This is a genomic window from Labedella endophytica (assembly GCF_003990045.1).
GTDB classification, from domain to species: domain Bacteria; phylum Actinomycetota; class Actinomycetes; order Actinomycetales; family Microbacteriaceae; genus Labedella; species Labedella endophytica.
Genome location: NZ_RZGZ01000002.1, coordinates 510,079 through 565,708 on the forward strand (window position 1 = coordinate 510,079; position 55,630 = coordinate 565,708).

Sequence of the window (55,630 nt, forward strand, 5' to 3'; positions counted from 1 at the left end):
GTCGACCATTGCTCGAGCCGATCCGGCCGGCGGCCTCCGCGTCGATTGCTGCGAGCCGCTCGAAGAGGGCTCCGGGGCCGAATCGTTCGAGGTCTCCCTCGAGACGCTCGCGTACCTCCGGATCGGTTCCGGGGAACGAGAAATCGAAGAGCACGCTAGAGAGATAGAGCCCCGAGCCGCCGACGAGGATGGGGACGACGCCTCGATCGGAGAGCTCGCGGATCAACCGTCGCGCCTCGAGCTGATAGCGGGCGACCGATGCCTCCTCCGTGACCTCGAGCACGTCGAAGAGATGGTGAGGCACGCCCCGACGCTCGGCGGGCGGGAGCTTCGCGGTGCCGATGTCCATGCCGCGGTAGAGCTGCATCGCGTCGGCGTTGACGATCTCTGCGGGGACGCCCTCCGCCGCGAAGCGCTCGGCGAGGTCGAGGGAGAGGTCGCTCTTACCCGTCCCCGTCGGGCCCCCGATGGCGACGACGCGCGTGGGACGCTGCTCGGTCACCGCCGGTCGTCGTCGAGATGGTAGATGGGGGACGTCCCGATCGAGCGCGACGTCGCGGGCTCGCCCCGGCCGACACGCAGGGAGGGCAGGCCGAGCGATACCGCGCGACGTCCGTCTCCGCCCACGGGCGTCGGGACGGCGCAGGACTCGGCCTCCGAGCGGTCCCAGGCGTCGCCCGAGCGCGTGCGACGGACGGCACCGTCGCCCGTCGCCTCGGCGAGCAGGTGCCAGGGGGCGGCGTAGGTCACCGTCGCCGTGACGATGTCACCGGGGCGGGGGCGCGCAGCCCCGTCAGGAAGAGCGACGTGGACGAGCCGGGAGTCCTCCGCCCGACCGGAGACGCGGTCCGTCTCGGCGTCGCGCTTGCCTTCCCCGGCCGACACGAGCACCGCGACCTCACGACCGACCTGCTTCTGGTTCTCCTCGAGGCTGATCCGGTCCTGCAGTGCCGTGAGTCGCTCGTACCGCTCCTGCACGACCGCCTTCGGGATCTGCTCCCCCATGGTCGCCGCGGGCGTCCCGGGACGGATGGAGTACTGGAAGGTGAAGGCGGACGCGAAACGGGACGCTTCGACGACGCGGAGCGTGTCGGCGAAGTCCTCCTCGGTCTCGCCGGGGAAGCCGACGATGATGTCGGTGGAGATCGCAGCATGGGGAATGCGGTCCCGCACGCGGTCGAGGATGCCGAGGAAGCGGTCGCTCCGGTAGGAGCGCCGCATCGCCTTCAGCACGCGATCGGAACCCGACTGCAGCGGCATGTGGAGCTGCGGCATGACGGTCGACGTCTCGGCCATGGCGTCGATGACGTCGTCGGTGAAGGCGGCCGGATGGGGGCTCGTGAACCGGATGCGCTCGAGGCCGTCGATGGTGCCGGCGGCACGGAGGAGCTTGCCGAAGGCGGCCCGGTCACCGAACTCGACACCGTAGGAATTGACGTTCTGACCGAGGAGCGTGACCTCGATGGCGCCGTCGTCCACGAGGGCCTGGATCTCGGCGAGGACGTCGCCCGGGCGACGATCCTTCTCCTTGCCGCGCAGTGCCGGCACGATGCAGAACGTGCACGTGTTGTTGCAGCCGACGGAGATGGAGACCCACCCGCTCGACGTCGATTCCCGTCGTGTCGGGAGGGTGGACGGGAAGGTCTCGAGCGATTCGAGGATCTCAAGCTGCGCTTCACCGTTGTGACGTGCTCGTTCCAAGAGGCTCGGGAGCGACCCCATGTTGTGCGTCCCGAAGACGACGTCGACCCACGGCGCCTTCTCGAGGATGACGTTCTTGTCCTTCTGGGCGAGGCATCCGCCGACGGCGATCTGCATCCCCTCGTGGGAACGCTTGATGCTCGCGAGCTGCCCGAGGTTGCCGTAGAGCTTGTTGTCCGCGTTCTCGCGGACCGCGCAGGTGTTGATGACGACGACGTCGGCATCGACACCGTCGGCACGAACGTACCCGGCGGCCTCGAGGGAGCCGCTCAGCCGTTCGGAGTCGTGCACGTTCATCTGGCACCCGAAGGTGCGCACCTCATACGTGCGAACCGGGGTCGCGCCGGTTCCATCGAGAGACGCGGCGGCCGGGAATGCGGGGGTCGTGATCGTGCTCATGGTGCCGTCAGTCTACGGCGAGGCCCCGGCGACGATCGTGTCGACACCGAGACCCGGCCCTCAGCGGAAGCGCGGACCGCTCGAACCGGCGGGACGACGCCGGACGATCTCCGAGACGATGTCACGGACGAGCCCGCCCGGATACCCACGACGCGCGAGGAACCCTGACAGGCGACGCTCCATGGTCTGGGCATCGAGGGAGCCCATCTGCCCGGCTCGCTTCTCGGCGACCTGGAAAGCGACGCGACGCTCTTCCCCGTCGTCGATCTCGGAGAGCGCCTCCGACACCACGTCGGACGCGAGACCGCGTGCCGTGAGGGCACGACCGACCGCGCTCTTGCTCTGCCCCTTCTTCTCGGAGAGGCGCCGTGTGAGCTCCTCGGCGAGCGTGTCGTCGTCGACGTAACGGAGATCGATGAGGCGGGCGACGAGGTCTTCCGTCTCGGAACCATCGAGACCGTTCTCTGCGATGAGGGACCGGACCTCCTTCTCGCTCAGCGCCTTCCGTGAAAGAGCACGGAGCACCCGCTGTTCGACGATGGCCCGGTCGACGACCTCGGGTTCATTGTCCGGCTCGTCCGTGTCCAGGTTGGTTCCCGAGCTCAGTCGGGATTCCGAGGACATCCCGGTACGCTTTCGCGCGCCCGACTCGGGACCGAGCCCCGAGATCGACGTCACGACAGCGTTGCTCTCCCGTTCCGCGACCGTCGCAGCCGACGCGTTCGTCGCCGAATCATCCGCACCCTCGGACTCGACGACCCGTCCGTCCTCCCGATCGGGCGCGGTGGCATCGGCCGTCCCCGACGTCGTGCGACGGACCGCTCTATCGGACGAGGCCGATCTCATTTCCGACAGATAACTGACGGGGGCCAGATGATGATCGACGGCGAGATCGGCCTCGTTCGAGTCGGTCGACCACTCACGCACCGCGGCGAGCCGCCAGCTCGTCGTCGGCCGCAGCGTCTTCCTTCGCGACGCCGATGCCGAGCTTGACCTTGATCTTGCTCTCGATGTCGGCGGCGATGTCGGGGTTCTTGAGGAGGAAGTTGCGGGCGTTCTCCTTGCCCTGGCCGAGCTGCTCGCCGTCGTACGTGTACCAGGCACCGGACTTCTTGACGATCGTGTGCTCGACACCGAAGTCGATGAGGCTTCCCTCTCGCGAGATGCCCACTCCATAGAGGATGTCGAACTCGGCCTGCTTGAACGGCGGAGCCATCTTGTTCTTGACGACCTTGACGCGCGTGCGGTTACCCACGGCGTCCGTTCCGTCCTTAAGGGTCTCGATGCGGCGGATGTCGAGGCGAACGGAGGCGTAGAACTTGAGCGCCTTACCGCCGGCCGTGGTCTCGGGGCTTCCGAAGAATACGCCGATCTTCTCACGCAGCTGGTTGATGAAGATCATCGTGGTGTTGGTCTGACTGAGACCACCCGTGAGCTTGCGGAGGGCCTGCGACATGAGGCGCGCCTGGAGACCAACGTGGGAGTCGCCCATCTCGCCCTCGATCTCGGCCCGCGGCACGAGGGCCGCGACGGAGTCGATGACGATCATGTCGATCGAGCCCGAGCGGACCAGCATGTCCGCGATCTCGAGCGCCTGCTCTCCCGTATCCGGCTGGGATACGAGCAGCGCGTCGATGTCGACACCGAGCTTCTTCGCGTACTCCGGGTCGAGGGCGTGCTCGGCGTCGATGAAGGCGGCGATGCCGCCGGCACGCTGTGCGTTCGCGATGGCGTGAAGCGTGAGCGTGGTCTTACCGGACGACTCCGGTCCGTAGATCTCGACGATCCGGCCACGGGGAAGTCCTCCGATACCCAGCGCGACATCGAGCGCGATCGAACCGGTCGGGACAACCGCGACGGGGGCGCGCTCGTCACTTCCGAGGCGCATGACCGACCCCTTGCCGAACTGGCGGTCGATCTGGGCGAGGGCTGTCTCGAGGGACTTCTCGCGGTCTGCGGGTGAGGGCATGGGATCCTTCTCTCTCATGAAGTGCGATGCGCCTATAGGCTGCCGGAACGGCAAGGCTGGAGCGTGAGGCGTTGGTGTCTCCGACGTTAGAAGGCACCACCGACATTGGCCGATGGAGCCGTCGGATCGGTGGAGAACCGACGCCTTCCGCTCCTGGGGACGACGCTAGCAGGATCCGAACACACGTTCGAACAGCGCTCCTCGGCGTGTCGAAGATCGATTCGGTCTCAGCTGCGCGGCTCGGGTCGCCCGACGCCCGCTCGGCGGCTCACCGGCACGTCCGTCTCGTCGCACAGGGCGAGCCAGACGGTGCGCACGTCGACCCCGGCGTCGATGGCTTCCTTCGCGGTCCGTCCCCCGAGGCGCGGAAGCGAGAGGTCGTTGACCAGGACGCGTCCGTAGCCCTCGCCGAACTCGTCGACGATCGCGATCTCGAACTCGCTGCGCTTCATGTGACTCCAATCGAACGTTCCTGCCGGGGCCGGACACCGACGCCTACCGTAGGCCCTACGGCCCCGCCCACGGAGAGACCCCACCGAGCGGATGGCTCGATGGGGTCTCGTCTCACCACGTGGGGTGGTGGATGCACATGTGGCTCAGCCGGCGACCAGGTCGGCGTCGAGCTCGGCGACGAAGTCGTCCGGAACGGTGTCCGGGATGGGGTCGATACCCTCGAGCACCGCGAGGCGGTCCCCCACCTCGCGCATGATCACGGAGATCGGCGTCTCGAGAGCCTCAGCGACAGAGGCGAGGATCTCGCTCGATGCTTCCTTCTGGCCCCGCTCGACCTCGCTCAGGTAACCGAGTGCGACGCTGGCCTTGCTGGCGACCTGGCGGAGCGTGCGCCCCTTCTGCAAGCGGAAGTCCCGCAGGACATCGCCGATCTCTTGACGTACCAGAACCATGGGAGCCTCCCCTTCTGCGTGTCAGCCTTGCGGCCCCCGCCGGTGCGGATGAGTAACGCTACTACATCCATCGATTGCGAAAACTGTACTGCCCATCACTGGGGTTTTCGTGTGTGTACGCGTGATGTAACGGCGAGTTAACGCACGGTATTCCCGAGCATCTCGAGCGCAAGATCGACCGTCGCCGCACGGACGGACGAGCGGTCCCCGTCGAAGGCCGCCTCACGCACGTCCACCTCGTCCCCGTGCGCGACGGCGACGAAGACGGTCCCGGCCGGGTGGCCGCCCTGGCTCGCCGGTCCGGCGACCCCGGTCGTCGCCACTCCGATGCTCGCGGGACCTTGCGATGTCGCGAGCGCCACGCGGACGCCGATGGCCATCTGGCGCGCCACCTCCGGATGAACGGGCCCCTGCTCGTCGAGCAGGTCGCGGTCGACACCCAGCAACGAGGCCTTGAGCTCTGTGTCGTACGCCACGACTCCTCCGCGGACGACCGCGGACGCGCCGGCCGGGGAGATGAGCGCGGACGCGAGGGCCCCGCCCGTGAGCGACTCGGCGACGGCGACCGTGTGCCCGGAACCCTCGAGCGCCGCCATCAGGTCGGCGACGACGGACGTCACGAACGGTTCCGTCGGGCGACGCGGGCACCCCGCGCCTCGGCGGCGATGTAGTCCACGCCGCTCGCGACGGTGAGGACGAGCGCCGCGGCCATGAGCACGCCGTTCACGACGAGCATCCAGTCACCGAGGAGCGCCGGGAGGGGCGCGAGCGCGAAGGAGATCGCGACGGCCTGCACGACCGTCTTGAGCTTGCCCATCCATGCGGCCGCGACCACGTGATCGGACAGGACGACCATGCGATGCACGGTGATGCCGACCTCGCGGACGAGGATGACGATCGTCACCCACCACGGCAGCTCGTCGAGGATCGACAGGGCCACGAGCGCTGACCCTGTGAGCACCTTGTCGGCGATCGGATCGAGGAGCTTACCGAGATCGGTGACCTGATTGCGGCTCCGGGCGATGTGCCCGTCGATGCCGTCCGTGGCGATCGCTATCACGAAGAGGGCGGTGGCCGCCCAGCGCAACGAACCGTCGGCACCGGCATCCGCGAAGAGCAGCCAGAGAAAGACGGGAGCGAGCAGTATCCGCACGATCGTGATCGTGTTGGGGAGGTTGAGGTTCGACGTCCTCGGAGCCACCCCCGACGCCGGCGGCACGGATGACGGCGGCCCTGATGCGGACGGCACGGATGCGGACCGCCCTGATGCGGGCGGCCCTGATGCGGGCGGCCCTGATGCGGACGGCACCGAGGACGAGGGCTCGGATCCATCGGTCACGTCGGTCACTCCCTGCCGGTCAATCCCCAGGCGTCCTCGTCGGACTCTGCGTCCACCACAGGATAGCCCGCGAACTGGTCGTCGACCGGGTCACCGGTGGGACTCAGGGCCGCGAGGTGGTCGGCGGGCGTGGAGGCGCCCGCTGCGGCCGTGGCGGCACCTGCTCCGGCAGCGGCGGGGATCGGTCCGGCTGCGGGCTCCTCGCCTTTCATGCGCGCCATGACCATGGGGAGCTGCTCGGCCGTCACGAGCACGTCGCGGGCCTTCGAGCCTTCGGACGGCCCGACGACCTCGCGGGACTCGAGGAGGTCCATCAGGCGTCCTGCCTTCGCGAATCCCACACGGAGCTTGCGCTGCAGCATGGAGGTGGATCCGAACTGGGTCGAGACGACGAGTTCGGTCGCAGCGAGCAGGAGCTCGAGGTCGTCGCCGATGTCGGCGTCGACCTCCTTCTTCTCGGCGACCTGGGCCACGTCGGGGCGGTAGTCGGGTCGAGCCTGCGCCGTGACGTGCTTGACGACCTTCTCGATCTCGGACTCGGCGACCCACGCACCCTGCACACGGACGGCCTTGGATGCCCCCATGGGGAGGAAGAGGGCGTCACCCTGACCGATGAGCTTGTCCGCGCCCGGCTGGTCCAGGATGACGCGCGAGTCGGTGACGCTCGCCACGGCGAAGGCGAGGCGCGAGGGCACGTTCGCCTTGATGAGGCCCGTCACGACGTCGACCGACGGTCGCTGCGTCGCGAGCACCAGGTGGATGCCCGACGCCCGCGCCAGCTGCGTGATGCGGACGATGGAGTCCTCGACGTCGCGCGGGGCGACCATCATGAGGTCGGCGAGCTCGTCCACGACCACGAGGAGGTAGGGATAAGGCTTGAGGACCCGCTCGCTGCCGGCCGGCAGGACGATCTCCTCGGCGACGACCGCCTTGTTGAAGTCGTCGATGTGGCGGAATCCGAACGACGCGAGGTCGTCGTACCGCATGTCCATCTCCTTCACGACCCACTGAAGCGCCTCGGCGGCCTTCTTCGGGTTCGTGATGATGGGCGTGATGAGGTGGGGCACGCCGGCATAGGGGGCGAGCTCCACGCGCTTCGGGTCGATCAGGACCATCCGCACCTCGGTGGGCTTGGCCTTCATGAGCAGGCTCGTGATCATCGAGTTGACGAAGACCGACTTTCCGGAACCGGTGGAACCGGCGACGAGGAGGTGGGGCATCTTCGCGAGGTTCGCGACGACGAAACCGCCTCCGACGTCCTTACCGACGCCGATCGTCATGGGGTGCGTGCTCGCCGTCGCGGCGTTCGACCGCAGGACGTCTCCGAGGGTGACGATCTCGCGGTCCGTGTTCGGGATCTCGATGCCGATCGCGCTCTTGCCCGGGATCGGCGACAGGATGCGCACCTCGTTGGAGGCCACGGCGTAGGCGAGGTTCTTGGACAATGCGGTCACCCGCTCGACCTTCACTCCCGGGCCGAGTTCGATCTCGTACTGCGTGACCGTCGGCCCGCGGGAGAACCCCGTGACCTTCGCGTCCACGCCGAACTGGTCGAGCACGCTCGTGATCGAGCGCACGGCCTCATCGTTCGCGGCGGAGCGCTGCTTTGCGGGTGTTCCGGCGCCGAGCGCCGTCGTGGACGGGAGCCGGTACGGCTGAGAGGGAGCCGTCGGCTTCGCGAGGGCCGCGTCCTCGTCGCCTCGGAGCGCGACGCTACCGAGGCCCGGCAGGGCCTCCGTGTCGCCCGACACGGTGTCGTCGTGCAGCCCGACGGCGGAACCGGCGGCCCCGGTGTAGTCGGCGACGGCCCGTTCGGCCGCCGACAGGTCGCCGAGCACCTCCGTGTGCATCGTGGACGGCGACGGCGCGACCTCGGGCTCGACCGGAGAGTCGAAGCCGCCGGACGTGCCTCCGCTCAGGAGCTCGGTCATGTCGTCGGTGCCCGAGGAACCGAACGACGGCGCGTCCTCGCGACCGCTCTTGTTGCGGCGCCACCACGGGAGGCTGTTGGTCGACTCGTCGTCGTCGTCGTTCCCCTCGAGCACCTTCGTGCGTCCGTCGGGGGTGTTCTCGTCGTGGTCGGCGCCGAACATCCACGCCCACAGCTGGCGGAGTCGAGCGGGCACCTTGGCCGGCGGGGTCTTGGTGATGATGAAGAGGCTGAGGAGGGTCAGTAGCGAGAGCACGACGATCGCGCCGATCGGCGTGATGACCGCCGCGAGCGGCGCACCCGCCAGCCACCCGAGCAGACCGCCGGCGAGCGCGAGGGCCGGGAGCCCGCCGTCGCCCGGATTGGGCTCGCCTCCCGCGACGTGGCAGATTCCGGTGACTCCGATGAGGAAGAGGCCGAGCCCGATTCCGATCCGGCCGTTGTCGTGCACGGACGACGGGTGCCGGAACAACCAGAACGCGAGCATGAGCATGATGACGGGCAGCGCGAACGCGACACGGCCGAACAGTCCGCCGAAGGTCCACGCGTCGAGCGTCTGGGCGACCTCGTCGGCCGTTCCGAACCATTCGACGGCCATGCCGGCGATCGCGAGCAGGACGATGAGGAACGGCACCCCGTCGCGGCGCTGCTCCTTGGACAGGGACTCGGCGCCGAGCGCGCGAGCCGCTCCCCCGGCGAGGTGGGCGAGGCCCATCCATGCCCGGACGAAGACGTTGGTGCCCTTCTCAGGCTCCGGCTCCGGCAGGGGCACCGTCTTCGTGCGGGCGCGCGAGGGCGTCGATCGTGGTGTCGCGCGGCCCTTGCCGGTCGACTTGGTGCTCGTGGCCATGGTCACAACCGTACGACGAACCCCCGTCATCCCCCGGGATCGACGCGGGTTTCCCGGGGAGTGGGGCCTCCGGCCAGGGTCGACGCCCCGGGTTCAGGCGAGCGTTCTGACCATGACGTCGGCCCGGTCGTCGGAATGCACGACGACGTAACCCTCGCTCACGTACAGTCGCTGGGCGAAGTTCCCCCGGTCGACGCTGAGCGAGAGCCGGGCATACCCGGAGGATCTCGCGACGGTCGCGACACCCCTCAAGAGCTCCCGCCCCACTCCCTGCGCTCGCCACAGCGGGCTCACACCGAGCGTCAGCTCGGGCACTCCCCCGGCGACGAAGCCCTGGCCCGGTCTCGATTGGTCGAAGAGCCGGAACCAGCAGGCACCCAATGGGTCGCCGGACGGGGATTCCGCGACGAGCCCGGCATCACCCGGACGCATCCAGCCCGAGACGTAAGGAGCCAGCGTCGGGTCGGCGAGCACCTGCACGCGGGGCCGGCGTGACGCTGGCGACCAGTTGGCGGCCTCGACGAGCATGTCCGCGAGGAAGCGAGCGTCCTCACCGACAGCCGGTCTCAGCAGAATCGCCGTCATGACCGCACGATAGTGCGCCAACGTTTCGACGCCGTTTCCGATCCGCGTCAGATCCGGATGGCGTCGATCGGCTTGACCCGGACGGCGACGACGGCGGGGATCACTCCGGCGAGCGCGCCCACGGCGACCGCCGACACGACTCCGAAGACCGCGGCACTCGTCGGGAAGGGAGGCAGGTCCTCCACGAGCCCCTGCGTGATGAACTCCTCGACGATCGGCAGCTTGACGATGAGAACCGCGAGCATCACGCCCACGACGCCGGCCACGGCGGTCGCCACGACCGACTCCATCATCACCGAGAAGAACACCCGCCCGGCGGTCGCGCCCATCGAGCGACGGATCCCGATCTCACGGATGCGCTGACGCACGGTCACGAGGGCGATGTTGAGCAGCCCGAGCGCCCCGAGCAAGAGGATCACCGCTCCGATCCCGAGCGTCAGCATTCGGAGGGCCGCCGTGGGGTCGTCCATGAGGGCTCCGTAGTCGGAACGGTAGACGTCGACGCTGAATCCCTCGCCGAGCCTCGAGGACAGGTCGCTCGAGACGAGCGACATCAGTTCGTCGCCCGATTCCTCCGGAACCCACATCTCGTAGTAGGGGTAGAGCCCGTCGAAGGTACCGGGCGGCAGTGCCGCGATCGCCGCGGGGGCGAGCATCATGAGCGCGGGCTCCGTGTCCCACGACGAGCTCGCGTAGACGCCGATCACGACGAGGTCGGACCCCTCGAACCGACTCGATGAGATCACGGGATGCGTGGAGAGGTCCGGCGACCCGAGTCGTTCCCAGAGCGCCGCGTTGACGACGACGGCGGGCGCGAGCCGGTCACGGTCCCCTGGCGCGAACCAGGCCCCCTCGAGCATCCGTGTGCGATGCAGCGTCGCGTAGGGCTGATCGACGTAGAGGAGCGATGCGTCGGCCACGCCTTCGGGCAGCTGCACCGGCGCATAGTCGAACGCGACGCGCGTCGCATATGAGATGTCGAACCGATCGAGCGTCTCGAACCACGCCTCATCGGCTTCCCCGGGAACCGGGGTGCCGTTCGCCGACACGTTCCCGGTGATCGTGAACGGGCGGCCGGACGACGATTCGGCCTGTTCGAGCACGGCCCGCTGTGCGAGGTCGGTCACGGCGACGCTCGCCGACAGCGCGCACACGGCGACTGTGACACCGACGAGCGAGAGGAGGACGCGCCCCCGATGGACCCGGACCTCCTGCCATGCCTCGAGGATCGCCCCCACGAAGGACGTCAGGAATCGCATCAGCCCGTCACCTCGGCTGTGACGTCCCGATCGGAGGGGAACGGCTCGTCGTCGATGGTCGCGGAGGACGACGATGCCGCGGTGAGGGTTCCCTTGACGAGGCGGAAATGCCGATCGCCTCGCGCGGCGATCGCGGGATCGTGCGTGATGACCACGAGCGCCGCCTCGCGCTCCTCGACGATCTCGTCGAGGAGGTCCATGACCGATTGACCGGTCTCGAGGTCGAGGGCACCCGTCGGTTCGTCCGCGAGGATCAGCCGGGGCGAGCGGACGAGCGCCCGCGCGATCGCGACCCGCTGCTGCTCTCCACCGGAGAGACTGCCGGGGAGGGAGTCGAGACGGTGGCCGAGGCCCACGCGTTCGAGCATCTCCCGGGCCAGCCGCTCCCGACGCCAGAACGAGGAGCCACTCGCGTAGATGAGGGGCACGACGGCGTTCTCGGTGGCCGTGCGTCCCTCGAGCAGATTGAACTGCTGGAAGATGAAGCCGATGTCGCTTCCTCGAAGCCGATCACGACGGCCGGAGCGCATGGTGCGCACATCGACGCCGTCGAAGCTCAGCGTGCCGGTGGTCGGGAGATCGAGCAGGCCGAGCATGTTGAGCAACGTCGACTTGCCCGACCCTGATCGCCCGACGATCGACACGCGGTCTCCGGGCTCGACCGTGAGATCGACGCCGGAGAGGATCGTGAGCGGATCCCCGTCGGGGAGAGGGACCGTGCGCGTGACGTCGTCGAGTTCGAGGAGGCTCATCCCTCCATCGACCCGTCGTCGCAATACACCGTACCGTCCGCTTCCTCGATGCAGCCGTCATCGGGAGCCACGTCGGTGGCGTCGACGACGGGGAGGAACTCGAGCACCGGGGCGCCCTCGTCGACGCCGGCGGTGATCTCCACGAATGACCCGTCGTTGAGGCCCAGTTCGACCGCGGTCTCGACGGGTTCCCCGTCTTCGCCGACGATCCAGACGGATCCGGCCTGCGAGTTGCCCTTCACCGCGGTGACGGGCAGCACGAGCACGTCCTCGGCCGAGCCGCCGGGAAGGGAGATGGTGCCCGTCAGCCCGGCGAAGACCGTCACGTCTCCGGGGACGGCGCACCGGACGGTCGCACCGGTCGCGGTCGCGCCGTCGACCCCGTCTTCCGGCGCGTCGCCTCCCGCGAGTGGGACGCTGATGGCGAGGTTCGTGCACGTGAACGAACCGGGACCGCCGACGACCTCGACGGCGGCCTCCGTGGGCTTCTCGGTGAGGCGGTACTGCTGCTCGGGGGCGATGTCTCCCGTGACGCTGAAGGTGGGAGGAGCGACGCTCGCGACGGGGTCCCCGATCTCCACCAGCTGGCCGACGACCATGGGCAGGGCGCTCACGACGCCGGCGACGGGGGCCGTCACGGCCTCGGTCCGGTACGTGGGAGGCGGCTGTGTGACGGTCTCGACACCCTCCTCGTCGATCTCGACGACCGGGTCCTTCACGATCTCCTTGCGGACGACGGCCAGGGTGTCGCCCTTCGCGACCGTCGCGCCGACGGCGACGCGCAGCTCGAGGATGTCGCCGGCGAGGGGCGCCTTGGCCTCAGACGCGGGATCCGCGACGACCGAGCCCTCGAGGACGACGTCGTTGACGATGGACCCTCGCTCGACGGTGACGATCGATTCGGAGACGGTTCCCGTGGGCATCGCCGCCGTCGATTCGTCGACCACGTCGGGGAAGAACGCCAGCTTCACGAGCGCGACGGCGATCGCCGCGAAGACCATGATCCTGAGGATCGGGAAGATCCATCTCCGCCATACGCCCACGGCGCCCACCCTCCGTCGCGCCCCCTCGGGCTCTGCGATCCGGCGATCAGCTTAGGGGGACGGCCGCGGGCTCCGAATCATCCTGTGGTCTGATTGCGTGCGCCTCGCGTCGCTTCACGCCTCGATCACGAGGGGGACGATCATCGGGCGGCGGCGGTAGGAGCCGTTGACCCATCGTCCGACGGTGCGCCGCACGATCTGCGAGAGCGCGTGCGTGTCCCGTACCCCGTTGCTCGCGGCCTCGGCGAGCGCCGCCGCGATCTTCGGCTTGACGGCGTCGAAGACGGAGTCGTCCTCCGCGAAGCCGCGGGCGTGCACCTCTGGTTCCACGATGAGCCGTCCGGTCTGCGCCTCGACGACGCAGATGATCGAGATGAACCCCTCCTCCCCGAGGATCCGACGGTCCTTGAGGTCGGCGTCCGTGATCTCGCCGACGGTGGAGCCGTCGACGTACACGTAGCCGAGCTCGAGCTGTCCGACGACGCGAGCGACGCCGTTCTTCAGGTCCACCACGGTGCCGTCCTCGCCGAGGATCGTATTCTCCGGTGGGACCCCCGTGTCCATCGCGAGTTTCGCGTTCGCGGACAGGTGGCGGAACTCTCCGTGCACAGGGAGGACGTTCTTCGGCTTGAGGATGTTGTAGCAGTAGAGGAGCTCCCCGGCGGCGGCGTGGCCCGACACGTGCACCGTGGCGTTCGCTTTGTGCACGACGTTCGCCCCGAGCTTCGTCAAACCGTCGATGACGCGGTAGACGGCGTTCTCGTTGCCGGGGATGAGGCTCGACGCCAGGATGACCGTGTCTCCGGGCCCGGGCTCGATCGCATGGTCGAGGTTCGCCATCCGGCTGAGGACGGCCATGGGTTCGCCCTGCGACCCGGTAGACATGTAGACGATCCGGTCGTCGGGGATGTCGTGGGCCTTCCGATAGTCCACCAGGACGCCGTCGGGGACGGTCAGATAGCCGAGGTCCGCCGCGATCCCCATGTTCCGGACCATCGATCGACCGAGGAGCGCGACCCTCCGCCCGTTCGCCGCCGCGGCGTCGAGGACCTGCTGCACCCGATGGACGTGGCTCGCGAAGCTCGCGACGATCACACGACGCGGTGCCTTCGCGATGACGGCGTCGAGGACGGGGCCGATGGAGCGCTCGAGCGGAGTGAATCCGGGCACGTCGGCGTTCGTCGAGTCGCAGAGGAAGAGATCGACGCCCTCCTCGCCCAGGCGCGCGAAGGCGCGCAGGTCGGTGAGCCGACCGTCGAGCGGCAGCTGATCCATCTTGAAGTCGCCGGTCGCGAGGACGAGCCCAGCGCTCGTGCGGATGGCGACGGCGAGGGCGTCGGGGATCGAGTGGTTCACGGCGACGAACTCGAGCTCGAACGGCCCGAGCCGCTCGACGTCACCCTCCCGCACGGTCAGCGTGTACGGCTTGATCCGGTGCTCCTTGAGCTTCGCCTCGACGAGAGCGAGGGTGAGGCCGGAGCCGATGAGCGGGAGGTCGGACTTCAGCCGGAGGAGGTAGGGGACGGCCCCGATGTGGTCCTCGTGACCGTGGGTGAGGACGACCGCGACCACGTCGTCGAGTCGGTCGGCGATCGGACTGAAGTCGGGGAGGATCAGGTCGACCCCCGGCTGGTTCTCCTCGGGGAAGAGCACGCCGCAGTCGACGATGAGGAGCTTGCCGTCGATCTCGAACACGGTCATGTTGCGGCCGACCTCGCCGAGTCCTCCGACCGGGATGACGCGCAGCGTCCCGGGTTCGAGGACCGGTGGTTCGATGATGGGGCTCGGCATACGCCCTCTTCCTGTCGTTGCGTTCTAGCGGGTCGTTCCGTGCACCTTGGGCAGGGCACCGCCGGCGGCGGCGTTGCGGTCGGGTCGGAAGTTCGAGAAGTCGACGCCGGGGATGTCCGCGACGAGATCGATCTCGTCCTCGATCTGGGCCGCCTCCCACTCCTCCGGTCCCACGAGGGGCAGGCGGACGCGCGGGCTCCCGATGCGACCGAGGCCATGGAGGATGTACTTCGCGGCCACGGTTCCCGGAACGTGGGTCATGACGGCGCGTACGAGCGGCTCGAGGCGGCGGTGTGCGGCCGTCGCCGCAGCGAGGTCCCCCGCGTTCACGGCGTCGACGATCTGACGGTAGGGGGTGGCCGCGATGTTCGCGGTGACCCCGATGAGACCGGATGCTCCGATGGACAGGTGCGGCAGAACGTTGGCGTCGTCGCCGGAGAAGTACAGCAGGTCGGTCTGGTTCATCACGCGGCTGACCTCGGAGAAGTCTCCCTTGGCGTCCTTGATGGCGACGACGTTCGGGTGCTTCGCCACCCGCAGGATCGTCTCGTAGCGGATCGGGACCCCGGTGCGGCCCGGGATGTCGTAGAGGATGACGGGCAGGTCCGTGGCGTCCGCGATCATGCGGAAGTGCGTGAGGATACCGGCCTGTGTCGGCTTGTTGTAGTACGGGGTGACGATCATGACGCCGTCGGCACCGGCGCGCTCGCTCGCCCGGTAGAGCTCGATCGCGTGGGCGGTCTCGTTCGATCCGCCTCCGGTGATGATCTTCGCGCGCCCGGCGGCGACGGACTTCCCCACCTCCACGAGGCGCAGCTTCTCGGCATCCGTGAGCGTCGAGGTCTCACCCGTCGTGCCGGTCACGACGATGCCGTCCGCTCCCGCCGAGATCACATCGTCGATGTGCTTCTCGACGTCGTCCCACGCCACCTCGCCATCGCTCGTGAAGGGCGTCACGAGTGCGACGAGGACCTGACCGAAGGGATTCTGAACATGTGTCACGGGACCAGGTTATCGGTACTCTCGCAGGCTCTGCCGAGGGGGTGCCGGGGCCCGTCGTGCGCGATTAGGCTCGGGACGAGCGGACGCCGACGTCCGCACCCACCCGACGGTCAGATCCCGTCGATTTTCGACACGGAGGACACCATGGCAGTGACGAGTGAAGCGACGACGGTGTGGAACGGCCCCCTCTTCACGGGCTCGGGGACGGTCTCCCTCGACACGTCGAAGACGGCGCAGCTGGGGGTCGACTGGAAGGCCCGTTCGGAGGGCTCGTCGACGACCACGACCCCGGAGGAACTGCTCGGTGCGGCGCACGCGTCGTGCTTCTCGATGGCTTTCGCCAACGCCCTCGCCGACGCCGGCTTCGAACCGGAGAGCATCCAGACGACCGCGGCCGTGACCTTCCAGCCCGGGACCGGGATCACAGGCAGCCACCTCCTCGTGAGCGCCACCGTGCCGGGGATCGGCACGGACGACTTCGAACGCATCGCCGACGAGGCCAAGGCCGGGTGCCCGGTCTCGCAGGCGCTGTCCGGCATCCCGATCACGATCGAGGCGAGCCTCGCATGACCGGCCTCCCGCACGGAGACGCGCGATGAGGATCGTCATCGCTGGGGCGGGCGGTCTCATCGGCCGCGCCCTCATCGAGAGGCTGCGCGCGGACGGCGACGACGTCGTCCGGCTCGTGCGGCGACCGTCGAACGGCTCCGACGAGTCCGCCTGGGACCCGGACAACGGCCGGGTGGACCCGCGCGTGATCGCCTCGGCGGACGCCGTCGTGTGCCTCTCCGGCGCCTCGATCGCCCGACTTCCGTGGACCCCGCGGTACCGGCGCACCATCCTCCAGTCGCGGCTCTCGACGACCTCCACGCTCGCTCACGCGATCGCCGAGTCGACGTCGCCGCCGAGCGTCTTCGTCGGCGCGTCGGCGTCGGGCTTCTACGGCAGCCGACCGGGCGAGGACCTCGACGAGTCGAGCCCGCACGGCGACGGCTTTCTCAGCGGGGTGACCGTGGAGTGGGAGAAGGCGGCCCGCGCGGTCGGCGACGCGACGCGCCTCGTGTACGCCCGGACCGGGATCGTCGTCGCGACCGACGGAGTTCTCGCACCCCTCATGCCCCTCACGCGCTTCGGGCTGAGCGGGCCGCTTGGTGGCGGACGGCAGTACTGGCCGTGGGTGTCCCTCGCCGACGAGATCGGCGGGATCGTGCACGCGATCCGTGGAGACGTCTCCGGCCCGATCAACCTCGTGGGGCCGACACCGGCGACGGCTGGAGAACTCATGCGCGGGCTCGCTCAGCGGTTGTCTCGTCCGTACTGGCTCCCGGTGCCGGCGTTCGCCGTCAAGCTGGCGCTCGGCGACGCGGGCGAGGATCTCCTCCTCGTGGACCAGCGGATCCGCCCGCGAGTGCTCGAGGAGAGCGGCTACACCTTCGCGCACACGACGGTCGGCGACGCGCTCGACGCGACGCTCAGCGCTCGAGCCTGATCGCTTCCCGCACGGCGGCGCGCGCGCGACGGCGATCGCCTGCGCCGTCGTAGGCGAGGCCGAGCCGGTACCAGGCACGCCAGTCCTCCGGGGCCTGTTCGACGGCCGTTCGATACGCGGGGAAGGCCGCGTCGACGGCATTGCGGTCGAGACGCCCGCTCGGTCGGGCCGCGAACTCCTCGGTCGGAAGCGCGCCGTCGGACTCGAGCCGTCGCCCGAGGCGCTCGGCTGCGAACCCGAAGAGCAGCTCGCGGGTGAGCGCCCACGCCCCCACGATGGGGAGCACGATGAGCGCCACTCCGATCGCGATCGCGACGGGTTCGCCGGTGAGCACGAAGAGCACGGCCCGCTGGCCGACGAGCACGAGGTACAGCCCGAGCAGCACCGCCATCACGATGACGGCGATCCGGCTCCTCATTCGGCGCCCGGCAACGTGATCCCGAGGTCGACGAGCTGCTCGAGGCCCACGATCAGACCACGAGCGTCTCGCGCGGCCGGGAGTGCGAGCCGGATGCCCGCGTCGTAGGCGTCGCCCGGTTCGATGGTCTCGTGCGAGATCGTGACCGTCTCGCCGTTGCCGCCGAAGACCACGTCCTGCTTTGCGACGACGCCGCGCAGCCGCATGCTGTGGATCGGGATGCTCGCGATCTGCTGTCCCCGCGCGCGCTGGTCGATGTGCGGTGCCTCGACCGGCCCGTTCCTCGTGCGCGCGGCCGCGATGAGCTCGGCGGTCCGTACGGCGGTGCCGCTCGGCGAATCCACCTTGGAGGACCGGTGTGCCTCGACGATCTCGATCGAGTCGAAGAAGCGGGAGGCCACGGCCGCGAGGCTCGACGCCACGACGGAGCCGAGGGAGAAGTTGGGGATCACGACGACCCCCTGCTCCGTGCCGACGAGCCGCGACCGGAGGGCGGTGAGGCGGGCGGAGGACCACCCGGAGGTGCCGACCAAGACGTTCGCCCCATGCGCGACGGCGTGCTCGACGATGGTCGGGCTCACCGCAGGAGCAGTGACGTCGATGACGAGATCAGCCCCGTCGAGCTCGGAGAGGGGGCTCGTCGAGTCGAGGGCGGCGACGAGTTCGAAGCCGTCCAGCTCGTCGACGATCGAGGTGACGAGGCGTCCGAGCTTCCCGCGCGCACCCGCGACGGCGACGGTGGTTGTCATGCCTCCAACCTACAGCCGCGCCACTACGATCGATGGCGTGGTTGCCTTCATCGAACGGGCGACGGACGACCCGATCGCCCACGCGCTCCTCACCGAGTACTTCACGAGCCGCGAGCTCGGATTCACGGGCGGAACCTATCGGACCGCCTACCCCGAGCCGGCCCGGTTCGCTCCCCCGGCCGGTGTCTTCCTGGTCGTCGAGGACGACGATGGCGCGCCCGTCGGGTGCGGCGGGATCCGTGCGCTGGGCGTCGAGCGCTTCGAGGTGAAGCACCTGTTCCTGCGCCCCGAGACCCGGGGACGCGGCTGGGGAGGCCTCCTCCTCCGAGAGCTCGAAGCACGAGCCGTGGCGTTCGGAGCTCGCGACATCGTGCTCGACACGAATTCGAGCCTCGAATCCGCCGCGGCCCTCTATCGGTCGGCCGGCTACGAGGACGTCGAGCCGTACAACGACAACCCGAACGCGACCAACTGGTACCGCAAATCCCTCGCGGGCGTCTGACGCCGGTGAGGCCGCGAGACGGTCCCGGCGCTCAGACGGGGAGCGGCTCGGGCAGTCCCGTGCGGAGCTCGACCGGGAGGTGCGAGAGGTCGTTGTGCACGAGGAGGCTCCAGGGCCGGCCCGGCTTGCGGTGCAGGATGGTGAGCCCGCAGTTCGCCTGGTCGATCGTCATCCACTTCCAGGCCGGAGCAGCGAGCACCTCGCGGACGAACCACGCGATGACGAAGTTGTGGGTGATGAGGACGTCGTGCCGGTCACCGGGTCGCGGGGCGAGGTATTCGGCGACCGCGTCGGCCATCTGAGCCGCACCCGCCTCGATCTCCTCCTCCGTCACGGAGCCGAAGAAGGGCAAGTACGCGGACGGCGTCTCCGGCGTGCTCCCCGTGGGGACGCAATCGAAGAGCAGAGACGACTGCTCGGGGGACACGGACGGCAGGCGTTGTGCGACGATCGTCGCCGTCTCGGCCGCACGCTGGAGCGGCGAGTGATGGGCGGACGTGAGCGGGAGGCCACCGAGCCGTTCCGCGAGCAGCTGCGCCTGGCGCCGACCGCGAGCGGAGAGCGGTCCGTCCCCCATCCCGTGCTGGGCGTCCTGCTGTTCGCCATGGCGAACGAGGTAAAGGTACTGGGACATGTCGGCGTTCCTCCTCGTTCCTTCCGGTGATCCGGGACTCCAAGAGCCGGGTCCCGTGCGCCACCGTGTGGCAAGACCGGACGGAAGGCGACGGTGCGATTCGTCTCTTCCAGCCTACGACAGCCGCGACGGAACACCCAGGATCGACGTGCACGACCGGGGAAAAGGGCGGGTCGGGAACTGGTCGATCAGGAACTGACGCGGTCGAGTTCGACCATCTGGGTGCGCGTCAGCTGGACGCCCGTGGCCGCGACGAGGTCGTCGACCTGCTCGGGCTTCGATGCACTCACGACCGGGGCCGTGACGGAACGCTTCGCGAGGAGCCAGGCGAGGGCGATCGCGGTCGGCGACGTGTTGTGCTCCGCTGCGACGTGGTCGAGGACCGCGAGGATACGGAGTCCGCGACGCCCGAAGTGGGTCGCGGCACGGGCCGCGCGCGCGCCGCCGCCGACGAAGTCGGCCCGCGAGCGGTACTTGCCCGTGAGGAAGCCGTTGCCGAGGGCGTAGTAGGCGAGGGTACCGAGTCGCTGACCGCGCGCGACGAGCTCGGTGTCGCCCTCGAAACCGCGTCGGTTGAGCAGGCTGTACTCGTGCTGCAGGCCGACGAACCGCGGGAGTCCCGTGGACGCGAGGATGCGCGCCTCCGTGAGGCGGGTCGGGGAGAAGTTGGAGGCCGCCAGGTAGCGAACCTTCCCGGTCTCGATGAGCCAGGCCGCGGTGCCGAGTGAGTCCTCGAGCGGAACCGTCTCGTCATCCATGTGGAAGAACAGCACATCGATGCGGTCGGTCTGAAGGCGTTCGAGCGACGCCTCGACGGCGCGCACCATGTTGACGGGGCCGAGACCCGGAGAATCGGGGTGGCGGCCGATCTTCGTCGACACGACCATGCGGTCCCGATTGCCGCGGTGCGCCATCCAGGCGCCGATCCGGACCTCGCTGAGGCCCCCGGCGTAGCTGTCCGCCGTGTCGATGAAGTTGCCGCCGAAGTCGGCGTATCGATCGAGGATCCCGCGGGTCTCCTCCGCGGAGGCCGTCCACCCGAACACACTGCCACCGAGACCCACGGGGAAGACGCCGAGGTCGGTCTCCCCGAAGGGGCGCCGAAGCCGTTCGCCGATTCCGGGGATGCCCGGAACGACTCCGATCGGGGCGGACGGGTGCGATCCGGCCGCCGCGGACGGATCGTCGATCGTCGGTCGATCGCTGGACGGAAGGAAGGTCGCGGGCGAGAGTCGTCGGGACGCGAGCTGATCGATGCCGACCATGCCGCCCCCCTTTCCACCGAACCGATTCCGGTGGCCCGTGAGGGAAGGTTATGTCACGCGACCGACATCATCGTCGCGGACCCGTGGACGCGGGGTGACACTTTCATAACGATTGCCTACCGGGCAGATCCGCGCGATCTCGCGGTTCAGCACGGCCGTCCCCCCAACGGGGAACGGCCCGCCCCCACTCGGGGAACGGCCCGCCCCCACTCGGGGGACGGGCCGTTCTCAGTGGATCGGAGAGATCAGGACTCGACGGAGACGTCGGCCGCGTCAGCGTCCGAGGACGCCTCCTCGGCGACGACCGGAGCCAGCGACAGCTTGCCGCGGTCGTCGATCTTCGTGATCTCCACGAGGATCTTCTGACCGACACCGAGCACGTCCTCGACGTTCTCGACGCGCTTGCCACCCGCGAGCTTGCGGACCTCGGAGATGTGGAGGAGTCCGTCCTTGCCCGGGAGCAGCGAGACGAACGCACCGAAGGTCGCGATCTTCACGACGGTTCCGAGGAACTGCTCGCCCACCTCGGGGTTGGTCGGGTTGGCGATCGCGTTGACCTGCGCACGCGCGGCCTCGGCGGACGGGCCGTCGACGGCGCCGATGTAGACGGTGCCGTCCTCCTCGATGGAGATGTCGGCGCCGGTCTCGTCCTGGATCGAGTTGATCGTCTTGCCCTTCGGACCGATCAGCTCGCCGATCTTGTCCACCGGGATCTGCACGCTGATCACGCGCGGAGCCGTCGGGGCCATCTCGTCCGGCGCGTCGATGGCGGCGTTCAGCACGGCGAGGATGGCCATGCGAGCCTCCTTCGCCTGCGTGAGCGCAGCCGCGAGCACCGAGGCGGGGATGCCGTCGAGCTTGGTGTCGAGCTGGATCGCCGTGACGAACTCGCTCGTACCGGCGACCTTGAAGTCCATGTCGCCGAGCGCGTCCTCCGCACCGAGGATGTCGGTGAGGGCGGCGTAGCGCGTCTGACCGTCGACCGTGTCGGACACGAGGCCCATCGCGATACCGGCGACCGGCGCGCGCAGCGGCACACCGGCGTTGAGGAGCGAGAGCGTCGAGGCGCAGACGGAACCCATCGAGGTGGAGCCATTGGAGCTGAGCGCCTCGGATACCTGACGGATGGCGTAGGGGAACTCGTCGCGCGCGGGCAGCACCGGCACGAGGGCGCGCTCGGCGAGGAAGCCGTGCCCGATCTCGCGACGCTTCGGGCTTCCCACTCGGCCGGTCTCACCGGTGGAGTAGGGCGGGAAGTTGTAGTGGTGCAGGTAGCGCTTCGACTTCACCGGGGAGAGCGAGTCGATCTGCTGCTCCATCTTGAGCATGTTGAGCGTCGTGACGCCGAGGATCTGCGTCTCGCCGCGCTGGAAGATGGCGGAACCGTGCACGCGCGGGATGACCTGGACCTCCGCGTCGAGCGGGCGGATGTCGGCGAGGCCACGGCCGTCCATGCGGACACCCTCGGTGAGGATACGACCGCGCACGATCTTCTTCGTGACGGCCTTGTACGCGCCGCTGACCTGCGAGAGCACGTCGGAACCGAGCTCGCCGGCGTCGACCTTGGCCTGGATCTCCGTCTTGACGCGCGCCTTGAGGGCGTCGTCGGCGTCCTGGCGCTCGACCTTTGCTGCGATCTGGTAGATCGCGGAGAGCTCGTCGTGAGCGAGAGCGTCGACGGCGGCGTAGGCCTCGTCGGAGTACGGAAGGAAGACCGGGTACTCCTGGATCTCCTTCGCGCTCTGAGCGGCGAGCTCGGCCTGAGCCTTGACGAGAGCCGTGATGAAGGGCTTCGACGCCTCGAGGCCCTCGGCCACGACGGCCTCGTTGGGCTTCGTAGCACCGGCCTGGATGAGGCCCCAGCTGTGCTCGGTGGCCTCGGCCTCGACCATCATGATCGCGACGTCCTCGTTGCCGTTCTCGTCGGTCACGACGCGGCCGGCGACGATGATGTCGAAGACGGCCTCCTCGAGCTGCGAGACGGTCGGGAACGCGACCCACTGGTCGCCGATGAGTGCGAGGCGCACGCCGGCGATCGGGCCGGAGAACGGCAGTCCGGAGATCTGCGTGGACGCGGAGGCCGCGTTGATCGCGAGGGCGTCGTAGAACTCGCCAGGAGCGATGGACAGCACCGTGATGACGATCTGGACCTCGTTGCGGAGGCCGTCGACGAACGACGGGCGCAGGGGCCGGTCGATCAGTCGGCAGACGAGGATCGCCTCGGTCGACGGACGGCCTTCGCGGCGGAAGAACGAGCCGGGGATCTTGCCGGCGGCGTAGCTGCGCTCCTCGACGTCCACCGTGAGGGGGAAGAAGTCGAAGCCGTCACGCGGGTGCTTGCCGGCGCTGGTGGCAGAGAGGAGCATCGTCTCCTCGTCGAGGTACGCGGCGACCGCGCCCTGTGCCTGCTGCGCGAGCCGGCCGGTCTCGAACCGGACGGTGCGGGTGCCGAACTTGCCGTTGTCGAGAACGGCTTCGGCGAACTTGATTTCAGGACCTTCCATTGAGGTCTCTCTCCTTCGTACGTGAAGGCGCCACGCATCCGAGCGACAGCTCGGATGGGCGCCTGACGCGAAGCGTGCACGAACAGTTCGCACTCAGGCTGCTCGGTCTGATCGACCTTCAGCTGAATCGGCTGATCTCCAGTAGAAAATCGCCGTGCGTCCCGCACGGAAATCCACCACCGAGGACCAGCATCCTGCCGGGCCTGCTCCGCATTGCATCGGTCCGACCGGTCGGCCGGGCCGCTTCCAGGCTAGCAGACGGCGTTCAGGCCTGGCCGAACCTCATGCCATCAGCGTCGATCGAGCGATCCTCAGGTTTTTCCCGAAGTCGCGTCATAGCCGAGGCCTCCGTGCGTCTCCCCCGGTGGGGGGAACATCCGGCGGGGCGGCGTCCGCGTCGCTCCGTCGGTTCCTCCTCGCATCCCCTGTTCCGACCTCGAGGAGTCTGCTTCCATGCGACACATCTCACTCACCCGATCGGCGGTGGTCGCCGGTATCGCCGTCGCCGGCCTCTTCGCCGTCGCCGTTCCATCCGCGGCATCCGCCGCGCCTCTCGACGCGATCGACACGGTCACGATCATCTCTCCCGATCCCGACGATCCGACCGCCCCTCTCACCGTGGGCGACGAGTTCAGCGTCGACGCCACATGGAGCGTCTCGGACGACGCCCAGCCGGGCGACACATTCGGACTCACCTTCCCGTCCCCCATCTCCGTCGCGTGGACGCAGGATTTCGATCTCCTCTCCCCCGACGGGCTCGTGGTCGGCTCGTGCGTGGCCTCCGGCCAGTCGGTCGAGTGCACGCTCGGCGGCTACGTGCTCGACCACGACGACGTCCGCGGCTCGTTGAGTGTGCGCGCCACCGCTGCGGAAGCGACGGAAGCGACGGAGGTCACGTTCGAGACGTCGGGTGACGCGACCGTCACCGTCCCCGTGCCGGGCGGCGGCATCGTGGACGCGGGACCGAGCAGCGGCCCCGAGGACATCCGTAAGTACGGCGGCATGACCGCCGACGGCACCGCGGCCCGGTGGGCCATCGAGGTCCCGATCTCCCACCTCGTCGCCCTCGGAGACGGGGTCGTGCTCACCGACACCTACGACGAACGGTTGACCCTCGACCTCTCCTCCCTCTCGGTGGCCCACGTCGCGCCCGACGGCTGGGACGCCTGGATCGCCGACGGTACGGCCGAGAGCATCCCGCTCGCCTCCGGCGAGTGGACCGTCACCGACAGCCCCTCGACCCACAGCTTCGACCTCACCTTCCCGAAGCCGCGCCCCGTGGGTGGCTGGTACCTGGTGTCCTACTCCACGCCGCTCCCCGCGGACGCCGCCCCCGGCGACGTCTTCGGCAACTCCGTCGCCGCCTCCGGGACGGAACTCGCCTCGTCGATCGTGACCTACACGGAGGCCGGCGGAAACGGCTCGGGCTCGCGCGACCGGAGCCTGGCCGTGCGGAAGACCGTCGCCGGCGACGGGACCATCCCGGACACGACGTTCACCGTTCGCGTGTCGTGTGTGACCGGAGACGGCTCGGTGGTCCCCGGCCACCCCGTCGATCTCGCGATCCGCGCCGATGAGACCCTGCGCGTCGACGACGTCCCCATGGGGGCCACCTGCACGGTCTCCGAGCCGGAGGACGGCGGGGCGGACCCCGTCAGCTTCTCGCCCGCGCCGGTCATCGAGATCACGACCGACTCAGCGGCCGTCGTCGAGCTCACCGTGACGAACACGTTCGAGCCCGCACCCACCCCGACGCCCACGCCCACCGTCCCCACAGCCCCGACGGCCGAGCCGACGCCGTCGGTCGTCCCGCCGACCGGCGACTCGTCGGCGCCCGCTCCGGACGGCGACCTCGCGGTCACCGGCGCCGCCGAGCCCGGCATCGCCCTCGGCGCGGCCGGGGCGCTCATCGCCCTCGGTCTCGCCGTGACGCTCGTGGCGCGTCGCCGCACGGCGGCCTGACACCGGACTCGCAGAACGCCGGAGAGGGGCGTCGATGTCATCGACGCCCCTCTCCCGCACCTCGACGGGTCACCGTCAGCGCCCGCCGGCACCGCCCAGGAGGTCTCCCATCAGTCGCCCGTCGCCGAACGCCGCGGGATCGAACGGGTCGATCGCCGACGGCCGGGGATCACGGAGGGCGATCGCCCGCGCGAGTTCGCCCGCCGCGCGGTCGATCCTCTCCTGCAGGGGACGGACGGCGTCCCCGCCGGAGTCGCCCCAGTCGGACGACGCGGCGAAGACACCCGTCGGGACGGCATCCGCGTGGAGATAGGCGAAGAGTGGCCGGATCGCGTAGTCGATCGCGAGGGAATGCCGGGCCGTCCCCGCGTTCGCCCCGATGAGGACGGGCATCGACTCGAGGGCCTCCGTGTCGAGGACATCGATGAACAGCTTGAACAGGCCGCTGTAGCTCGTGCTGAAGATCGGAGACACCACGATCAACCCGTCGGCCGCACCGACGTCGGCGAGCATCGCGTCGAGGCGCTGCGACGGGAACCCCGTGGTGAGGCGATCGACGAGATCACGAGCGTATTCGCGCAGCTCGAACGTCTCGACGCTCGATCGCACGCCTCTCTCCTCGAGCCCTGCGGTGACGGCGATCGACAGTCGATCGGCCAGGAGACGAGACGATGACGGCGTGCCGAGCCCGGCCGTCACGACGACGATCCGGCGCTCAGACATGAGCGGCCTCGACCGCGCTCGCGCCGAGCACCCCCGTCTCGGACTCGACGGCCGCGGCCACGCGCGCGGCGTGGGTGGGAGCATCGGGGACGGAGTCCGGTCGGTTGACCGCGAGCTCCCGGCGCAGCACGGGAACGACCTCCTCGCCGAGGATGTCGATCTGCTCGAGCACCGTCTTGAGGGGCAGCCCGGCGTGGTCCATGAGGAACAGCTGGCGCTGGTAGTCGCCGAAGTGGTCGCGCATCGCGGCGTAGCGGTCGATGACCTCCTGCGGGCTGCCCACGGTGAGGGGGGTCTGCCGCATGAAGTCCTCGAGGCTCGGGCCGTGACCGTAGACCGGCGCGTTGTCGAAGTAGGGACGGAACTCCGCCACGGCGTCCTGCGAGTTCTTGCGCATGAACGCCTGCCCCCCGAGACCCACGATCGCCTGCTCGGCGCGCCCGTGACCGTAGTGCTCGAAGCGCTGCCGGTAGAGGCCGATCAGGCGCATGAAGTGCTCCTTCGGCCAGAAGATGTTGTTCGCGAAGAAGCCGTCACCGTAGAACGCGGCCTGCTCGGCGATCTCCGGTGTGCGGATGCTGCCGTGCCAGACGAACGGAGGCGTGTCGTCGAGAGGACGCGGGGTGGACTGGAAGCCCTGGAGCGGCGTGCGGAATCGGCCCTGCCAGTCGACGTAGTCCTCACGCCACAGACGGTGCAGGAGGTTGTAGTTCTCGAGCGCGAGCTCGACACCCTGGCGGATGTCCTTCCCGAACCACGGGTAGACGGGGCCGGTGTTGCCGCGCCCCATCATGACGTCGACGCGGCCGTCGGCGAGGTGTTGGAGCATCGAGAAGTCCTCGGCGATCTTCACCGGGTCGTTCGTGGTGATGAGGGTCGTGCTCGTGGAGAGGACGATCTTCTCCGTGCGGGCGGCGATGTACCCGAGCATCGTCGTGGGACTCGACGGGACGAAGGGCGGGTTGTGATGCTCTCCGGCGGCGAAGACGTCGAGTCCGACCTCCTCGGCTTTGAGCGCGATCGCCACCATGGCCTTGATCCGCTCGTTCTCGGTCGGGGTACGACCGGTCGTCGGGTCCATCGTGACGTCGCCGACGCTGAAGATACCAAACTGCATCATGCCTGCACCGCTCCTTCTTTTCTATTCACTTGAATACAAGTATCGGAACGGCAAGGGGTCCGGGTCTATTCCCGAGCCGCCTAGGGTGGGGGAACGACGAGAGAGGCGACAGATGGTCGACACCGCGAACGCCCAGGCACCCCAGAAATCCTCCGGCCGTCGGGTGCCGTATTGGGACAACATCCGCTTCGCGTGCATCGTCCTCGTGGTCGCCGGCCACGGCATCCAGCGACTCACGTACGACTCGGACTGGGCGCTCACGGTCTATCTCGCGATCTACGCCTTCCACATGCCGGCCTTCGCCGTGGTGAGTGGCTACTTCTCCAAGTCGGAGCCGCCCGGGCGACGCCAGATGTCGCGCGTGATCACGGACATCATCCTCCCGTACATCATCTTCGAGTCGGTCTGGACCCTCGTTCAGTTCGCCGTGGAGGGGCAGGGCAACCTCAACCCCACGCAGCCGTCGTGGACCCTCTGGTTCCTGCTCGCGCTCGGCATCTTCCGCCTCGTGCTCCCCTACCTCGCACTCATCCGCTGGCCCGTGCTCTGGGCCGTCGTCGTATCGGTGGGCGTCGGCTACCTCGACAACGTGGACAGCACGTTCTCGCTCTCGCGGACGCTCGGCATCCTCCCCTTCTTCGTGATCGGCTGGCGACTCCGCACGACACCGCTCGCGGACATCTGGCACGCGGCCGATCGGAAGGTCGTCATGGGCGTCCGCGCGGCCGCCGTGGCGTTCTTCGCACTCGCCGTCTGGGTGTTCTGGTCCGGCATCGACCTCTGGCGCGCCATCGATCTCCGCTACTGGTTCTTCTACGACGATTCCTACGAGGGGCTCGGGGAGGACCAGTGGTGGGCCGGCGGCGTGCGACTCGGGCTCATCGTCATCGCCCTGCTCCTCGTCACCGCGCTGTTCTCCCTCGTCCCTCGACGCCAGATGTTCTTCACGACCTTCGGGCAGTACACGATGTACGCCTATCTCCTCCACAGCTTCGTCCTCTATCCGCTGCGGGAGACCGGCGTCCTGCGCGACGAGACGACGACCCGGATCTGGCTCGTGGCGATGCTGATCGGCTCGGTCTTCCTCACGATGGCGCTGTCGTCCAGCCCCGTCCGGCGGGTCTTCCGACCGCTCATCGAACCCAAACCCCGGTGGCTCTTCTCCGACAACCCCGACCGGAAGCGTGGCGAGTCGCGCACGGATCCGACCGGGTCGCGTCGGGACACCCCGCGGCGGCGGCCCGACGGTGAGACGCCCGGGTCCGATGCCCGTGACGCCGACGCGCGCCCCGCGCGCTGATCCGGAGCGCGTCCACGCGAGCGAGCGGGAGGTCGGTCAGCCGGTGAGGGCGGCGACCCGCTGCGCAGCGTCCACGAGGGCGCGGCCGTACGAGCGACCGTGCCCGGCGGCGTGCACGGCCAGCGGGTGCAATTGGTGCAGCGGCACGCGATCACGCCATCCGGGCCGCAGCGGCGCGGCGCGGCCGTAGCCCTCGAGGATGTCGTCGAGGAACGGGCAGCCGAAGAGGTCGAGCATCGCCAGGTCCGTCTCCCGGTGCCCGCCGTGGGCCGCCGGGTCGATGAGGACGACTCCGATCGACGACCACAGCACGTTGCCCGACCACAGGTCTCCGTGGATCCTCGCCGGGGGCTCGTCGTCGTCGAAGGCTCCCTCCGACACCGGTTCGCACGCCGCACGGATGATCTCGGCCTCGCGGTCGGTCACGTTCCCGGCGCGCACCGCGACGTCGAGGAACGGCAGGACGCGATCGCGGACGTAGAACCGGCCCCAGGCCGATTCCGCCGCGGGCGGCATCTCGCGCCGCCCGATGTACAGGCGCCCCGACCAGCCGGGTGGCGGGCTGCCGAAGGCGTCGGCCCCCGCTGCATGGGTGCGGGCGAGGGAGGCGCCGAAGGCGACGGCGTGCTCGACGGTCGCGGGAGCGGGATCGATCCGTTCGAGCTCGATGCGAGAGGGCGACACCTCGATCACCCGCGCGATCCGAGCCCCCCGTGCGTCGGCGAGCCAGTCGAGACCCGCGGCCTCCGCCGGATAAGAGTCGATCGCCGACGGCGAGGACTTCACGACGGTCGAGCGTGCCATCAGGGACTCAGTCGCCGGAGCGGGCGCGACTCACGAGGTAGGCCGCGACCCCGGCGAGGATGAGCGCGACGATGACGGCGAAGACCGCCTTGACGATGAACCACGCGACGTTGAAGAGGACACCCACGAGCCACCAGGCCACGATGAGGGCGAGCACGAAGACGACGATGCCGACGAGGGTCGACCAGGGGCTCCTGCGCATGTGTTCCTCCGGGGATCGTCGGCGTGCTCGTCCAGCGTATGTCATGCGGAACGGGCCGCCACCCGTGAGGGTGACGGCCCGTTCGACAAGAAGTTCGCGTTGTCGGCGAGAGCCGATCAGCGCCGTGATGGAGCTGACTAGCGACGTAGCCCGAGACGCCCGATGAGCGCACGGTAGCGGTTGATGTCGACGTCCTGGAGGTAGCCCAGGAGACGACGACGCTGGCCGACGAGGAGGAGCAGGCCACGACGAGAGTGGTGGTCGTGCTTGTGCTCCTTCAGGTGCTCGGTGAGGCCGACGATCCGCGTGGTGAGGATGGCTACCTGCACTTCGGGGGATCCGGTGTCTCCGGGGTGGGTCGCGTACTCTTCGATGATCGCCTTCTTGGAGTCTGAATCGAGTGCCATAGAGGGATCCCCTTCCTGTTCGTTGCGCGGTGCCCACGACCTGATGTCGGGGCGCTCTTGATCCGCGGCCGTTCGACGGCAACTTCCCCACTTTAGCAGGTCCGGGTCGGCAGCGGAGGGACCGGCCGTCCCTCCCCCACCACGGCCGACGTGTCGACGCGATGTCGGACGCGTGTGTGAGGATGCTCGCATCGACGAGACGACGGGGGAAACACGCATGAACATCGAGAACCGCCCGACCCACACGACCATCACCGGCATCAGCGGGCACACGCACTGCGCGATCGTGCCGCCGTATCTCCTCGAACGTCTCGCCGCTCTCGACGAGCCCGGCTTCCGCCGGGCCGCGGCCGCCGCCCGGCACTCGCTCGTCCGTCGCACGGTGCACTCCCGACCAGCCGGCGTGCGCGAGGACGCGGCCTCGTCGCTCACCACACCGCGTCCGACGACCCGCGGCGAGCTCGTCCGCGCCGTCTTCGATGCGCAGAGCACCGAGGAACTCCCGGGCACGCGCGTCCGTGGCGAGGGCGATCCCGCCACGGGTGATGCGGCGACGGACGAGGCGTACGACGGTCTCGGGGCCACCCACGCCCTGTTCGCCGCCGCCTTCGATCGCGACTCGATCGACGACGCGGGATTGCCCCTCGAGGCCACGGTGCACTTCGGGGAGGCGTACGACAACGCGTTCTGGGACGGTTCGCGCATGGTGTTCGGCGACGGTGACGGTGAAGTGTTCGAACGCTTCACCCGGTCCCTCAGCGTGATCGGTCACGAGCTGAGCCACGGCGTCGTGCAGTATTCGGCGAACTTCGTCTACGAGGGGCAGTCCGGCGCGCTCAACGAATCGGTGGCCGACGTCTTCGGGGCGCTCGTCGAGCAGTACGCCGCGGGCGAGTCCGCCGACGAGGCGAGCTGGCTCATCGGCGTCGGACTCTTCACAGACGAGGTGGAGGGCGACGCGATCCGCTCGCTCGCCGAACCGGGGTCGGCCTACGACGACGACGTGCTCGGCGCTGATCCGCAGCCGGGCCACATGCGCGACTACATCGAGACCGTCGAGGACAACGGCGGGGTGCACCTCAACTCGGGCATCCCCAACAAGGCCTTCCACCTCGCCGCCACCGTCATCGGCGGCTTCGCGTGGGAGCAGGCCGGACGTATCTGGTACCACGCGCTCACCCTCGGCACCCTCACCGCGACCGCCACGTTCGCGGAGTTCGCGGCGCAGACGATCCGCTCGGCGGAGGCGCTTTTCGGAGCGGACTCGGACGAGCGGTCCGCCGTGGTCGCGGCCTGGAACGGCGTCGGCGTGACGCCGGACGGCGCCGAACCGGCCGACGACGGAGACGGCACCCTCCCCCGCTTCTGACGGGCCTCCCGCTCCGGGCAGGACAGCCGGGTCGCGGCGGTGCCGGGGCCTCCTCCCCAGGGTCGAACGCACCGGCCCCCGGGCGGAGCACCGAGCGTAGACTTGCGCGCATGAGAGTCGAGGTCACGCGCAGCGGCGGATTCGCCGGCATCTCGCGCGGCTGGCAGGCGGACGTCGACGAGCAGCCGGACAAGGACGAGTGGCTCATCCTCATCGACGATCTTCCGTGGGACGACGTTCCCGCCCAGCCGAGCGAACCGGACCGCTACACGTGGATCATCCGGATCGCGCCGCGTGCAGAGGCCGACGATTCCGGCCACGAAGCGGCCCTGCCCGAACGTGCGCTCACCGGTGGCTGGAAGGAACTCGTCGACCGGGTGAAGGACTGCGGGACGCCCGTCCGTCCCTCTCGCTGACCCCTCACGAGACCCGCTCGACGCGTGGCCTCTCGTCCGCTCGATGCCCTGCCGCGTTCCGGTTGGCGCGCGGGCCTCAGCTCTGGTCGAGGGCCTCGTCGAGCGACTTCCCGCGTTTGTCCGCGAGGCCGAGTGCGGCGACGGCCGCGATGATGAAGAAGACGGCGAAGAGCACGAAGACCACCGTCGTCGACGCCGACAGGAGCAGGGCGGGCACGATGAGGGGGGCGATGATCGAGGCGATCCGCCCCACGCCGGCGGCCCATCCCGCACCCGTCCCCCGCAGGGGCGTCGGGTAGAGCTCGGGGGTGACCGCGTAGAGAGCGCCCCACGCGCCGAGGTTGAAGAACGACAGCAGCATGCCCGCGCCGATGACCTGCCACTCCGCGGAGGCGAGGCCGAAGAGTGTCGCCGACACGGCCGAGCCCACGAGGAACGTGGCGAGAGTTCGATTGCGTCCCCACTTCTCCACGAGCACCGCCGAGACGGCATAGCCGGGCAGCTGAGCGAGAGTGATGATGAGCGTGTACCCGAACCCTCGTACGAGGTCGAAACCGGAGGCCACGAGGATCGTCGGCAGCCAGATGAAGGCCCCGTAGTAGGAGAAGTTGACGCAGAACCACACGATCCAGAGCGAGATGGTCTGTCGTCGGATGGGGGCGGCGAAGAGGCCCGAGAGCCGGGCGGGAGCGGAGGGCGCCGGAACCTCGGCCACTGTCGACGGGGCGACCGCCGGGGCGGGGACGCCGGCCGACTCCTCGAACCGTCGGACGGTCGCCTCGGCCTCGCCGATGCGTCCCTTCGATTCGAGGAACCTCACCGACTCCGGGAGGCCGAGCCGGATGACGACGGCGTAGACCGCGGGAACGGCACCGAGAGCGAGCGCCCACCGCCAGCCCGCGTCGCTCGTGGGGATCACGAAGAAGCCGATGAGAGCGGCGACGGTCCAACCGACGGCCCAGAACGACTCGAGGATGACGATGATGCGGCCGCGGATCCGCGGGGGTGCGAACTCGCTCACGAGCGTGGAGGCCACCGGCAGCTCGGCACCGAGGCCCAGGCCCACGACGAAGCGGAGCGCGATGAGCACGCCCACCGACCAGGCGAGGGCAGAAAGACCCGTCGCGAGCCCGAACAGGAGCAGGGTGAAGGCGAACACCTGGCGCCGACCGATGCGATCGGCGAGCAGTCCTCCGACGCTCGCGCCGATCGCCATGCCCAGGAAGCCGGCGGAGGCGACGAACCCGAAGGACCCGATGTCATCCGGCCAGGTGATCGCGAGCGCGGCGATGACGAAGGAGACGAGCCCCACGTCCATGGCATCGAGCGCCCAACCGACGCCGGAACCCACGAGCAGTCGCCGGTGTTCGCGGGTGAACGGCAGCCGGTCGAGGCGTTCGATCCGGGTCGCCCCCGCAGGGGCCCGACCGGTGACGGTTTCCGTGTCCATGCGCTTATTCTCACAGCCCAGACCCAGCACGGGTACACACGGCGAACGGCCTCCCGTCCGGACCGGTGGGTGGGGCCCTCGCCTCAGCTGAGCAGGTCGTACCAGCCGGTGCCCCGCGCGTACTCGAAGACGAGGTTCGTCTCGGTGTGCGCGACGGCGGGGTGGCCCGTCAGATAGTCGACGACGAAGTCGCGCAGCTCCGTGGAGTTGTGGGCGGCGAGGTGCAGGAGGTAGTCGTCACGGCCTCCCATGTGGAAGAGGGCCATGACGCCGGGCCAGGTAGGCGCCTCGGCTCGGAAGCGTTCGATCTCGGCCCGCGCGTGTTTCGTGAGGCGCACCGCGATGATCGCCTGGATGGGCGCTCCCAGCGCGTTGAGGTCGATGTCGGCGTGGTACCCCGTGATGTGACCGGACCGCTGGAGGCGGCGGACACGCAGTGACACCGTCGACTCCGCGATCCCGAGCTCGCCTGCGAGCGCGGACCCGGAGGACCGCGCGTTCTTCGACAGCAGGCGCAGGAGCGCCCGGTCGATGTCATCGAGCTGTTCGCTCTTGGAGCTCGTCACGACTCTTCCCCTGCTTCGGTTCGGGTGGTGGAGGACGTGATCGATACCTCCGCCTCCGGAAGTCTACGTAAGAGGGCACCTCGAGTCCCTCCCCCACAACGCGTTACCCCACGGGGCGCACTGCCCTAGTGTCGGAGCCATGATCATCCTCATCACCGCCGCCGCCGTGGCCGCCGCCGCCCTGCACGTGCTCATCTTCTACTGGGAGTCCGTCGCCTGGACCCGCCCGAACGTCTGGCGCCGCTTCGGACTCACGAGCCAGGAGGATGCGGAGACCACGAGGACCCTCGCCTACAACCAGGGGTTCTACAACCTGTTCCTCGCGATCGGCACGATCCTCGGTGTCATCCTCTACGCCGTCGGCCTCGTCGGAGCGGGTCTCGCGATCGGCCTCTTCTCCGTCTCGAGCATGCTGCTCGCGGCGCTCGTGCTTGTGTCGAGCGGCAAGGGGCGCATCAAGAGCGCGCTCGTGCAGGCGTTCTTCCCGCTCATCACCATCGTGCTCGTGATCATCGAGGTCGTGACGGCGACCCCCTGAACCATCGTCGCCCTCTCCGACCTCACGGGGCCGGACACGACGAACCCCCGGCGGAACGGCGTCCGTCGGGGGTTCGTGGCGTTCGGGGGCTGAGGGTCAGCGCACGCCGAGCAGGTCGATCACGAAGATCAGGGTCTCGCCCGAGAGACGATGGCCGGAACCGGCCGGACCGTAGGCCTGGTGGGGCGGCACGGTGAGCTGGCGACGACCACCGACCTTCATGCCGGGGATGCCCTCCTGCCAGCCCTGGATGAGCTGGGCGAGGGGGAAGGTGATGCTCTGGCCGCGGCTCCAGGAGGAGTCGAACTCCTCGCCGGAGGAGTGGGAGACACCGAGGTAGTGGACCTCGACGGTCGAGGACGCCTGGGCCTCGTCTCCGTCGCCGACGATCAGGTCGACGGTCTCGAGGGCCTCGGGCGCGGGGCCGGTGGGGGCGTCGATCTCTGGCTTGTTGCGTGCTTCAGTCATACGACCATCCAACCGTTCGGGGCAGCCCACGTCAAAGGAGCCACCTCGTTCGAGACGGGGGTCTTGCGCACACGGGCCGCGAGGAGCATGATGCTGCTACGCATTCATCGCCCGGTCGACTCGCAGGCACCGCCGCAGCACCGGGCGATGAATCATGTCGGGGCCGGTGAGCGTCGAGGCGGGCCGCAAAGGGACTCCGCGGCTCCCGCCACTCCCGGGTGGAGCGGATACCCTGGAGACGTGAAGTTCGCGCACCTGATCTCCCCCGCCCAGCCCGACGCCGGAATCCGTCTCGCCGCCGTCGTCGACGACGGGGCGGTGTTCCTCGACGAGATCCTCGACGACGCCCCCTCGACTCTCCAGGACCTGATCACTCGGGGCGACGACGAGCTCGCCCGTGTGTCGGCCTACGTCGGCAACGCGGCGGCCTCGGGAGTGGAGCCCGTGGCCCTCTCGGAGCTCGAGCACGCGTCCGCCGTCCTCGAACCCCCCGTCGTGATCGCCGTCGGCCTCAACTACTCGGCGCACTCCTCCGAGCTGAACCTCAAGACGGACCAGGCCCCCACCCTCTTCACCCTCTGGCCGAACTCGCTGACGGGACACGGCCACACCACCGAATGGCCTCGCGAGCTGAGCGAGCAGGTCGACTACGAAGCCGAGCTGGGTGTCATCATCGGCCGCCCGGCACGCAACGTGACCGAAGAGGAGGCCCTCGACTACGTGTGGGGGTACACGGTCGTCAACGACATCACGGCCCGCAACATCCAGTACTCCGAGACGCAGTGGACACGCTGCAAGTCGTTCGACGGATTCACCCCCACGGGGCCGATCGTCGTGACAGCCGACGAGGTCGCGGATCCGCAGGACCTGCACGTGAAGACGGTCCTCGACGGACGCGTGCTGCAGGACTCCTCGACGGCGCTCATGGTGCGCACCGTCGCGCGACTCATCTCCCACATCTCGGGCAGCACCACCCTGCTTCCCGGCACCCTCATCTCCACGGGCAGCCCGGGTGGTGCGGGCTACTCGCGCGACCCTCAGGTGTTCCTGCAGGACGGGTCGACGGTCACCGTCTCGATCGACGGCATCGGAGAGCTCACGACCCACTGCCGGATGGTCTGACGCGTCGACCCACGACGAGAGGACGGGGATCGCGCACGTATCGACGCGCGCGATCCCCGTTCTCGTGGTCGGGGTCGGTACGCCTAGGAGCCGGGCTGCGCGTCCACGTCGACGATGGGGATCGCCATCGTGGTGGCCTCGAGACCCGAGAGGCGAGCGGGCGACAGCTGCTTGTCGACCTCTTCGCGTGACATGAGGTCGGCCTCGACCACGAGGTCGGCGACGTTGCGGTGCGTCAGCAGAGCGGTCTTCGCGAGCGCGGCCGCGGCCGTGTAGCCGATGAACGGTGTGAGCGCCGTGATGACCCCCACCGAGCTGCCCACCATGGTGCCGAGGCGCTCCTCGTTGGCGGTGATGCCGTCGATGCAGTTCACCCGCAGGGTCCAGCACGCCTGCGTGAGCCACGTGATCGACTGGAGCAGCGAATGTGCGATGACGGGTTCGAACGCGTTCAGCTGGAGCTGCCCGGCCTCGGCCGCCATCGTCACGGTCATGTCCGCGCCGACCACAGAGAACGCCACCTGATTGACGACCTCGGGGATCACGGGGTTCACCTTGCCCGGCATGATGCTCGATCCGGCCTGCCGGGGCGGCAGGTTGATCTCGCCGAAGCCGGCCTGGGGTCCACTCGACAGCAGCCGCAGGTCGTTGCAGATCTTCGAGAGCTTGATGGCCGAGCGCTTGAGCGTGCCGCTGAACGACATGAACCCGCCGGCGTCGCTCGTCGATTCGATGAGATCGGGGGCCGTCTCGAGGCGCAGGCCGGTGATGGCGTTGAGGTGCTCGACGACCGCCGCGGCGTAGCGCGGATCCGCTGTGATGCCGGTGCCGATCGCCGTGGCGCCGAGGTTGATCTCGGCGAGGAGCCAGACGGTCTCGGACAGACGGGCGTGGTCCTCCCCGAGCGTCGTCGCGAAGCCGTGGAACTCCTGGCCGAGCGTCATCGGGACGGCGTCCTGGAGCTGGGTGCGACCCACCTTGAGGACGTGGCGGAATTCGACGGCCTTCGCGGCGAACGAGGCCCGCAACTCCTCGAGCTCGACGAGCAGGTGGCGCAGGGCGAACGCGAGCGAGATCTTGACCGCGGTCGGGTAGACGTCGTTCGTACTCTGGCTGCGGTTGGTGTGGTCGTACGGCGACAGGAAGGCGTAGTCACCCTTCGGGCGCCCGGCGATCTCGAGCGCGACGTTGGTGATGACCTCGTTCGCGTTCATGTTCGTGGAGGTACCGGCCCCGCCCTGGATGACCCCGGTGACGAACTGGTCGTGGAACTCTCCGTCGATGACGCGCTGGCAGGCCTGGTCGATCAGGTCGGCCTTCGCGCGACTGAGGACACCGAGGTCGGCGTTGGTACGCGCGGCGGCCTGCTTCACCGAGGCGAGGGCCACGACGAGGTCCGGGTAGACGGAGATCGGTCGCTTCGAGATCGGGAAGTTCTCGAGGGCACGCGCGGTGTGGATGCCCCAGTACGCCTCCGCCGGGATGTCGAGGGACCCGAGGGAGTCCGTCTCGGTGCGCACGGCGGATCCCGCGGCGCTGTTCGATCGGTGGGTCTCGGTGTCTGTCATGGTCTCACTGCCGAAGGTGTCGTGCGTCGCGGTCGTCTGTGAAGGTGTCACGGTGGTTGGCTCCATTGCCGGTGTCGATGCTTGTGGCGGGACGGCTCGAGTCTAACGCGGCGATCCCTCCCCGATCGGGTCGCAGACGAGGGGTGTGAGCGGACGATCGATCGACCGCACCGACTCCTCATTAGAGTGAGGACACCGACGAAAGGACGCCTCTGTGGCGACGATCTACGACGTGGCGCGACTCGCCGGGGTCTCCCCCGCCACCGTGTCCCGCGTCTTCAACGGCACCACGGTGACCCCGCAGAACGAGCGCGTCGTGAAGGAGGCGGCCGCGGAACTCGACTTCGTCCCGAACCGCACGGCCCGCACGCTGCGACTGCGCAGCAGCGACATCATCGCCCTCGTCATCCCCGACATCGAGAACCCTTACTTCACCGCGCTCGCCCGCGGAGTGGAGGACGAGGCGCGCGCGGCCGGCTACTCCGTGGTCCTCTGCAACACGGACGACGACATGTCGAGGGAGTCCGGCTACCTCGACGTGGCCGTGTCGGAGCACATGGCGGGCGTCATCATCGCGGCGGCGAGCGATCGCAGCGACCTGTCGCCCCTGCTCGACCGGAACAAGGCCGTGGTCGCCGTGGACCGGGTCCCCCGCGGTGCCGCGATCGACGCGGTCACGGTGGACAACGTCGCCGGGGGGCGCGCGGCGACCACGCTTCTCGTCGAACGAGGCTACCGGCGCATCGCGTGCATCGCCGGTCCCGCCGACGTCGAGACGTCCACCCGGCGCATCGCCGGCTGGAGCGCGGCGCTCGAGGCGGCCGGGTTGCCCGAGGACCCGACCCTCCTCGAGCACGCCGACTACCGCGTCGACGGCGGTTACGCCGCTCTGGAGCGACTCCTCGCGCACGACGAGCGGCCGGACGCCGTCTTCGTGGCGAACAACCTCATGAGCGTCGGCGCTCTGCGGGCACTGCGGGACGCCGGCATCCATCCCCCGGCCGTCGGGATCGCCTCGTTCGGGGCGCTGCCCTTCTCGACGTCGGCCCCGACCGGGGTGTCGACGGTCTCCCTCCCGGCGCGCGAGCTCGGATCCGCGGCCGCCCGCATCCTCCTCGAACGGATCGCCGGCGACCGCCAGGAGCCACGCACGGTCGTGCTCGAGGCCGTCCCCGTGGTCTGACGACCGACGGCGCACCGCCGGGTGGGTCGACGGCGTTCGTCACCACGGACCCTTCCGATCGCTTGCGTCTGAAATCGATTTCTGTAACGCTGGAGCAGCGAGGGACGACACGTCCGCGCCGGCAATGCATCAAGGAGGACGCATGAGAACGCTCGATCACCCCGACGTCGACACCCAGGCTGAGGGGATCGCCTCATGAGCTACGCGTTCCCCGCCGTGCGCGAGCGCCGCACCACGGCCCCGAAGACCCTGTACACCGTCGCATCCGGCGACCTGCGCCTCTCCGCCAACACGAAGTGCTGGCCGACACAGGAGGCGTTCGAGGGCGACGTCACGCGAGCGGCCTCCCGCTTCGGATGGTCCGTCGAACGCGCACACGGCGTCGACGAGGCGAAGGGCCACGGCTTCATCGACAGCCAGCGCCTCGGGATCGAGGTCTTCCGCGACATCCCGAAGGACGCCCCCGTCGTCGTCGTCGACGCGGTCTGGCAGTACAGCCACCACGTGCTCGCGGGCCTCCGCAGCCATGAGGGACCCATCCTCGTCGTGGCCAACTGGGCTGGCGACTTCCCCGGACTCGTCGGCCTCTTGAACCTCACCGGCAGCCTCACGAAGGCTGGCATCGCCTATTCGTCGCTGTGGAGCAAGGACTTCACCGACGACTGGGCGCTCGCGAAGTTCGAGGAGTGGCTGACGACCGGCGCGATCGTGCACGACATCAGCCACGTGCGGGACCTGCCGGCGCTCGACGAGTCCTCGGCCGAGGTCGAACTCGGTCGGGCCCTCGCGCGCGAGCTCGTCGAGGACAAGGCGATCATCGGAATCTTCGACGAGGGCTGCATGGGCATGTACAACGCCATCATCGACGACGAACTCCTCAACGCGATCGGCATCTACAAGGAGCGCCTCTCGCAGAGCGCCCTGCTCGCGGAGATGAACCGCGTGAGCGACGAGGAGGCGAGCGCCGCGAAAGCCTGGCTCGACGAGGCCGGTCTCACCTTCCACTTCGGTGAGGACGAGGAGTCCGAGCTGACCCCCGCACAGGTTCACAGCCAGATGAAGATGTACATCGCCGCCGTGCGCATGGGTGACGACTTCGGTGTCGACGCCATCGGCATCCAGTACCAGCAGGGCCTCAAGGACATGGTGCCGGCGTCGGATCTCGCCGAGGGACTGCTCAACAACGTCTCGCGCCCGCCCGTGCACGCGCGGGACGGCTCGCGGGAGCTCTACGCGGGCGCGCCGCTCCCCCACTTCAACGAGGTGGACGAGGGAGTCGCGGTCGACGCGCTCGTGACCAATCGCATCTGGACGGCGATGGGTCTCGACCCCGCGAACACGCTGCACGACGTGCGCTGGGGCGAGGAGTACGACGGCGAGTTCGTCTGGGTCTTCGAGATCTCGGGTTCCGTGCCCGCGAGCCACAACGGCGGCTACGACAAGAGCTACAGCATGCGTCAGCCGGCGATGTTCTTCCCGCTCGGGGGCGGAACACTCAGCGGGGTGTCGAAGCCCGGCGAGATCGTGTGGTCGCGCGTCTTCCTCGAGGGCGGCGAACTGCACGTCGACCTCGGCCGCGGACACGTCGTCGACCTCCCGGCGGAGGAGACGCAGCGTCGACTCGACGCGACGGATCCGCAGTGGCCGATCATGCACGCCGTACTGAACGGTGTGAGCCGCGACCAGCTGATGGCCCGCCACAAGGCGAATCACGCGCAGGTGGCGTACGCGCCCGACGCCGAGACGGCGGACAAGGCCGCGCTCGCGAAGGCCGCCTTCTTCGCCGAGCTCGGCGTGCACGTGCACCTCGCGGGAGACGTCGCCATCTGATCCCACCCCTCCACGGGTGTCCCTATTCGGGTATGTGATCTGTTAAGGTCGGTGCCACGGACGAAAACCGTCCGTGGCACCGACCTTTTCCGTTTCTGGGAGGAATCATGAAGAGAACCGTGCTCCGGGCGCGCGGCCGATGACCCGTGGCACGAACCGCGCGCGCGGCGGGCGTGCGCTCGGAGCGGTCCTCGTCGCCCTCGTCGTCGCTTTCGCGATCGGCGTCGGGATCGCGGCGATCGTCGTCGCGCCCGCGTCTCCGCAGGCCCTCGAGACGCCCGACACCATCACGGCCGTGCCCGTCGGAGTGCAACCGTTCGATGACGCCCGGTCGGTCGACGTCGGATTCTCCCTCGGGAGCGCGACGACCCTGACGAGTCCCGGTGATGGGCGCGTCACGAGATTCGCGTGCGCGGCGGGCGACTCGATCCGATCGGGGGAGAGCCTCCTCGCGATCGACGGATCGCCGGTACTCACTCTGTCCACTCGCGTGCCGCTCTGGCGGGACCTCGTCGAGGAGGACACGGGCGACGACGTGAGAGCCCTCCAGCAGGAGCTCGCACGGCTCGGCGAACCGGTGACCGTCGATGGCATCCTGGGCACGGAGACCCTCGATGCACTCGAGCGCCGGTTCCGCGCCATCGGGGACACCGAGGTGCTCGAAGCGATCACGGCGATGCGCATCCTCTGGATCCCGTCCCCGTCGGTCGCGATCGATGCCTGTGAGCTCGGCACCGGTGCATCGGTCGCTGTGGGCGAACCGCTCGCGACCCTCGCCGCCGGACTCGCCGCTGCAACCGTGGAACAGCTCCCGGACGACCTCGTTCCCGGCGAGCGTGTCCTCGTCGTCGACGGCGAGCGCCTTCCGCTCACCTCCGACGGCATCGTCACCGACACCGCGGCCCTCGCCACTCTCACGTCGTCCTCGAGCCTCCGCGAGGCCGTTCTGGGCGAGGCGACGAGCTTCACCGCGAGCATGGAACTCGCCGAGCCCGTGGACATCTCCGTCGTGCCGCCGTCGGCCGTCGTCGCGATCGACGGGGCGACCGGTTGCGTCGTCGCGGGCGATGTCGCGCGGCCCGTCGACATCGTCGGCAGCCAGCTCGGACAGACGCTCGTCCGTTTCACGGACGATGCCGCAGCGCCACCGTCCGTCGCCGTCCAGCCCGCGGAGTCGACGACGTGCGGGTAGAGCTCGACGGGCTCGGACACCGCTTCCCCGGAGGCCCCGCGCTGTTCGACGACGTCTCGGACGTCCTCCATCCCGGCGAGGTCTACTCGCTCACGGGTCCCTCCGGATCGGGCAAGAGCACGCTCCTCGCCATCCTCGCGGGCTGGATCCGTCCCACGTCCGGCGAGGTCCGTCGGATCGGCGTCGAGGCCATCGGCTGGGTGTTCCAGAACCCGTTCGGCGTGCCGGGCCGCACCGCCGTCGATCACGTCGCCCTCGCCTTCCTCGCGCGCGGCGACCACCCGCGCGAGGCCGACGCATCCGCCCGACGTCAACTCGAACGCTTCGGGCTCGCCGAATCGGCGGCGACCCCCTTCCGGTCGCTCTCGGGCGGCGAGGCGCAACGCCTCATGCTCGCTCGCGGCCTCGCCGCCGACCCGGATCTGCTCCTGGTCGACGAACCGACCGCCCAGCTCGACGCCCGCACCGCCCTCGACGTCAACGAGGCCCTGCTCGCCGCGTCGAGCCCCACGACGATCGTGGTCGTCGCGACCCACGATTCCCGCACGCGAGACGCGTGCACTCGGCACATCGATCTGGGAGTGGCGGTTCCCCCAGCCGATGCCCGCCGCGGAGCGGACGCGTGAGACGCGGTGCGATCCTGCGCGAGGCGTGGCGCGACATCGTCAGCGGCACCACCCGGGTCGGAGCCTTCGCCCTCGTGTTCGGCGTTCTCGTCACCGGACTCGCGGCGGCCGATCAGCTCACCGTCCGCCGGATCGTCGACGAGGCCGCGCGGTATCAGTCCTCCGGCGCATCGGTCATCACGATCGCCGCGGAGGGCCGCGTCCGTGGAGACGCGTGCGAGGCGCTCGATGCGCTTCCCGGCGTCCGGGCCGCGGGGGCGCTCCGGCAGGAGCCCGATGGGCTGCGACTGGCGACACTCCCCCAGTCGCCCGTCACGCTCTACACGGTGACGCCTCACCTGTCCGACGTGCTGCGATCGTCGTCGGACGGGAACGGGATCGTCCTGTCAGCCGATGCCGTGTCCGCCTCGGGCCGACGGGTCGGCGATTCGATCGTGACCGCCGCGGGAACGTCCCGGGTCGCCGGGGTCTATCCGTACCCGGCGGACGGCCGGCGGATCGGTTTCGGGTACGCCGCCCTCGACGTCTCGTCCTCCGCGACCCTGTTCGACGAATGCTGGGTGGACGCGTGGCCCCCCGACGAGCACCTCGAGGCCCTCCTCCTCACGGCCGTGCAGCCGTCAGCCGCCGGGGACGCCGACGTGCAGCTGTCCCGACTCAACACGACCCTGGGGACGACGTTCGACGGAGTCGCGTCCTTCGAGGAACGACTCACCGCGCACGGCTGGCTCGTCGCGATCGTCGCCGGACTGGCGATCGGGTTCGTGTCGATCCGCATCCGCCGCGTCGCCCTCGCCTCCGCCCTGCACACCCGCGTACCGCGGACGTCGCTCGCGGCGATCGTGGCTCTGGAGACGGGCGCCTGGGTCGGGCCGGTCGTGGTCGTCGCGCTCGCCGCGACCGCGGTCCTGGCCGCCACGGGGGATCCCTCCGACCGGGGCACGACTCTCCTGCTCTCGGCCCGCGTGGTCGTACCCGGCGCTGCGGCCGCGTTCTCGGGATCCACGATCGCCCTGGCCGTGACGCGTGAACGCCACCTCTTCCGGTACGTGAAGGACCGGTGAGGAGCGATCAGCGCTTGCGCGAGAACGCCTCGACGCGCTGCTCGGGGGTGAGCTCCTCGAGACGGGTGATGAAGGCATCGTCGAAGGTGTCGAACGTGGTGTGCTCGCCGAGCGGGACCACACTGTGCACGATCGTGTCGTCGTAGACGTCGAGGATCTGGAACGACTGGCCGCCCGTCATGCCGTTGACGGCACGTTGCGGCATCGACAGGTTCATCGTGTAGCACGTGGCCGCCGCCACCGAGACGGGGATGCCCGCGAACGTCCCGTGAGCCGAGTAGTGCAGGTGCCCACCCAGGATGGCCCGCACACCGCGACCACGGACCACGTCCGCGAGCAGGTGCTGTTCGCGCAGCTCGAGGATGTCGAACATGGGCTGCGTCGTGGGGATCGGCGGGTGGTGCAGGGCGATCACGGTGCCGTGCTCGGCCGGCTCGTTGAGTCGCGCATCGAGCCACTCGAGCTGCGAACGACTCAACTCCCCGTGGTGGAACCCCGGCACGCTCGTGTCGAGACCGATGAGCCGCAGCCCGTCGAGGTCCCAGACACGATCGATGGGGGCGAGGCTCGGCGCCTCGTCGAGCAGACCGACGCGCATCGCCTCGCGCTCGTCATGGTTGCCGGGCACCCAGCACAGCCGCGCGCCGAGCGCCTCGACCGCGGGCTCGACGATCTCCCGGAGCCGGCGGTAGGCGTCCGGCTCTCCGAGATCAGTGAGGTCGCCGGTGAAGACGACCGCGGACGGCCGGAGCCCCATGCGCTCGATCTGCGCGAGTGCTGCACGCAGGTTCTCCACCACGGGCACGATCCCGTAGAGCGGCTCGCCCCCAGCGACGAGGTGCGGATCGCTCATGTGCACGACCGTCTGGCGAGCGGGCGGGTACTGTCCCATCTGAATCCTCGACATGGAACGAGACTAACGGGACCCTCTGACGACGACGCCCCTACGATCGGAGCGTGACCGAGTCCCACGCCCTCTTCTCCTACGGAACGCTCCGCTACCCGTCCGTACAGCTGTCCACCTTCGGCCGCGAACTGCCGACGACCGAGGACGCCCTGCCCGGATTCGTCGTGTCGAGCGTGGTCATCACCGATGAACACGTCCTCGCGGTCAGCGGCACGGACGTGCACCCGGCGCTCGTGTGGACGGGATCACCCGACGATGTCGTCCGCGGCGCCGTCCTCGATGTGACGACCGCCGAGCTCGACGCGGCCGACACCTACGAGGTCGACGACTACGTGCGGATCGCCGTCCGGCTGGCCTCCGGGAGGCACGGCTGGGCGTACGTGCACCGTGACGGGCGACCGCCAGCCTGAGTCATCCGATGCCGAGCAGCGCCTCGATCGGTCCGCGCACGAAGTAGATCAGGAAGCCGGCGGCGACCACCCACAGCAGCGGGCTCACGGTGCGCGCCTTGCCCGAGAGGGACCGCACGAGAACCCAGCTGAGGAAGCCGACGCCGATGCCGTTCGCGATCGAGTAGGTGAAGGGCATGACCGTGATGGTGAGGAAGGCTGGGAGCGCGGCGCCGAAGTCCGTCCAGTCGATCTCCGTCACCTGGGACATCATGAGCGTCCCGACGACGACGAGGGCGGCCGCGGCCACCTCGAGCGGAACGACCTGCGTGAGAGGCGTGAGGAACATCGACAGCAGGAAGAGCGCTCCCGTGACCACCGAGGCCAGGCCCGTGCGCGCGCCCTCGCCGATCCCGGCGGCGGAATCCACGAAGACCGTGTTCGACGAACCCGATGTGGCACCGCCCGCGATGGCGCCGACGCCCTCGACCACGAGCGCCGACTTCAGGCGCGGGAAGTTGCCGTCGCCATCGGACAGGTGCGCGCCTCGCGCGAGACCCGTCATCGTGCCCATCGCGTCGAAGAAGTTCGTGAAGACGAGGGTGAACACGATCATGATCGCCGCGAGCCCGCCGATGCGCGAGAACGCACCGAACGGGTCGAAGGCGCCGACGAGCGAGAGGTCGGGCAGGGACACGATCGACGCGGGCAGGGCGGGGGTGTTGAGGTTCCAGCCTCCCGGGTTGTCGATCGACGGGCCCACCCGGAAGATCGCTTCGAGCACGATCGCGACGACCGTCGTCGCGACGATGCCGATGAGGAGGGCACCCTTCACGCGACGCGCGACGAGCACACCCATGACGACGAGGCCGAGGACGAAGACGGCCGTGGGAAGCGTCGCGATGGATCCGGACTCGCCGAGCTGCAGCGGCGGGGAGGAGGTGCCCGACGTGCGCACGAAGCCCGAGTCGACGAGACCGATGAACGCGATGAAGAGACCGATGCCGACGGTGATCGCGGCCTTCAACTGCGCGGGCACCGCGGCGAAGATCATGGAGCGCAGTCCCGTGGAGGCGAGGATCACGATGATGACGCCGTTGATCACAACGAGCCCCATCGCCTCGGGCCACGTCACCTGACCGACGACGTTGACCGCGAGGAACGAGTTGATGCCGAGACCCGCGGCGAGCGCGAACGGGAGTCGGGCCACGACGCCGAAGAGGATCGTCATCACTCCGGCGGTCAGCGAGGTGACGGCCGCGACCTGCGTCGCCGGGAGCCAGCCACCCTCCACGTCGAGCGCCGCCTGATCGGCGGAGAACCCGCCGATGATGAGGGGGTTGAGGACCACGATGTACGCCATCGCGACGAAGGAGACGAGTCCGCCGCGGACCTCCGTCGCGATCGTCGAGCCTCGCGCGCCGATCTCGAAGAAGCGGTCGAGACGCGCGGCTGCTCCGCCACGGGGGCGAGTGGTGGTCGACATGATCCTCCTCGGGGATTTCGAACCGCACCAGCCTACGACCACGTTCGACCGCCACGGACCCCGGACCGAGTCCGGACTCGGTCCGGCCGTCCGATAGCATTCGACGACCGCACCGAGAGAGGACCCCCGATGCCCCTGCCCTGGACCGTGCACGGAGACGGAAAGGACGTCGGCGCTCGCGAGATCGTCATGCCCGGCGAGCGGCTCTCGTGGCCGCGCACGATCGGACTCGGCGCGCAGCACGTCGTCGCGATGTTCGGGGCGACGTTCCTCGTCCCGGTGATCACCGGCTTCCCGCCCACCGCGACGCTCTTCTTCTCCGGCGTCGGAACCATCCTGTTCCTCATCATCACGAAGAACCGGCTCCCGAGCTACCTCGGTTCGTCGTTCGCCTTCCTCGCCCCGATCGGCGCGGCGATGGCTCCGGGTGGGCCCGGAATGGCCGGTGCCCTCTTCGGCATCTTCGTGGTGGGGCTGCTGCTCGCACTCGTCGGGCTGCTCGTCCGGGTGACCGGGACCGGGTGGATCGATGCGCTCATGCCGCCCGTCGTCGCGGGAACGATCGTGGCGCTGATCGGCTTCAACCTCGCGCCGGCCGCGTGGGACAACGTCCAGAAGGGGCCGCTCAGCGCCACGATCACCCTCGCGGCGGTCATCCTCTCGACCGTGCTCTTCCGCGGCATCCTCGGGCGACTGTCGATCTTCATCGGTGTGGCCGTCGGCTACGTGGCCGCGATCCTCCTGGACGAGGTGACATTCGACGCGGTCGGCGAGGCCGCGTGGATCGGCCTGCCCGACTTCTCGACGTGGTTCGGTGTGTTCGGCGACCCGAGCGCGCTACCCGCGTTCTTCGGCGTCCTGCCCGCGTTCCTGCCCGTCGTGCTCGTGCTCATCGCGGAGAACGTCGGCCACATCCGCGGCGTCGCCCAGATGACGGACCCCGCGCTCAACAAGCAGACGGGCAACGCGCTCCTCGCCGACGGCCTGGCGACGATGCTCGCCGGCTCGGGCGGCGGTTCCGGAACGACCACGTACGGCGAGAACATCGGTGTCATGGCCGCCACGCGCATCTACTCCACGGCGGCCTATTGGGTCGCGGGCATCGTGGCGGTACTGCTCGCGCTCTCGCCGAAGGTGGGCGCGGTCATCAACACGATCCCCGCCGGCGTGCTCGGCGGCGTCACGACCGCGCTCTACGGACTGATCGGAGTCATCGGTGTGAAGATCTGGCTCGAGAACCACGTGGACTTCAACAAGCCGGCCAACCAGTTCACCGCCGCGACGGCCCTCGTCATCGGCGTCGCGAACTTCGTGTGGGACGCCGGCAACGGCGTGAGCTTCAACGGCATCGCGCTCGGCACGATCGCGGCCATCGTGATCTACCACGTGATGACGTGGATCTCCCGCTGGCGCGGCACCGACTCCCCCGAACCGGAACCAGCGCACCCCGCCCCCTGACCCCTTCACTCACCCCCTTGGAGATCCCCTCCGTGCCTGAGAACTCGTGCACGGAGGGGATTTATACGGGGGAGCGGGATCAGGCGCCGGCGTGGAAGAACGGGACGATGAGGTAGATGCCGAAGAGGACCGCGAGGCCGCAGAGCGCGAAGCACGCGTAGGCCGTGTAAGCAGCCAGTCGTCGCTGACCCGGTGTGAGGGGATTCTTACGCGCAGCCTTCGCGGCCTTGCGCTCGGCCGATGCGATCTCGGCCGGCGTCAGGACCGTGATGGCGTCGGTGAACTCGGCCGGGACGACCACGGGTACGCGCCCTCCCACGACCAGGAGGCGCAGCCCCAGGGCGTAGAGGCCCACGACCACGACGGTCCCGACCAGCGCGGCGGCGAAGACGACGACGAAGGCGCCCCAGTCGATCATCGGACGGTCCCCGATCGCTTCGACGGACGGGTGATCTTCACAGCGTCGGCCGAGGCCGCCACCTCGTTGACGACGGTCTCATGTCCCACCTGGTCGCGCAGCGACCGCAGGAAGATGAAGATGATGAAGCCCAACCCGAGGGCGGCATCGAGCATGACGCCCCAGAATCCGAGGTGGGCGATGAAGGCGGCAGCCGCCCCCACGATCGCGGCAGCAGGCAGGGTGAGCAGCCAACCGACCCCGATCCGACCGGCGGTCCCCCACCGCACGGACGACCCCCGGCGGCCGAGTCCCGAGCCGATGACGGATCCGGATGCGACCTGCGTGGTGGAGAGCGCGAAGCCGAGGTGGCTCGACGCGAGGATCGTCGCGGCCGTGCTCGTCTCGGCCGCGAAACCCTGGGCCGGCTTGACGGCCGTGAGTCCGGTTCCGAGGGTCTTGATGATGCGCCAGCCGCCCATGTAGGTGCCGAGGGCGATCGCGAGCGCGCACGCGATCACGACCCACAGCTGGGGCCCTTCCTGCGCGGCGTCCTGCATACCGACCGTGACGAGGGCGAGCGTGATGACGCCCATCGTCTTCTGCGCGTCGTTGGTGCCGTGGGCGAGCGCGACGAGGGAGGACGAGAAGATCTGGGCGTACCGGAAACCGGAACGCCCATCGGGGCGGCCGTCGTAGCGGCGGGTGATCGAGTACGCCATCTTGGTCGCGGCGAACGCGACGAGACCGGCGGTGACGGGAGCGAGGAGCGCGGGGAAGATGACCTTCGACAGGAGCACGCCGTAGTCGATCGCGTTCACTCCGAAGCCGACGATCGCCGCACCGATGAGTCCGCCGAAGAGCGCGTGCGAGGAGCTCGACGGCAGCCCGTACAGCCACGTGACCATGTTCCACACGATCGCACCGATGAGCCCGGCGAGGATCAGCTCCGGAGAGATGAGGATCCCCGAGTCGCCCTCGCGGATGATGCCGCTCGAGATCGTCTTCGCGACCTCCGTCGAGAGGAACGCTCCCACGAGGTTCAGAATCGCGGCGAGCGTGACGGCCACCTTCGGCTTCATCGCGCCCGTCGCGATCGGCGTGGCCATGGCGTTCGCCGTGTCGTGGAACCCGTTCGTGAAGTCGAAGAACAGCGCGAGGGCAATGACGAGGACGATGAGGAGGGTGACTTCTTCCACCGGGCGTGCTCTCTGGTCGAGGGACCCCGGGCACGTCGATCCGTTCACGAGAGGTTCACGGAGATGTAGGCGGCGAGGGCTTGCCTGTTCAGGCTCTGGAAATCTTTGCACCCGACCGAGCGCAGGTCAATTCAGTCCCGACCCCTGGCGGCGAAGCCCGGATGGTCGCTCGCGACGACCGTCGAGAGGTCGGCATCGAACTCGAAGAACGCGTTGACGCAGCCTCCGGCGAGGACCCCGGGGAGCCAGAAGCGGGCGTCGTCCCACATGCGCTCGAAAGGCGGTGAAGCGATGGGCCACCATTCCGGGACGAGCTCGTCGGACGGCACGCCGTCCCCCGTGAATGCGCGGCTGACGAAGACGAAGGACCGCTGCGACCACGACGGCTTCGTCGGGAAACGGTAGTCGAGGACGCCACGAGGCTCGAGGGCCGACGGGTCGACGACGATGCCGGTCTCCTCGGCGACCTCCCGGATGACCGCCTCCGCGGGCGTCTCCCCCGGCGCGAGCTTGCCGCCGGGTCCGACCGACCGGCCGACGCCGAGACCGGTGAGCTTGCGCCCGATCAGGACCTCCTCGCCGACCGCGCTCGGGCGGAGGAGGTAGCAGACCGCGACGTCGGGGTGCCGGTCTCCCGTCACGAGAGGGGGCTCACATCTCCTCGTGGGTCGTCGGGTCGCCGCCGAAGAGGCGACCATCGGGCCGGCCGAGGGCGGTGATCGCGTCGACGTCGTCCTCGCTCAGCTCGAATCCGAAGATGTCGAGGTTCTCCTTCTGTCGCGACGGCGTCGCGGACTTCGGGATCGCGATGACACCGCGCTCGACGTGCCAACGGAGAACGACCTGACCGGGGGTGACGCCGTACTTCTCGGCGATCGAGGTGACGACCTCGTTCTCGTGCGGCTTGGCGGCCTTGCCGAGGGGGCTCCAGGCTTCCGTGACGATGTCGTGCTCTTCGTGGAAGGCGAGCAGCTCGGCCTGGGGGAAGTAGGGGTGCAGCTCCACCTGATTCACGGCCGGCATGACGCCGGTCTCGTCGACGAGCCGCGTCAGGTAGTCGGCCGTGAAGTTCGAGACGCCGATCGAACGCGCGAGCCCGCGCGAACGCAGTTCGATCATCGCGCGCCACGTGTCGACGAAGCGGTCGCGCGACGGGTTGGGCCAGTGGATGAGGTAGAGATCGACGTGGTCGACGCCGAGGCGCTCGAGCGAACCGGTGAGGGAACGAAGAGTCTCGTCGTAGCCGTGGTCGCGGCCGGGCACCTTGGTCGTGATCTGGACGTCCTCGCGCGGGAGACCGGATGCCCGCAGCGCCTCGCCGACCTCGACCTCGTTGTCGTAGTTCACGGCGGTGTCGAGCAGGCGGTAGCCGGCGTCGAGCGCGGAGCGGATCGCCGTCACTCCCTCCTCGCCCTTCAAGGGGTACGTGCCGAAACCGATCTGGGGGAACTCGTGGCCGTCGTCGAGGCGGATGGCGGGAATCGAAGTCATGTTCCGACCCTACGCGCCCGGGCGTTAGCGTTGTGTGCATGACGCATTCCGAACCGCCCGTGGCGGCGAAGCGACCGATCCCCCGCACCCATCACGGAGACGTCTTCGAGGATCCCTACGAGTGGCTCCGGGAGAAGGAATCCCCCGACGTGATCGCCCATCTCGAGGCCGAGAACTCCTTCACCGACGCGAGCACCGCCCACCTGGCGGGGTTGCGCACCCGCATCTTCGAGGAGATCAGGTCGCGCACGCTCGAGACCGATCTCTCCGTGCCCGTGCGGGAGGGCGACTACTGGTACTACTCCCGCAGCTTCGAGGGCAAGGAATACGGCGTGCACTGCCGAGCGCCGATCACCTCGCCGGACGACTGGACGCCTCCCAAGCTCGATGCCGAGACGGAGGTGCCGGGAGAGGAGATCCTCCTCGACGGCAACATCGAGGCCGACGGTCACGACTTCTTCCGCATCGGCAGCTTCGACGTGTCGCGTGACGGCGCCCGCCTCCTGTTCGGTGTCGACACCGAGGGTGACGAACGATACGTCCTGCGCATCCGCGACCTCGCGACCGGAATCCAGCTGGCCGACGAGATCCCCGGCACGTTCTCCGGCGCGATGTTCTCCCCCGACGGTCGATTCGTCTTCTATTCCACGGTGGACGACGCGTGGCGGCCCGACACGATCTGGCGGCACGAGGTCGGCACGGAGGTCGCCGCGGACGTCGTCGTGCACAAGGAGGAGGACGAGCGATTCTGGGGCGGCATCGGGCTGACCCGCAGCGGCGACTACCTCGTCATCGGACTGGGCTCGTCCGTGACGAGCGAGTACCTCATCGCACCGGCCTCCGATCCCACCTCCGAGTTCCGCGTCGTGTGGCCGCGCAGGGAGGGCGTCGAGTACTCCATCGAGCACGCTCGCATCGGTCACGACTCCGTCCTCCTGATCCTGCACAACGACGGAGCCCCCAACTTCGAGCTCGTCGCGGTGTCGCCCGAGGAGCCGGGCACAGGGCCGGCCGATGCCACCGTCGTGATCGCTCACAGCGAGGAGCGCCGGCTCGAGGCCGTCGACGCGTTCGCGCACCATCTCGCTTTCTCCTACCGACGCGACGGGCTGACCCAGGTGGGCACGACCCTGCTCGGGCCGGATTCCACGATCGCGGACATCGCGATCGACGAGCTCGCCTTCGACGAGCCCCTCTACTCCGTCGGTTTCGGCGGCAACCCCGAGTGGGAGCAGCCCACGCTCCGCATCGGCTTCGGCTCGTTCGTCACACCCTCGAGCGTGTTCGATTGCGACGTCCGCACCGGCGAGCGCACGCTGCTCAAGCAGCAGCAGGTCCTCGGCGGCTACGACCCCGCCGAGTACGAGCAGGCGCGTGAGTGGGCGACGGCCGAGGACGGCACGCGTGTGCCCATCTCCCTCGTATGGCGGCAGGACGGCGAGACGGGACCGCGGCCGTTCCTGCTCTACGGCTACGGCTCGTACGAGGCGAGCATGGACCCGGCCCTCTCGATCGCACGGCTGTCGATGCTCGACCGCGGGGCCGGCTTCGCGATCGCCCATGTCCGCGGCGGCGGTGAGCTCGGACGCTCCTGGTACGAGGAGGGCAAGCTCCTCGTCAAGAAGAACACGTTCACCGACTTCGTCGCGAGCGCCCGCCACCTCGTCGATGCCGGGATCGCCCGACCCGATGCTCTCGTCGCCGAGGGCGGAAGCGCCGGCGGTCTCCTCATGGGCGCGGTCGCGAACCTCGCCCCTGAGCTCTTCTCCGGGATCCACGCGTCCGTCCCGTTCGTCGACGCGCTCACGACGATCCTCGACCCGAGCCTGCCGCTCACGGTGATCGAGTGGGACGAGTGGGGCGACCCGCTGCACGATCCGGACGTCTACGCATACATGAAGACGTACTCGCCGTACGAGAACGTGCGCGAGGGGGCTCAGTACCCGCGGATCCTCGCGACGACGAGCCTCAACGACACCCGCGTCTACTACGTCGAGCCCGCGAAGTGGGTGGCGCGCCTGCGCGAGGTCGGCGCTCCCGCGCTCCTCAAGACGGAGATGGTCGCGGGCCACGGTGGCGTGAGCGGGCGCTACGCGCAGTGGCACGAGCGTGCGTTCGAACTCGCCTGGATCCTCGACGCCCTCGGCGTCGCCGACGCCTGACCGCTGGGGCACCGCCGGTCCCGTCCCATCGCGAAAGTGCGGACTTTCGCCCCCCGATCACTGTCCGAGGGGGCGAAAGTCCGCACTTTCGCGGAGGTTGTGAGGGCTACGGGTCAGCCGAAGAGGATCGAGGCTTCCTCGTAACGGTCCTCGGGGACCGTCTTGAGGCGGCCGACGGCGTCTTCGAACGGGACGTTGACGACCTCGGTGCCGCGGAGGGCGACCATCGTGCCCCACTCCTCGCGCATGATGGAGTCGATCGCCGCCATGCCGAGGCGGGTCGACAGCACACGGTCGTACGCACTCGGCACGCCGCCGCGCTGCAGGTGGCCGAGCACGGTCGCGCGCGATTCGACACCCGTGCGGGCCTCGATCTCGGGTGCGAGCATGTCGGCGATGCCACCGAGGCGCGGACGGTTGAACGCGTCGAGCCCCTTCTCGGAGTGCGCCGTCTCCATCGTGTTGAGGGTGAAGCCCTCAGCCACGACGACGATCGGGGCACGGCCGCGGTCGGACACCTGCTGCACCCAGTCGCAGATCTGCTCCATCGACTGGGGCTGCTCGGGGATGAGGATCGCGTGGGCGCCCGCCGCCATACCCGCGTGGAGCGCGATCCAGCCGACGTGCCGACCCATGACCTCGACGACCATGCAGCGCTTGTGCGACTCGGCCGTGGTGCGGACGCGGTCGATCGCCTCCGTGGCGATCTCCACGGCGGTGTCGAAGCCGAACGAGTAGTCGGTGGCGTCGAGGTCGTTGTCGATCGTCTTCGGCACGCCCACGATCTTGAGGCCTGCGTCGGTCAGGCGCTTGGCGGCCGCGAGGGTGCCTTCGCCGCCGATCGCGATGAGCGCGTCGACCCCGATGCGGTCGAGCGTCGCCTGCACGTTCTCGGGACCGCCGTGGGGGCCCTCGAACGGATTCGTGCGGCTCGTCCCGAGGATCGTGCCGCCCTGCTTGCCGAGCCCGCGCACGGTGTGGCGGTCGAGAGGCATCGTGAGGCCCTCGACGACGCCCTTCCATCCGTCCCGGATGCCGATGAAGGACTGGTTGTGGATCTTGGTCCCCTTGAGGACGGCACCGCGGATGACCGCGTTGAGTCCGGGGCAATCGCCACCGCTCGTGAGCACACCAATTCGCATCGAGTTCGCCTTTCGACTCAGTCGCGGCGTTTACCTCGCTGGCGCGATCGCCGCCACCACGACCCTAGCGCGTGGGAGCGGAGTAATCTGACAGTCATGGACTACACCCCTGAACCCTCGAGCGTCACCATGTTCACGACCGAGTGGTGCGGGTACTGCGCTCGCCTCAAGAAGCAGCTCGACGGTGCCGGCATCTCCTACACCGAGATCGACATCGAGAACGTGGACGGCACCGCCGAATACGTCGCGAGCGTCAACGGCGGCAACCAGACCGTGCCGACGATCGTCTTCCCCGACGGCACCACCGCCACGAACCCGTCCCTCCACGAGGTCAAGCAGCGCATCTCCGCTTGAGCCGGTCACGCCCCACGAACTGAGGCGTTCGAGCGCCTTCGCTCCGGTGGACCGGGAGGAAGACGCTCGAACGCCTCAGATGGTAGGGCGGTGAAGCGGGGCTAGGCCGCGTCCTCGATGGCCTGACCGAGCAGGTGGATGAGGGCGTTGAGCTGCACGGAGTCGCTCGAGCCGGCGTCCTGATCGGACCCGTCGAGGGCTCGCGCCGCGAGGCCCTGCTTGGAGTCGATGAGCTCGGCGATCTTCGTGTCGATCGTGTGCGCGGCGATGATGCGCCACGCGGTGACGGGCTCGTCCTGTCCGATGCGGTGCACGCGGTCGATCGCCTGGGTCTGCTCGGCGGCCGTCCACGACAGCTCGGCGAGCACGACGTTGGACGCCGCCTGCAGGTTCACGCCGACGCCGGCCGCGGTCAGCGAGCAGACTGCGATCGAGACGGAGTCGTCCGTGTTGAAGGCGTCGATGGCGGCCTGGCGGGCGATGGCCTGCTGGTCGCCGCGGATCGACACCGTGCCGATACCGCGCGCCTGGAACACACGTTCGGCCTGATCCATCACGTCGATGTGCTTCGCGAAGAACACGACCTTGCCGACCGATCGCGCGAGTTGCGCGGTGTAGTCGGCGGCGAGTCCGGCCTTCGCCTGGCCGATCTTCCGCACCATCGTGAAGACGTTCTCCTGGCCGCCGGAGGACTTCGCCTCGTCGAGCTCGGACTGGGCCACCATGCGCACGAGTTCCGTGGACGGGTCGCGCCAGTCGTCGCCTCGGGCACCCGCCGCGCGCTGGTAGCGCGTGAGGAGCCGGGCGCCGAGCTCGCGCTCCGCGTCGCGGATCGAGCGACCGAAGTCGTCGTCGAGCTCCACGGGGAGGTCGGCGACGCGCTTCGCGGGCAGGTCCGCGGCGACGTCGACCTTGCGGCGACGGACGATTCCCATGTCGATGACGGCTTCGCGCGCCTCGCGGTAGAAGCCGTGGTCGGCCGGCGTCAGGCCGGTCGCGTCGAGGCGTTCCATGAGCTCCGGCATGGGCTTGTCGTTCGACACCCAGCCGAGGAACTGCCAGATGGCGTTGAAGTCCTCGACGTCGTTGATGAGGGGCGTTCCCGTGAGCGCGAGCATGAGGGGGTCGCCTCCCGGAGCCCTCTCGCGGATGCGCTGCGCGAGCGACAGCACGTGCTGCGACCGCTGCGAGTGGAGGTTCTTGATGAAGTGGGCCTCGTCGACGACCATGCCCTTGAAGCCGAGCTGGCCGAGCCACCCGAGGTGACGGTCGAGGACCTCGTAGTTGACGATGACGACGTCGGCGAACGCGTCGATGTCGCGGCCGTCGCCGTGGATGACCGTCGCGCGACGCAGGGGCGTCCAGCGCTCCACCTCGCGCGCCCAGTTCATCTTCACGACGTTGGGGACGATGACGAGCAGCGGATACGCGTCGGCGATGGACGCCGCGAGCACCGACTGCGCGGTCTTGCCGAGGCCGGGCTCGTCGGCGAGGAGGAAGCTGCGGTGCCCCTCCCGCACGGCCTCGACGAAGCGGGCCTGGTGGTGCATGATCTCCATGCCGCGGGGGGCGAGGCGGTCGATCTCCGGGGCCTCGGGCAGCTCCATGGAGGCAGCCCCTCCCCCGGCGCCCTGCTCGAACGCCTTGTA

General features: G+C 69.1%; 55 protein-coding genes (2 of these 55 running past the window's edge). 18 read left to right on the top strand and 37 right to left on the bottom strand.

Features of this window, described 5'->3' with window-relative positions:
• The 15 genes from miaA to dapA all read right to left on the bottom strand — a co-directional run.
• Window positions 1–502, bottom strand: partial view of a tRNA (adenosine(37)-N6)-dimethylallyltransferase MiaA gene (gene miaA, locus ELQ94_RS05960; RefSeq protein WP_127048173.1) — the 5' portion only. 452 nt of this gene lie to the left of the window's left edge; the window shows 502 of its 954 coding nt (coding positions 1–502); it begins with the start codon at window positions 500–502; the stop codon falls past the left edge of the window.
• Window positions 499–2,100: a tRNA (N6-isopentenyl adenosine(37)-C2)-methylthiotransferase MiaB gene (gene miaB / locus ELQ94_RS05965; RefSeq protein WP_127048175.1), complete on the bottom strand. Its 1,602-nt coding sequence runs from the start codon at window positions 2,098–2,100 to the stop codon at window positions 499–501. Before miaB ends, miaA begins: the two co-directional genes overlap by 4 nt.
• Before the next feature lie 60 nt (window positions 2,101–2,160).
• Window positions 2,161–2,724, bottom strand: a complete 564-nt coding sequence (locus tag ELQ94_RS05970) for a regulatory protein RecX (protein WP_166404666.1) — start codon at window positions 2,722–2,724, stop codon at window positions 2,161–2,163.
• A gap of 295 nt (window positions 2,725–3,019) precedes the next feature.
• Entirely contained in the window at window positions 3,020–4,069 is a 1,050-nt protein-coding gene (recA, locus tag ELQ94_RS05975; protein WP_127048179.1) for a recombinase RecA, read from the bottom strand.
• 227 nt (window positions 4,070–4,296) lie between these two features.
• Window positions 4,297–4,521: a DUF3046 domain-containing protein gene (locus tag ELQ94_RS05980; RefSeq protein ID WP_127048181.1), complete on the bottom strand. Its 225-nt coding sequence runs from the start codon at window positions 4,519–4,521 to the stop codon at window positions 4,297–4,299.
• A gap of 144 nt (window positions 4,522–4,665) precedes the next feature.
• Window positions 4,666–4,974 (bottom strand): helix-turn-helix domain-containing protein, encoded by a 309-nt coding sequence (locus tag ELQ94_RS05985; protein ID WP_127048183.1) that lies wholly within the window; start codon window positions 4,972–4,974, stop codon window positions 4,666–4,668.
• 137 nt (window positions 4,975–5,111) lie between these two features.
• Window positions 5,112–5,594, bottom strand: a complete 483-nt coding sequence (locus tag ELQ94_RS05990) for a CinA family protein (RefSeq protein ID WP_279432476.1) — start codon at window positions 5,592–5,594, stop codon at window positions 5,112–5,114.
• Entirely contained in the window at window positions 5,591–6,175 is a 585-nt protein-coding gene (gene pgsA, locus ELQ94_RS05995; RefSeq protein WP_127048185.1) for a CDP-diacylglycerol--glycerol-3-phosphate 3-phosphatidyltransferase, read from the bottom strand. The genes ELQ94_RS05990 and pgsA overlap by 4 nt, the downstream gene beginning before the upstream one ends.
• A gap of 143 nt (window positions 6,176–6,318) precedes the next feature.
• On the bottom strand, window positions 6,319–9,093 hold the full coding sequence (locus ELQ94_RS06000; protein ID WP_127048188.1) for a DNA translocase FtsK: 2,775 nt from the start codon (window positions 9,091–9,093) through the stop codon (window positions 6,319–6,321).
• A gap of 93 nt (window positions 9,094–9,186) precedes the next feature.
• Window positions 9,187–9,678, bottom strand: coding sequence for a GNAT family N-acetyltransferase (locus ELQ94_RS06005; RefSeq protein WP_127048190.1), 492 nt, complete (start codon window positions 9,676–9,678; stop codon window positions 9,187–9,189).
• 47 nt (window positions 9,679–9,725) lie between these two features.
• Window positions 9,726–10,937: an ABC transporter permease gene (locus ELQ94_RS06010; protein ID WP_127048192.1), complete on the bottom strand. Its 1,212-nt coding sequence runs from the start codon at window positions 10,935–10,937 to the stop codon at window positions 9,726–9,728.
• Window positions 10,937–11,689, bottom strand: coding sequence for an ABC transporter ATP-binding protein (locus ELQ94_RS06015; protein ID WP_127048194.1), 753 nt, complete (start codon window positions 11,687–11,689; stop codon window positions 10,937–10,939). The genes ELQ94_RS06010 and ELQ94_RS06015 overlap by 1 nt, the downstream gene beginning before the upstream one ends.
• Complete coding sequence (locus tag ELQ94_RS06020) at window positions 11,686–12,732, bottom strand: efflux RND transporter periplasmic adaptor subunit (protein ID WP_127048196.1); 1,047 nt, start codon at window positions 12,730–12,732, stop codon at window positions 11,686–11,688. The genes ELQ94_RS06015 and ELQ94_RS06020 overlap by 4 nt, the downstream gene beginning before the upstream one ends.
• Window positions 12,733–12,846: 114 nt before the next feature.
• A complete protein-coding gene (locus ELQ94_RS06025) occupies window positions 12,847–14,523 on the bottom strand; it encodes a ribonuclease J (protein ID WP_127048198.1) in 1,677 nt (558 codons plus the stop codon).
• A 24-nt stretch (window positions 14,524–14,547) separates the two neighbouring features.
• Window positions 14,548–15,525 (bottom strand): 4-hydroxy-tetrahydrodipicolinate synthase, encoded by a 978-nt coding sequence (gene dapA, locus ELQ94_RS06030; RefSeq protein WP_127048200.1) that lies wholly within the window; start codon window positions 15,523–15,525, stop codon window positions 14,548–14,550.
• 144 nt (window positions 15,526–15,669) lie between these two features.
• On the opposite strand from dapA, the gene ELQ94_RS06035 reads away from it, so the two are divergent.
• On the top strand, window positions 15,670–16,095 hold the full coding sequence (locus tag ELQ94_RS06035) for an OsmC family peroxiredoxin (protein WP_127048202.1): 426 nt from the start codon (window positions 15,670–15,672) through the stop codon (window positions 16,093–16,095).
• 25 nt (window positions 16,096–16,120) lie between these two features.
• Window positions 16,121–17,014: a TIGR01777 family oxidoreductase gene (locus ELQ94_RS06040; RefSeq protein WP_127048204.1), complete on the top strand. Its 894-nt coding sequence runs from the start codon at window positions 16,121–16,123 to the stop codon at window positions 17,012–17,014.
• On the opposite strand, the gene ELQ94_RS06045 is transcribed toward ELQ94_RS06040, so the two are convergent.
• Both ELQ94_RS06045 and dapB read right to left on the bottom strand, forming a co-directional pair.
• The gene (locus ELQ94_RS06045) at window positions 16,998–17,432 is read right to left on the bottom strand and encodes a hypothetical protein (protein ID WP_127048207.1); all 435 of its coding nucleotides are present in this window, start codon (window positions 17,430–17,432) and stop codon (window positions 16,998–17,000) included. The genes ELQ94_RS06040 and ELQ94_RS06045 overlap by 17 nt on opposite strands.
• Window positions 17,429–18,181 (bottom strand): 4-hydroxy-tetrahydrodipicolinate reductase, encoded by a 753-nt coding sequence (gene dapB, locus ELQ94_RS06050; protein ID WP_127048209.1) that lies wholly within the window; start codon window positions 18,179–18,181, stop codon window positions 17,429–17,431. The genes ELQ94_RS06045 and dapB overlap by 4 nt, the downstream gene beginning before the upstream one ends.
• A gap of 37 nt (window positions 18,182–18,218) precedes the next feature.
• On the opposite strand from dapB, the gene ELQ94_RS06055 reads away from it, so the two are divergent.
• Window positions 18,219–18,683 carry a GNAT family N-acetyltransferase gene (locus ELQ94_RS06055; RefSeq protein WP_243696887.1) on the top strand — a complete coding sequence of 155 codons (465 nt, stop codon included), beginning with the start codon at window positions 18,219–18,221 and terminating at the stop codon, window positions 18,681–18,683.
• A 31-nt stretch (window positions 18,684–18,714) separates the two neighbouring features.
• Here ELQ94_RS06055 and ELQ94_RS06060 read toward each other — a convergent pair whose 3' ends face one another.
• From ELQ94_RS06060 to ELQ94_RS06070, 3 genes are all read right to left on the bottom strand, one after another.
• On the bottom strand, window positions 18,715–19,317 hold the full coding sequence (locus tag ELQ94_RS06060; RefSeq protein WP_127048213.1) for a histidine phosphatase family protein: 603 nt from the start codon (window positions 19,315–19,317) through the stop codon (window positions 18,715–18,717).
• Between the two features lie 188 nt (window positions 19,318–19,505).
• Window positions 19,506–20,582, bottom strand: coding sequence for an aldo/keto reductase (locus tag ELQ94_RS06065; protein ID WP_127048215.1), 1,077 nt, complete (start codon window positions 20,580–20,582; stop codon window positions 19,506–19,508).
• 245 nt (window positions 20,583–20,827) lie between these two features.
• The gene (locus ELQ94_RS06070) at window positions 20,828–23,086 is read right to left on the bottom strand and encodes a polyribonucleotide nucleotidyltransferase (protein ID WP_127048217.1); all 2,259 of its coding nucleotides are present in this window, start codon (window positions 23,084–23,086) and stop codon (window positions 20,828–20,830) included.
• 453 nt (window positions 23,087–23,539) lie between these two features.
• Between ELQ94_RS06070 and ELQ94_RS06075 the strand changes: the two genes are divergently transcribed.
• Complete coding sequence (locus tag ELQ94_RS06075; protein WP_127048219.1) at window positions 23,540–25,048, top strand: DUF5979 domain-containing protein; 1,509 nt, start codon at window positions 23,540–23,542, stop codon at window positions 25,046–25,048.
• Between the two features lie 75 nt (window positions 25,049–25,123).
• On the opposite strand, the gene ELQ94_RS06080 is transcribed toward ELQ94_RS06075, so the two are convergent.
• Together ELQ94_RS06080 and ELQ94_RS06085 are read right to left on the bottom strand one after the other, a co-directional pair.
• The gene (locus ELQ94_RS06080; RefSeq protein ID WP_127048221.1) at window positions 25,124–25,771 is read right to left on the bottom strand and encodes an FMN reductase; all 648 of its coding nucleotides are present in this window, start codon (window positions 25,769–25,771) and stop codon (window positions 25,124–25,126) included.
• Entirely contained in the window at window positions 25,764–26,888 is a 1,125-nt protein-coding gene (locus ELQ94_RS06085; protein ID WP_127050115.1) for an LLM class flavin-dependent oxidoreductase, read from the bottom strand. Before ELQ94_RS06085 ends, ELQ94_RS06080 begins: the two co-directional genes overlap by 8 nt.
• 115 nt (window positions 26,889–27,003) lie before the next feature.
• Between ELQ94_RS06085 and ELQ94_RS06090 the strand changes: the two genes are divergently transcribed.
• The gene (locus ELQ94_RS06090) at window positions 27,004–28,191 is read left to right on the top strand and encodes an acyltransferase family protein (protein WP_127048223.1); all 1,188 of its coding nucleotides are present in this window, start codon (window positions 27,004–27,006) and stop codon (window positions 28,189–28,191) included.
• Between the two features lie 36 nt (window positions 28,192–28,227).
• Here the strand turns inward: ELQ94_RS06090 and ELQ94_RS06095 are convergent, their stop codons facing one another.
• The 3 genes from ELQ94_RS06095 to rpsO form a co-directional block, all read right to left on the bottom strand.
• A complete protein-coding gene (locus ELQ94_RS06095) occupies window positions 28,228–28,995 on the bottom strand; it encodes a fructosamine kinase family protein (protein WP_127048225.1) in 768 nt (255 codons plus the stop codon).
• 7 nt (window positions 28,996–29,002) lie between these two features.
• The gene (locus tag ELQ94_RS06100; RefSeq protein WP_127048227.1) at window positions 29,003–29,197 is read right to left on the bottom strand and encodes a hypothetical protein; all 195 of its coding nucleotides are present in this window, start codon (window positions 29,195–29,197) and stop codon (window positions 29,003–29,005) included.
• A gap of 137 nt (window positions 29,198–29,334) precedes the next feature.
• Window positions 29,335–29,604, bottom strand: a complete 270-nt coding sequence (gene rpsO / locus ELQ94_RS06105) for a 30S ribosomal protein S15 (RefSeq protein ID WP_127048229.1) — start codon at window positions 29,602–29,604, stop codon at window positions 29,335–29,337.
• A gap of 217 nt (window positions 29,605–29,821) precedes the next feature.
• Here rpsO and ELQ94_RS06110 point away from each other — a divergent pair, with 217 nt between their 5' ends.
• Entirely contained in the window at window positions 29,822–30,973 is a 1,152-nt protein-coding gene (locus ELQ94_RS06110; RefSeq protein WP_127048231.1) for a M4 family metallopeptidase, read from the top strand.
• Window positions 30,974–31,083: 110 nt separating this feature from the next.
• The gene (locus tag ELQ94_RS06115) at window positions 31,084–31,389 is read left to right on the top strand and encodes a protealysin inhibitor emfourin (protein ID WP_127048232.1); all 306 of its coding nucleotides are present in this window, start codon (window positions 31,084–31,086) and stop codon (window positions 31,387–31,389) included.
• Window positions 31,390–31,465: 76 nt separating this feature from the next.
• Here the strand turns inward: ELQ94_RS06115 and ELQ94_RS06120 are convergent, their stop codons facing one another.
• Together ELQ94_RS06120 and ELQ94_RS06125 are read right to left on the bottom strand one after the other, a co-directional pair.
• Window positions 31,466–32,839 carry an MFS transporter gene (locus ELQ94_RS06120; RefSeq protein WP_127048234.1) on the bottom strand — a complete coding sequence of 458 codons (1,374 nt, stop codon included), beginning with the start codon at window positions 32,837–32,839 and terminating at the stop codon, window positions 31,466–31,468.
• 83 nt (window positions 32,840–32,922) lie between these two features.
• Entirely contained in the window at window positions 32,923–33,405 is a 483-nt protein-coding gene (locus tag ELQ94_RS06125; protein ID WP_127048236.1) for an Lrp/AsnC family transcriptional regulator, read from the bottom strand.
• Window positions 33,406–33,544: 139 nt separating this feature from the next.
• Between ELQ94_RS06125 and ELQ94_RS06130 the strand changes: the two genes are divergently transcribed.
• A complete protein-coding gene (locus tag ELQ94_RS06130; RefSeq protein ID WP_127048239.1) occupies window positions 33,545–33,943 on the top strand; it encodes a DUF1304 domain-containing protein in 399 nt (132 codons plus the stop codon).
• A 96-nt stretch (window positions 33,944–34,039) separates the two neighbouring features.
• Here the strand turns inward: ELQ94_RS06130 and ELQ94_RS06135 are convergent, their stop codons facing one another.
• Window positions 34,040–34,411 carry an FKBP-type peptidyl-prolyl cis-trans isomerase gene (locus ELQ94_RS06135; RefSeq protein WP_127048241.1) on the bottom strand — a complete coding sequence of 124 codons (372 nt, stop codon included), beginning with the start codon at window positions 34,409–34,411 and terminating at the stop codon, window positions 34,040–34,042.
• A gap of 240 nt (window positions 34,412–34,651) precedes the next feature.
• Between ELQ94_RS06135 and ELQ94_RS06140 the strand changes: the two genes are divergently transcribed.
• Window positions 34,652–35,533 (top strand): fumarylacetoacetate hydrolase family protein, encoded by an 882-nt coding sequence (locus ELQ94_RS06140; RefSeq protein ID WP_127048243.1) that lies wholly within the window; start codon window positions 34,652–34,654, stop codon window positions 35,531–35,533.
• A gap of 83 nt (window positions 35,534–35,616) precedes the next feature.
• On the opposite strand, the gene ELQ94_RS06145 is transcribed toward ELQ94_RS06140, so the two are convergent.
• Entirely contained in the window at window positions 35,617–37,101 is a 1,485-nt protein-coding gene (locus ELQ94_RS06145; RefSeq protein WP_127050117.1) for an aspartate ammonia-lyase, read from the bottom strand.
• Window positions 37,102–37,315: 214 nt separating this feature from the next.
• On the opposite strand from ELQ94_RS06145, the gene ELQ94_RS06150 reads away from it, so the two are divergent.
• From ELQ94_RS06150 to ELQ94_RS06170, 5 genes are all read left to right on the top strand, one after another.
• Window positions 37,316–38,284, top strand: coding sequence for a LacI family DNA-binding transcriptional regulator (locus ELQ94_RS06150; protein WP_127048245.1), 969 nt, complete (start codon window positions 37,316–37,318; stop codon window positions 38,282–38,284).
• A gap of 195 nt (window positions 38,285–38,479) precedes the next feature.
• Window positions 38,480–40,114, top strand: a complete 1,635-nt coding sequence (locus ELQ94_RS06155) for a fucose isomerase (protein ID WP_127048247.1) — start codon at window positions 38,480–38,482, stop codon at window positions 40,112–40,114.
• A gap of 139 nt (window positions 40,115–40,253) precedes the next feature.
• Window positions 40,254–41,306 carry a peptidoglycan-binding domain-containing protein gene (locus ELQ94_RS06160; protein ID WP_127048249.1) on the top strand — a complete coding sequence of 351 codons (1,053 nt, stop codon included), beginning with the start codon at window positions 40,254–40,256 and terminating at the stop codon, window positions 41,304–41,306.
• Window positions 41,297–41,932 (top strand): ATP-binding cassette domain-containing protein, encoded by a 636-nt coding sequence (locus ELQ94_RS06165; RefSeq protein WP_127048252.1) that lies wholly within the window; start codon window positions 41,297–41,299, stop codon window positions 41,930–41,932. Before ELQ94_RS06160 ends, ELQ94_RS06165 begins: the two co-directional genes overlap by 10 nt.
• Window positions 41,929–42,996, top strand: coding sequence for a hypothetical protein (locus ELQ94_RS06170; RefSeq protein ID WP_127048254.1), 1,068 nt, complete (start codon window positions 41,929–41,931; stop codon window positions 42,994–42,996). The genes ELQ94_RS06165 and ELQ94_RS06170 overlap by 4 nt, the downstream gene beginning before the upstream one ends.
• A gap of 7 nt (window positions 42,997–43,003) precedes the next feature.
• Here the strand turns inward: ELQ94_RS06170 and ELQ94_RS06175 are convergent, their stop codons facing one another.
• Window positions 43,004–43,903: a phosphodiesterase gene (locus ELQ94_RS06175; RefSeq protein WP_127048256.1), complete on the bottom strand. Its 900-nt coding sequence runs from the start codon at window positions 43,901–43,903 to the stop codon at window positions 43,004–43,006.
• Between the two features lie 50 nt (window positions 43,904–43,953).
• Here ELQ94_RS06175 and ELQ94_RS06180 point away from each other — a divergent pair, with 50 nt between their 5' ends.
• Window positions 43,954–44,313 (top strand): gamma-glutamylcyclotransferase family protein, encoded by a 360-nt coding sequence (locus ELQ94_RS06180; protein WP_127048259.1) that lies wholly within the window; start codon window positions 43,954–43,956, stop codon window positions 44,311–44,313.
• Between the two features lies 1 nt (window position 44,314).
• Here ELQ94_RS06180 and ELQ94_RS06185 read toward each other — a convergent pair whose 3' ends face one another.
• On the bottom strand, window positions 44,315–45,778 hold the full coding sequence (locus ELQ94_RS06185) for an NCS2 family permease (protein WP_127048261.1): 1,464 nt from the start codon (window positions 45,776–45,778) through the stop codon (window positions 44,315–44,317).
• A 129-nt stretch (window positions 45,779–45,907) separates the two neighbouring features.
• Between ELQ94_RS06185 and ELQ94_RS06190 the strand changes: the two genes are divergently transcribed.
• The gene (locus tag ELQ94_RS06190; protein WP_127048263.1) at window positions 45,908–47,236 is read left to right on the top strand and encodes a uracil-xanthine permease family protein; all 1,329 of its coding nucleotides are present in this window, start codon (window positions 45,908–45,910) and stop codon (window positions 47,234–47,236) included.
• Window positions 47,237–47,315: 79 nt separating this feature from the next.
• Here the strand turns inward: ELQ94_RS06190 and ELQ94_RS06195 are convergent, their stop codons facing one another.
• The 4 genes from ELQ94_RS06195 to ELQ94_RS06210 all read right to left on the bottom strand — a co-directional run bounded on the left by ELQ94_RS06195 (window position 47,316) and on the right by ELQ94_RS06210 (window position 50,323).
• The gene (locus tag ELQ94_RS06195; RefSeq protein ID WP_127048266.1) at window positions 47,316–47,654 is read right to left on the bottom strand and encodes a peptidase; all 339 of its coding nucleotides are present in this window, start codon (window positions 47,652–47,654) and stop codon (window positions 47,316–47,318) included.
• The gene (locus ELQ94_RS06200) at window positions 47,651–48,832 is read right to left on the bottom strand and encodes an inorganic phosphate transporter (protein ID WP_127048268.1); all 1,182 of its coding nucleotides are present in this window, start codon (window positions 48,830–48,832) and stop codon (window positions 47,651–47,653) included. Before ELQ94_RS06200 ends, ELQ94_RS06195 begins: the two co-directional genes overlap by 4 nt.
• 131 nt (window positions 48,833–48,963) lie before the next feature.
• A complete protein-coding gene (locus ELQ94_RS06205) occupies window positions 48,964–49,473 on the bottom strand; it encodes an 8-oxo-dGTP diphosphatase (protein ID WP_208007564.1) in 510 nt (169 codons plus the stop codon).
• 10 nt (window positions 49,474–49,483) lie between these two features.
• Window positions 49,484–50,323 carry an aldo/keto reductase gene (locus ELQ94_RS06210; RefSeq protein ID WP_127048272.1) on the bottom strand — a complete coding sequence of 280 codons (840 nt, stop codon included), beginning with the start codon at window positions 50,321–50,323 and terminating at the stop codon, window positions 49,484–49,486.
• A 38-nt stretch (window positions 50,324–50,361) separates the two neighbouring features.
• Here ELQ94_RS06210 and ELQ94_RS06215 point away from each other — a divergent pair, with 38 nt between their 5' ends.
• On the top strand, window positions 50,362–52,485 hold the full coding sequence (locus ELQ94_RS06215) for a S9 family peptidase (protein WP_127048275.1): 2,124 nt from the start codon (window positions 50,362–50,364) through the stop codon (window positions 52,483–52,485).
• A 113-nt stretch (window positions 52,486–52,598) separates the two neighbouring features.
• On the opposite strand, the gene ELQ94_RS06220 is transcribed toward ELQ94_RS06215, so the two are convergent.
• Window positions 52,599–53,627: a 6-phosphofructokinase gene (locus ELQ94_RS06220; protein ID WP_127048277.1), complete on the bottom strand. Its 1,029-nt coding sequence runs from the start codon at window positions 53,625–53,627 to the stop codon at window positions 52,599–52,601.
• Between the two features lie 96 nt (window positions 53,628–53,723).
• Here ELQ94_RS06220 and ELQ94_RS06225 point away from each other — a divergent pair, with 96 nt between their 5' ends.
• Window positions 53,724–53,981, top strand: coding sequence for a mycoredoxin (locus tag ELQ94_RS06225; RefSeq protein ID WP_127048279.1), 258 nt, complete (start codon window positions 53,724–53,726; stop codon window positions 53,979–53,981).
• Window positions 53,982–54,082: 101 nt separating this feature from the next.
• Here ELQ94_RS06225 and ELQ94_RS06230 read toward each other — a convergent pair whose 3' ends face one another.
• On the bottom strand, window positions 54,083–55,630 hold the 3' portion of the coding sequence (locus tag ELQ94_RS06230; protein ID WP_127048281.1) for a DEAD/DEAH box helicase. The gene runs 603 nt beyond the window's last position; 1,548 of the gene's 2,151 nt are visible here — the last part of the coding sequence; its start codon lies beyond the right edge, outside the window — the gene reads right to left on this strand; its stop codon occupies window positions 54,083–54,085.

Bases quoted from the DNA above. Each gene is read 5' to 3' on its own strand.
- miaB (WP_127048175.1), bottom strand. From the start codon at position 2,100: ATGAGCACGATCACGACCCCCGCATTCCCGGCCGCCGCGTCTCTCGAT.
- ELQ94_RS05970 (WP_166404666.1), bottom strand. From the start codon at position 2,724: ATGTCCTCGGAATCCCGACTGAGCTCGGGAACCAACCTGGACACGGAC.
- recA (WP_127048179.1), bottom strand. From the start codon at position 4,069: ATGCCCTCACCCGCAGACCGCGAGAAGTCCCTCGAGACAGCCCTCGCC.
- ELQ94_RS05980 (WP_127048181.1), bottom strand. From the start codon at position 4,521: ATGAAGCGCAGCGAGTTCGAGATCGCGATCGTCGACGAGTTCGGCGAG.
- ELQ94_RS05985 (WP_127048183.1), bottom strand. From the start codon at position 4,974: ATGGTTCTGGTACGTCAAGAGATCGGCGATGTCCTGCGGGACTTCCGC.
- ELQ94_RS06000 (WP_127048188.1), bottom strand. From the start codon at position 9,093: ATGGCCACGAGCACCAAGTCGACCGGCAAGGGCCGCGCGACACCACGA.
- ELQ94_RS06005 (WP_127048190.1), bottom strand. From the start codon at position 9,678: ATGACGGCGATTCTGCTGAGACCGGCTGTCGGTGAGGACGCTCGCTTC.
- ELQ94_RS06010 (WP_127048192.1), bottom strand. From the start codon at position 10,937: ATGCGATTCCTGACGTCCTTCGTGGGGGCGATCCTCGAGGCATGGCAG.
- ELQ94_RS06015 (WP_127048194.1), bottom strand. From the start codon at position 11,689: ATGAGCCTCCTCGAACTCGACGACGTCACGCGCACGGTCCCTCTCCCC.
- ELQ94_RS06025 (WP_127048198.1), bottom strand. From the start codon at position 14,523: ATGCCGAGCCCCATCATCGAACCACCGGTCCTCGAACCCGGGACGCTG.
- ELQ94_RS06035 (WP_127048202.1), top strand. From the start codon at position 15,670: ATGGCAGTGACGAGTGAAGCGACGACGGTGTGGAACGGCCCCCTCTTC.
- ELQ94_RS06040 (WP_127048204.1), top strand. From the start codon at position 16,121: ATGAGGATCGTCATCGCTGGGGCGGGCGGTCTCATCGGCCGCGCCCTC.
- ELQ94_RS06045 (WP_127048207.1), bottom strand. From the start codon at position 17,432: ATGAGGAGCCGGATCGCCGTCATCGTGATGGCGGTGCTGCTCGGGCTG.
- dapB (WP_127048209.1), bottom strand. From the start codon at position 18,181: ATGACAACCACCGTCGCCGTCGCGGGTGCGCGCGGGAAGCTCGGACGC.
- ELQ94_RS06060 (WP_127048213.1), bottom strand. From the start codon at position 19,317: ATGTCCCAGTACCTTTACCTCGTTCGCCATGGCGAACAGCAGGACGCC.
- ELQ94_RS06065 (WP_127048215.1), bottom strand. From the start codon at position 20,582: ATGGTCGGCATCGATCAGCTCGCGTCCCGACGACTCTCGCCCGCGACC.
- ELQ94_RS06070 (WP_127048217.1), bottom strand. From the start codon at position 23,086: ATGGAAGGTCCTGAAATCAAGTTCGCCGAAGCCGTTCTCGACAACGGC.
- ELQ94_RS06075 (WP_127048219.1), top strand. From the start codon at position 23,540: ATGCGACACATCTCACTCACCCGATCGGCGGTGGTCGCCGGTATCGCC.
- ELQ94_RS06080 (WP_127048221.1), bottom strand. From the start codon at position 25,771: ATGTCTGAGCGCCGGATCGTCGTCGTGACGGCCGGGCTCGGCACGCCG.
- ELQ94_RS06085 (WP_127050115.1), bottom strand. From the start codon at position 26,888: ATGCAGTTTGGTATCTTCAGCGTCGGCGACGTCACGATGGACCCGACG.
- ELQ94_RS06090 (WP_127048223.1), top strand. From the start codon at position 27,004: ATGGTCGACACCGCGAACGCCCAGGCACCCCAGAAATCCTCCGGCCGT.
- ELQ94_RS06095 (WP_127048225.1), bottom strand. From the start codon at position 28,995: ATGGCACGCTCGACCGTCGTGAAGTCCTCGCCGTCGGCGATCGACTCT.
- ELQ94_RS06100 (WP_127048227.1), bottom strand. From the start codon at position 29,197: ATGCGCAGGAGCCCCTGGTCGACCCTCGTCGGCATCGTCGTCTTCGTG.
- rpsO (WP_127048229.1), bottom strand. From the start codon at position 29,604: ATGGCACTCGATTCAGACTCCAAGAAGGCGATCATCGAAGAGTACGCG.
- ELQ94_RS06110 (WP_127048231.1), top strand. From the start codon at position 29,822: ATGAACATCGAGAACCGCCCGACCCACACGACCATCACCGGCATCAGC.
- ELQ94_RS06115 (WP_127048232.1), top strand. From the start codon at position 31,084: ATGAGAGTCGAGGTCACGCGCAGCGGCGGATTCGCCGGCATCTCGCGC.
- ELQ94_RS06120 (WP_127048234.1), bottom strand. From the start codon at position 32,839: ATGGACACGGAAACCGTCACCGGTCGGGCCCCTGCGGGGGCGACCCGG.
- ELQ94_RS06130 (WP_127048239.1), top strand. From the start codon at position 33,545: ATGATCATCCTCATCACCGCCGCCGCCGTGGCCGCCGCCGCCCTGCAC.
- ELQ94_RS06135 (WP_127048241.1), bottom strand. From the start codon at position 34,411: ATGACTGAAGCACGCAACAAGCCAGAGATCGACGCCCCCACCGGCCCC.
- ELQ94_RS06145 (WP_127050117.1), bottom strand. From the start codon at position 37,101: ATGACAGACACCGAGACCCACCGATCGAACAGCGCCGCGGGATCCGCC.
- ELQ94_RS06155 (WP_127048247.1), top strand. From the start codon at position 38,480: ATGAGCTACGCGTTCCCCGCCGTGCGCGAGCGCCGCACCACGGCCCCG.
- ELQ94_RS06160 (WP_127048249.1), top strand. From the start codon at position 40,254: ATGACCCGTGGCACGAACCGCGCGCGCGGCGGGCGTGCGCTCGGAGCG.
- ELQ94_RS06175 (WP_127048256.1), bottom strand. From the start codon at position 43,903: ATGTCGAGGATTCAGATGGGACAGTACCCGCCCGCTCGCCAGACGGTC.
- ELQ94_RS06185 (WP_127048261.1), bottom strand. From the start codon at position 45,778: ATGTCGACCACCACTCGCCCCCGTGGCGGAGCAGCCGCGCGTCTCGAC.
- ELQ94_RS06190 (WP_127048263.1), top strand. From the start codon at position 45,908: ATGCCCCTGCCCTGGACCGTGCACGGAGACGGAAAGGACGTCGGCGCT.
- ELQ94_RS06195 (WP_127048266.1), bottom strand. From the start codon at position 47,654: ATGATCGACTGGGGCGCCTTCGTCGTCGTCTTCGCCGCCGCGCTGGTC.
- ELQ94_RS06210 (WP_127048272.1), bottom strand. From the start codon at position 50,323: ATGACTTCGATTCCCGCCATCCGCCTCGACGACGGCCACGAGTTCCCC.
- ELQ94_RS06215 (WP_127048275.1), top strand. From the start codon at position 50,362: ATGACGCATTCCGAACCGCCCGTGGCGGCGAAGCGACCGATCCCCCGC.
- ELQ94_RS06220 (WP_127048277.1), bottom strand. From the start codon at position 53,627: ATGCGAATTGGTGTGCTCACGAGCGGTGGCGATTGCCCCGGACTCAAC.
- ELQ94_RS06225 (WP_127048279.1), top strand. From the start codon at position 53,724: ATGGACTACACCCCTGAACCCTCGAGCGTCACCATGTTCACGACCGAG.